Annotated in this window: 66 protein-coding genes and 1 pseudogene (2 of these 67 cut by a window edge); 25 read left to right on the top strand and 42 right to left on the bottom strand. The window is 71.1% G+C overall.

All coding sequences use genetic code 11. From position 1 onward, the window contains the following. The 3 genes and pseudogenes from OEIGOIKO_RS07685 to OEIGOIKO_RS07675 form a co-directional block, all read left to right on the top strand. Window positions 1-595, top strand: the 3' portion of a protein-coding gene (locus OEIGOIKO_RS07685; protein ID WP_246177255.1) for an ANTAR domain-containing protein. Its footprint begins 29 nt before the window's first position; only the last 595 of its 624 coding nucleotides appear in the window; its start codon lies beyond the left edge, outside the window; its stop codon occupies window positions 593-595. A gap of 434 nt (window positions 596-1029) precedes the next feature. Beyond that, window positions 1030-1916 (top strand): annotated as a pseudogene (locus tag OEIGOIKO_RS07680) (DUF5655 domain-containing protein). 248 nt (window positions 1917-2164) lie between these two features. Continuing rightward, a complete protein-coding gene (locus OEIGOIKO_RS07675; protein WP_125053113.1) occupies window positions 2165-2371 on the top strand; it encodes a hypothetical protein in 207 nt (68 codons plus the stop codon). Between the two features lie 39 nt (window positions 2372-2410). Here OEIGOIKO_RS07675 and OEIGOIKO_RS07670 read toward each other — a convergent pair whose 3' ends face one another. After that, entirely contained in the window at window positions 2411-3049 is a 639-nt protein-coding gene (locus OEIGOIKO_RS07670) for a ScbR family autoregulator-binding transcription factor (protein WP_125053111.1), read from the bottom strand. Between the two features lie 340 nt (window positions 3050-3389). Between OEIGOIKO_RS07670 and OEIGOIKO_RS07665 the strand changes: the two genes are divergently transcribed. Beyond that, a complete protein-coding gene (locus OEIGOIKO_RS07665; RefSeq protein ID WP_125053109.1) occupies window positions 3390-4379 on the top strand; it encodes an ATP-dependent DNA ligase in 990 nt (329 codons plus the stop codon). A 79-nt stretch (window positions 4380-4458) separates the two neighbouring features. On the opposite strand, the gene OEIGOIKO_RS43460 is transcribed toward OEIGOIKO_RS07665, so the two are convergent. The 38 genes from OEIGOIKO_RS43460 to OEIGOIKO_RS07480 form a co-directional block, all read right to left on the bottom strand. Further along, the gene (locus OEIGOIKO_RS43460; RefSeq protein WP_125053107.1) at window positions 4459-5847 is read right to left on the bottom strand and encodes an SPDY domain-containing protein; all 1389 of its coding nucleotides are present in this window, start codon (window positions 5845-5847) and stop codon (window positions 4459-4461) included. Between the two features lie 52 nt (window positions 5848-5899). Next, the gene (locus OEIGOIKO_RS07655; RefSeq protein ID WP_170251626.1) at window positions 5900-7021 is read right to left on the bottom strand and encodes a DnaB-like helicase N-terminal domain-containing protein; all 1122 of its coding nucleotides are present in this window, start codon (window positions 7019-7021) and stop codon (window positions 5900-5902) included. Beyond that, a complete protein-coding gene (locus tag OEIGOIKO_RS07650) occupies window positions 7021-8211 on the bottom strand; it encodes a DNA cytosine methyltransferase (RefSeq protein WP_125053105.1) in 1191 nt (396 codons plus the stop codon). The genes OEIGOIKO_RS07655 and OEIGOIKO_RS07650 overlap by 1 nt, the downstream gene beginning before the upstream one ends. Beyond that, window positions 8208-9086 carry an adenine nucleotide alpha hydrolase family protein gene (locus OEIGOIKO_RS42085; protein ID WP_125058560.1) on the bottom strand — a complete coding sequence of 293 codons (879 nt, stop codon included), beginning with the start codon at window positions 9084-9086 and terminating at the stop codon, window positions 8208-8210. Before OEIGOIKO_RS42085 ends, OEIGOIKO_RS07650 begins: the two co-directional genes overlap by 4 nt. 104 nt (window positions 9087-9190) lie before the next feature. Continuing rightward, entirely contained in the window at window positions 9191-9619 is a 429-nt protein-coding gene (locus OEIGOIKO_RS07640) for a hypothetical protein (protein WP_125053103.1), read from the bottom strand. Between the two features lie 127 nt (window positions 9620-9746). Continuing rightward, window positions 9747-10547 (bottom strand): hypothetical protein, encoded by an 801-nt coding sequence (locus OEIGOIKO_RS07635; RefSeq protein ID WP_246177254.1) that lies wholly within the window; start codon window positions 10545-10547, stop codon window positions 9747-9749. A 153-nt stretch (window positions 10548-10700) separates the two neighbouring features. After that, window positions 10701-11312, bottom strand: coding sequence for a hypothetical protein (locus OEIGOIKO_RS07630; protein ID WP_125053101.1), 612 nt, complete (start codon window positions 11310-11312; stop codon window positions 10701-10703). Between the two features lie 71 nt (window positions 11313-11383). After that, window positions 11384-13174 (bottom strand): type IV secretory system conjugative DNA transfer family protein, encoded by a 1791-nt coding sequence (locus OEIGOIKO_RS07625; RefSeq protein WP_125053099.1) that lies wholly within the window; start codon window positions 13172-13174, stop codon window positions 11384-11386. A 33-nt stretch (window positions 13175-13207) separates the two neighbouring features. Continuing rightward, entirely contained in the window at window positions 13208-13966 is a 759-nt protein-coding gene (locus OEIGOIKO_RS07620) for an SPDY domain-containing protein (RefSeq protein WP_125053097.1), read from the bottom strand. Then, complete coding sequence (locus tag OEIGOIKO_RS07615; protein ID WP_125053095.1) at window positions 13966-14559, bottom strand: hypothetical protein; 594 nt, start codon at window positions 14557-14559, stop codon at window positions 13966-13968. The genes OEIGOIKO_RS07620 and OEIGOIKO_RS07615 overlap by 1 nt, the downstream gene beginning before the upstream one ends. After that, window positions 14556-15413, bottom strand: a complete 858-nt coding sequence (locus OEIGOIKO_RS07610) for an SPDY domain-containing protein (RefSeq protein WP_246177253.1) — start codon at window positions 15411-15413, stop codon at window positions 14556-14558. Before OEIGOIKO_RS07610 ends, OEIGOIKO_RS07615 begins: the two co-directional genes overlap by 4 nt. Continuing rightward, a complete protein-coding gene (locus OEIGOIKO_RS07605; protein ID WP_125053093.1) occupies window positions 15410-16243 on the bottom strand; it encodes an SPDY domain-containing protein in 834 nt (277 codons plus the stop codon). Before OEIGOIKO_RS07605 ends, OEIGOIKO_RS07610 begins: the two co-directional genes overlap by 4 nt. Continuing rightward, a complete protein-coding gene (locus OEIGOIKO_RS07600) occupies window positions 16240-16629 on the bottom strand; it encodes a hypothetical protein (RefSeq protein WP_125053091.1) in 390 nt (129 codons plus the stop codon). Before OEIGOIKO_RS07600 ends, OEIGOIKO_RS07605 begins: the two co-directional genes overlap by 4 nt. Before the next feature lie 49 nt (window positions 16630-16678). After that, a complete protein-coding gene (locus OEIGOIKO_RS41470; RefSeq protein WP_170251622.1) occupies window positions 16679-16828 on the bottom strand; it encodes a hypothetical protein in 150 nt (49 codons plus the stop codon). 61 nt (window positions 16829-16889) lie between these two features. Next, window positions 16890-17279 (bottom strand): hypothetical protein, encoded by a 390-nt coding sequence (locus tag OEIGOIKO_RS07595; RefSeq protein ID WP_125053089.1) that lies wholly within the window; start codon window positions 17277-17279, stop codon window positions 16890-16892. A 173-nt stretch (window positions 17280-17452) separates the two neighbouring features. Then, complete coding sequence (locus OEIGOIKO_RS07590) at window positions 17453-18214, bottom strand: hypothetical protein (RefSeq protein WP_125053087.1); 762 nt, start codon at window positions 18212-18214, stop codon at window positions 17453-17455. Window positions 18215-18240: 26 nt separating this feature from the next. Beyond that, window positions 18241-18945, bottom strand: coding sequence for a hypothetical protein (locus OEIGOIKO_RS41465; protein WP_246177252.1), 705 nt, complete (start codon window positions 18943-18945; stop codon window positions 18241-18243). Beyond that, on the bottom strand, window positions 18946-19938 hold the full coding sequence (locus OEIGOIKO_RS07580) for a relaxase/mobilization nuclease (RefSeq protein ID WP_125053085.1): 993 nt from the start codon (window positions 19936-19938) through the stop codon (window positions 18946-18948). It abuts the gene before it with no gap. Continuing rightward, entirely contained in the window at window positions 19935-20354 is a 420-nt protein-coding gene (locus tag OEIGOIKO_RS07575) for a hypothetical protein (protein ID WP_107087549.1), read from the bottom strand. Before OEIGOIKO_RS07575 ends, OEIGOIKO_RS07580 begins: the two co-directional genes overlap by 4 nt. A 96-nt stretch (window positions 20355-20450) precedes the next feature. Continuing rightward, window positions 20451-20951 (bottom strand): hypothetical protein, encoded by a 501-nt coding sequence (locus OEIGOIKO_RS07570; protein ID WP_125053083.1) that lies wholly within the window; start codon window positions 20949-20951, stop codon window positions 20451-20453. Window positions 20952-21008: 57 nt separating this feature from the next. After that, entirely contained in the window at window positions 21009-22283 is a 1275-nt protein-coding gene (locus tag OEIGOIKO_RS07565; protein WP_125053081.1) for a hypothetical protein, read from the bottom strand. Further along, the gene (locus OEIGOIKO_RS07560; RefSeq protein WP_125053079.1) at window positions 22214-22552 is read right to left on the bottom strand and encodes a hypothetical protein; all 339 of its coding nucleotides are present in this window, start codon (window positions 22550-22552) and stop codon (window positions 22214-22216) included. The genes OEIGOIKO_RS07565 and OEIGOIKO_RS07560 overlap by 70 nt, the downstream gene beginning before the upstream one ends. 2 nt (window positions 22553-22554) lie before the next feature. Continuing rightward, window positions 22555-22980 carry a hypothetical protein gene (locus tag OEIGOIKO_RS07555; protein WP_125053077.1) on the bottom strand — a complete coding sequence of 142 codons (426 nt, stop codon included), beginning with the start codon at window positions 22978-22980 and terminating at the stop codon, window positions 22555-22557. A 21-nt stretch (window positions 22981-23001) separates the two neighbouring features. Further along, window positions 23002-24192 carry a hypothetical protein gene (locus tag OEIGOIKO_RS07550; RefSeq protein ID WP_125053075.1) on the bottom strand — a complete coding sequence of 397 codons (1191 nt, stop codon included), beginning with the start codon at window positions 24190-24192 and terminating at the stop codon, window positions 23002-23004. Between the two features lie 176 nt (window positions 24193-24368). Beyond that, entirely contained in the window at window positions 24369-25112 is a 744-nt protein-coding gene (locus OEIGOIKO_RS07545; RefSeq protein ID WP_371859012.1) for a glycosyltransferase, read from the bottom strand. 72 nt (window positions 25113-25184) lie between these two features. Then, a complete protein-coding gene (locus OEIGOIKO_RS07540) occupies window positions 25185-25688 on the bottom strand; it encodes a hypothetical protein (RefSeq protein WP_371858895.1) in 504 nt (167 codons plus the stop codon). 116 nt (window positions 25689-25804) lie between these two features. Continuing rightward, window positions 25805-26296, bottom strand: coding sequence for a hypothetical protein (locus OEIGOIKO_RS07535; protein ID WP_125053071.1), 492 nt, complete (start codon window positions 26294-26296; stop codon window positions 25805-25807). A gap of 298 nt (window positions 26297-26594) precedes the next feature. Further along, a complete protein-coding gene (locus OEIGOIKO_RS07530) occupies window positions 26595-27164 on the bottom strand; it encodes a hypothetical protein (RefSeq protein ID WP_125053070.1) in 570 nt (189 codons plus the stop codon). A gap of 207 nt (window positions 27165-27371) precedes the next feature. Next, on the bottom strand, window positions 27372-28130 hold the full coding sequence (locus tag OEIGOIKO_RS07525) for a hypothetical protein (protein WP_125053068.1): 759 nt from the start codon (window positions 28128-28130) through the stop codon (window positions 27372-27374). 229 nt (window positions 28131-28359) lie between these two features. Then, window positions 28360-28611 carry a hypothetical protein gene (locus OEIGOIKO_RS41460; protein WP_170251620.1) on the bottom strand — a complete coding sequence of 84 codons (252 nt, stop codon included), beginning with the start codon at window positions 28609-28611 and terminating at the stop codon, window positions 28360-28362. A 55-nt stretch (window positions 28612-28666) separates the two neighbouring features. Next, the gene (locus tag OEIGOIKO_RS07515; RefSeq protein WP_125053064.1) at window positions 28667-30175 is read right to left on the bottom strand and encodes a VirB4 family type IV secretion system protein; all 1509 of its coding nucleotides are present in this window, start codon (window positions 30173-30175) and stop codon (window positions 28667-28669) included. A 28-nt stretch (window positions 30176-30203) separates the two neighbouring features. After that, on the bottom strand, window positions 30204-30653 hold the full coding sequence (locus OEIGOIKO_RS07510) for a DUF6238 family protein (RefSeq protein WP_125053062.1): 450 nt from the start codon (window positions 30651-30653) through the stop codon (window positions 30204-30206). A gap of 62 nt (window positions 30654-30715) precedes the next feature. After that, window positions 30716-30919 (bottom strand): hypothetical protein, encoded by a 204-nt coding sequence (locus OEIGOIKO_RS07505; protein WP_125053060.1) that lies wholly within the window; start codon window positions 30917-30919, stop codon window positions 30716-30718. A gap of 378 nt (window positions 30920-31297) precedes the next feature. Then, complete coding sequence (locus tag OEIGOIKO_RS07500) at window positions 31298-32773, bottom strand: SCO6880 family protein (RefSeq protein WP_125053058.1); 1476 nt, start codon at window positions 32771-32773, stop codon at window positions 31298-31300. A 91-nt stretch (window positions 32774-32864) separates the two neighbouring features. After that, a complete protein-coding gene (locus OEIGOIKO_RS07495) occupies window positions 32865-34226 on the bottom strand; it encodes an SCO6881 family protein (RefSeq protein ID WP_125053056.1) in 1362 nt (453 codons plus the stop codon). Between the two features lie 36 nt (window positions 34227-34262). Continuing rightward, a complete protein-coding gene (locus OEIGOIKO_RS07490; protein WP_125053054.1) occupies window positions 34263-34940 on the bottom strand; it encodes a hypothetical protein in 678 nt (225 codons plus the stop codon). Next, on the bottom strand, window positions 34940-35248 hold the full coding sequence (locus OEIGOIKO_RS07485) for a DUF6112 family protein (protein WP_125053052.1): 309 nt from the start codon (window positions 35246-35248) through the stop codon (window positions 34940-34942). The genes OEIGOIKO_RS07490 and OEIGOIKO_RS07485 overlap by 1 nt, the downstream gene beginning before the upstream one ends. A 108-nt stretch (window positions 35249-35356) precedes the next feature. Continuing rightward, window positions 35357-36490 carry a C40 family peptidase gene (locus OEIGOIKO_RS07480; RefSeq protein ID WP_125053050.1) on the bottom strand — a complete coding sequence of 378 codons (1134 nt, stop codon included), beginning with the start codon at window positions 36488-36490 and terminating at the stop codon, window positions 35357-35359. 492 nt (window positions 36491-36982) lie between these two features. On the opposite strand from OEIGOIKO_RS07480, the gene OEIGOIKO_RS07475 reads away from it, so the two are divergent. From OEIGOIKO_RS07475 to OEIGOIKO_RS07385, 19 genes are all read left to right on the top strand, one after another. Then, the gene (locus OEIGOIKO_RS07475; RefSeq protein WP_125053048.1) at window positions 36983-37738 is read left to right on the top strand and encodes a DNA-methyltransferase; all 756 of its coding nucleotides are present in this window, start codon (window positions 36983-36985) and stop codon (window positions 37736-37738) included. Between the two features lie 147 nt (window positions 37739-37885). Further along, on the top strand, window positions 37886-38503 hold the full coding sequence (locus OEIGOIKO_RS07470; RefSeq protein ID WP_125053047.1) for a DUF4913 domain-containing protein: 618 nt from the start codon (window positions 37886-37888) through the stop codon (window positions 38501-38503). Continuing rightward, window positions 38500-38976 (top strand): type II toxin-antitoxin system RelE family toxin, encoded by a 477-nt coding sequence (locus OEIGOIKO_RS07465; protein ID WP_125053045.1) that lies wholly within the window; start codon window positions 38500-38502, stop codon window positions 38974-38976. The genes OEIGOIKO_RS07470 and OEIGOIKO_RS07465 overlap by 4 nt, the downstream gene beginning before the upstream one ends. Window positions 38977-39142: 166 nt before the next feature. Then, a complete protein-coding gene (locus OEIGOIKO_RS07460) occupies window positions 39143-39841 on the top strand; it encodes a hypothetical protein (RefSeq protein ID WP_125053043.1) in 699 nt (232 codons plus the stop codon). 46 nt (window positions 39842-39887) lie between these two features. Beyond that, window positions 39888-40589, top strand: a complete 702-nt coding sequence (locus OEIGOIKO_RS07455; RefSeq protein WP_125053041.1) for a hypothetical protein — start codon at window positions 39888-39890, stop codon at window positions 40587-40589. A gap of 189 nt (window positions 40590-40778) precedes the next feature. Then, complete coding sequence (locus tag OEIGOIKO_RS07450) at window positions 40779-41117, top strand: SH3 domain-containing protein (protein ID WP_174857290.1); 339 nt, start codon at window positions 40779-40781, stop codon at window positions 41115-41117. 62 nt (window positions 41118-41179) lie between these two features. Next, window positions 41180-41527 (top strand): SH3 domain-containing protein, encoded by a 348-nt coding sequence (locus OEIGOIKO_RS07445; protein WP_125053039.1) that lies wholly within the window; start codon window positions 41180-41182, stop codon window positions 41525-41527. 84 nt (window positions 41528-41611) lie between these two features. Next, window positions 41612-42070 carry a hypothetical protein gene (locus OEIGOIKO_RS07440; protein ID WP_125053037.1) on the top strand — a complete coding sequence of 153 codons (459 nt, stop codon included), beginning with the start codon at window positions 41612-41614 and terminating at the stop codon, window positions 42068-42070. Further along, window positions 42067-42501 (top strand): hypothetical protein, encoded by a 435-nt coding sequence (locus OEIGOIKO_RS07435; RefSeq protein WP_125053035.1) that lies wholly within the window; start codon window positions 42067-42069, stop codon window positions 42499-42501. The genes OEIGOIKO_RS07440 and OEIGOIKO_RS07435 overlap by 4 nt, the downstream gene beginning before the upstream one ends. 9 nt (window positions 42502-42510) lie before the next feature. Continuing rightward, the gene (locus tag OEIGOIKO_RS07430) at window positions 42511-42909 is read left to right on the top strand and encodes a hypothetical protein (RefSeq protein WP_125053033.1); all 399 of its coding nucleotides are present in this window, start codon (window positions 42511-42513) and stop codon (window positions 42907-42909) included. A gap of 30 nt (window positions 42910-42939) precedes the next feature. Next, window positions 42940-43797 carry a winged helix-turn-helix transcriptional regulator gene (locus OEIGOIKO_RS07425; protein WP_125053031.1) on the top strand — a complete coding sequence of 286 codons (858 nt, stop codon included), beginning with the start codon at window positions 42940-42942 and terminating at the stop codon, window positions 43795-43797. Beyond that, window positions 43794-44450: a hypothetical protein gene (locus tag OEIGOIKO_RS07420; protein ID WP_125053029.1), complete on the top strand. Its 657-nt coding sequence runs from the start codon at window positions 43794-43796 to the stop codon at window positions 44448-44450. Before OEIGOIKO_RS07425 ends, OEIGOIKO_RS07420 begins: the two co-directional genes overlap by 4 nt. An 83-nt stretch (window positions 44451-44533) precedes the next feature. Continuing rightward, window positions 44534-45781 (top strand): MFS transporter, encoded by a 1248-nt coding sequence (locus OEIGOIKO_RS07415; protein WP_125053027.1) that lies wholly within the window; start codon window positions 44534-44536, stop codon window positions 45779-45781. Window positions 45782-45828: 47 nt separating this feature from the next. Beyond that, window positions 45829-46164 carry a hypothetical protein gene (locus OEIGOIKO_RS07410; protein WP_246177251.1) on the top strand — a complete coding sequence of 112 codons (336 nt, stop codon included), beginning with the start codon at window positions 45829-45831 and terminating at the stop codon, window positions 46162-46164. A gap of 128 nt (window positions 46165-46292) precedes the next feature. Continuing rightward, complete coding sequence (locus OEIGOIKO_RS07405; protein ID WP_125053025.1) at window positions 46293-47483, top strand: ATP-grasp domain-containing protein; 1191 nt, start codon at window positions 46293-46295, stop codon at window positions 47481-47483. 156 nt (window positions 47484-47639) lie between these two features. Next, entirely contained in the window at window positions 47640-48515 is an 876-nt protein-coding gene (locus tag OEIGOIKO_RS07400) for an SPDY domain-containing protein (RefSeq protein ID WP_125053023.1), read from the top strand. A 28-nt stretch (window positions 48516-48543) separates the two neighbouring features. After that, a complete protein-coding gene (locus tag OEIGOIKO_RS07395; protein WP_125053021.1) occupies window positions 48544-49032 on the top strand; it encodes a hypothetical protein in 489 nt (162 codons plus the stop codon). Between the two features lie 102 nt (window positions 49033-49134). Next, a complete protein-coding gene (locus OEIGOIKO_RS07390; RefSeq protein ID WP_246177250.1) occupies window positions 49135-49869 on the top strand; it encodes an SPDY domain-containing protein in 735 nt (244 codons plus the stop codon). A 56-nt stretch (window positions 49870-49925) separates the two neighbouring features. After that, window positions 49926-50954 (top strand): MSCRAMM family protein, encoded by a 1029-nt coding sequence (locus tag OEIGOIKO_RS07385; RefSeq protein WP_170251618.1) that lies wholly within the window; start codon window positions 49926-49928, stop codon window positions 50952-50954. Between the two features lie 491 nt (window positions 50955-51445). On the opposite strand, the gene OEIGOIKO_RS07375 is transcribed toward OEIGOIKO_RS07385, so the two are convergent. The 3 genes from OEIGOIKO_RS07375 to OEIGOIKO_RS07365 form a co-directional block, all read right to left on the bottom strand. After that, on the bottom strand, window positions 51446-51655 hold the full coding sequence (locus OEIGOIKO_RS07375) for a LexA family protein (protein WP_125053014.1): 210 nt from the start codon (window positions 51653-51655) through the stop codon (window positions 51446-51448). Next, window positions 51652-51891, bottom strand: coding sequence for a hypothetical protein (locus tag OEIGOIKO_RS07370; RefSeq protein ID WP_125053013.1), 240 nt, complete (start codon window positions 51889-51891; stop codon window positions 51652-51654). The genes OEIGOIKO_RS07375 and OEIGOIKO_RS07370 overlap by 4 nt, the downstream gene beginning before the upstream one ends. A gap of 272 nt (window positions 51892-52163) precedes the next feature. Then, window positions 52164-52688, bottom strand: coding sequence for a hypothetical protein (locus tag OEIGOIKO_RS07365; RefSeq protein WP_125053011.1), 525 nt, complete (start codon window positions 52686-52688; stop codon window positions 52164-52166). A gap of 697 nt (window positions 52689-53385) precedes the next feature. Here OEIGOIKO_RS07365 and OEIGOIKO_RS07360 point away from each other — a divergent pair. Both OEIGOIKO_RS07360 and OEIGOIKO_RS07355 read left to right on the top strand, forming a co-directional pair. After that, the gene (locus OEIGOIKO_RS07360; RefSeq protein WP_125053009.1) at window positions 53386-53895 is read left to right on the top strand and encodes an HD domain-containing protein; all 510 of its coding nucleotides are present in this window, start codon (window positions 53386-53388) and stop codon (window positions 53893-53895) included. A gap of 110 nt (window positions 53896-54005) precedes the next feature. Further along, window positions 54006-54897, top strand: the 5' portion of a protein-coding gene (locus tag OEIGOIKO_RS07355) for an IS110 family RNA-guided transposase (protein WP_125053007.1). Its footprint extends 491 nt past the window's final position; the window shows 892 of its 1383 coding nt (coding positions 1-892); the start codon lies at window positions 54006-54008; its stop codon lies beyond the right edge, outside the window.

Raw genomic sequence — 54897 nt, 5'->3', positions numbered from 1 at the left:
CGGACCGGCCACGCAGCAGATGCTGGGCACTTGCGGGCCGACGGCACTGTGCCTGGAAGAAGTACAGTTCGAAACCGGCGAAGGCCCCGGCACCGACGCGGTCACCACCGGCCTGCCCGTGCTCTACCCCGACCTGCGCACACAGCCGATGCCCTACCCCTTCTTCGCCCCTCGCCTGCACGAAGAAGCCGCCGATGTCGCCGCTGTCTACGCCTTCCCTCTCACCCTCGGCACGCACACCTTCGGCACCGCGCAGTGCCTGCGCTTCGCACCGCTGCGCCTGGACACGATGGACCTGGTCCACATCGCCGCAGCCGTGGACGCGACTGCCGGGCTGGTCGCTGACTTCTGCCTGCCCCACCTCGCTGCCGACAACGTGCTGCCGTGGGAGCCCGCCGAGACCCTGGAGGCGCACTGGGGGACCACCTACCGGGCCACTGGAATACTGGCCGGTCTCCTGGACACTTCCGTTACCGACGCCCTCGCACGCCTGCGTGCCACGGCCTTCGCCACCGGCCGCCCGCTGCCCGCCCTGGCCCATGACATCCTCCACCACCGGCGGCCGACGACCGACGACGGCGACCGAGCGGACTGACGACGGACGCCCGGCCGCGCCACTCTGGCTGACGTAGCGCGCTGAGCGTCAATCCATGAGGGGCGACTGGCCGCAAGCCCGACTCCCCAAGGCGGAACTCCGCCGTGCACGCACATACGTGCTCAGCCAGACGACTGTTTCCGGAAGCGCGGTAGGACGCGTGGAACCAGGAACCGCAGGACAGGTGCTTAGAAGGCACTCGATCCATCATCGAGTGCATGGCGCCTGACCTGGGCAAACGTGCTCTTCCCGAGCTGTCCCCCCGGGGCGTGGGGGACGCATGGGGAAATGGCAGACTTTCGATGTCTGGGGGACACGAGAGGTCTGAGTGCCCGCTGTCAGGCTCTCACATCATCTTCACCGATTCGCGGCCCTCCGCAGAAACAATCGTGGCCCTCGCAGGCGTTGCAGGTCGCGGAGTCGAAGAGGGGAAGGTGTCGGGACTGAAGCTGTTCCACACGATGAACGGCAACGTGGCCGAGGTCGCGCCGCGTCTGGCTGAGGTCGAGGCGGATGTGCAGCACCTCATCGAGGCGCACATGGAGACGATGCTGGGCGTGCGGTTCCTGGCGAGCGAGTACAGCACCGGGCCGGTGCACGGATCGACTCGCTGGGTCTGGACGAGAACGACGCGCCGGTGGTGGTCGAGTACAAGCGCGGCACGGATGCGGGCGTGATCAACCAGGGCTTGTTCTATCTGGCGTGGCTGATGGACCACCGGGCCGAGTTCGGTTACCTGGTCCGCGCGCGCCTGGGGGCGGCCGCCGCCTCGCGGGTGCGGTGGAGCGCGCCGCGGCTGATCTGTGTGGCGGGCGATTTCACCCGCTACGACGTGCACGCGGTGCGCGAGCACCGGCGCAGCATCGACTTGGTCCGCTACCGCTTCTACGGCGAGCAGCTCGTCGGCCTGGAGACGGTGGCCTCCGTCACCGGGCAGACGGCGGCTTCCGGGACGGCCCGTCGCGCCCGCGCGGCCGAGAAGACGCGCGGGCACCTGGCCCAGGGGGCGATGGCGGACCTGGCCGCCGCGGTCGACGAGACGCTGCTGGGCCTGGGGCAGGACATCACCACGACCGAGAACCGCCTCTACCGGGCGTACCGGCGGCTGCGGAACTTCGCCTGCGTGTGCCCGCCGCAGAAGAGCAAGCTGCTCGTCTACCTCAAGGCCGACCCGAAGGAGACCGGCCTGGTGCCCGGCTTCACCCGGGACGTGACGGGGCTGGGCCACCACGGCACCGGCGACCTGGAGGTCCGCCTGCGCTCGGAGCGGGACCTGGAGCGGGCCCGGGACCTGTTCCGTCTCAGCTACGCCGCGGCGTAGCGCGAGACGCTGCAGGGCGTCGTCCCGGCCGGGGATGGAGTTGTGGGCAGGTCTGGTGTCGGCTGCCTTTCGACGGCGGGGCAGAAGTGGCGGTGGATTTCCAGTGAAGCGGTGATTTCCCGGTTGGGCTGACCGGGGAGCCGCTGATACAAAGCGCCGGGTAGGCGCGCGGTGCATCGAGCGCCTACCCGGCTGTCGCCTATACGAAGGGAGTGTCACGGTAGGCGATCTGAACCCTCACCGCCTGGGTGGGATCGCCCCCTGTCGCAGGGGTCCGGGTAGCCGTCTTCGCCTGCATCATGGCCGTGCTGGCGCTGACGGGCGGCCTCCTGCTGATCGCCCTCACTGATCAGTGGCTCGCCTGGGTCCGATGGGGCCTGGAGACGGCCGGCGTCTTTGCGGTCCTCGGGCTCGCCTGCGCCCTGGTCATCCGCTGGGTGAGCAGGCCCGGTTAGCCCCGGTGTCGAAGGCGGGCCGGCCCGGCGGGCCCTCCGTCATGTCGCTGAATGGTCCCACTGGTTGCTGAAGGACAGCTGGGAACGGGCGGCGGGGGTGGCGATACCGGGCAGCAGGTAGCGCCACAGTGCGACCAGGCGTTGGTACAGGTCGGAGCGGCCGGTGGAGATCTGGGAAAGGAGCTGCGTGCCGGAATAGGAGCTGACCAGCGTCCAGGCCAGTTCGTGCACGTCGACGTCCGCCAGCAGTTCGCCCTTCTCCTGGGCGGCGAGCAGTTGCTCGGCGAACTGGGCGACCCAGTATTGGTACGGAGTATCGTCCGGAGCGCCGAATTCCCCCTGCTCGACGGCCAGCCGCACGCCGGCGCGCAGCAGCGAGTTGGTCTGCAGCTCGCCCGCGAGGTAGAGGTTGATGTCGATGAGGCGCTGCAGGCCGTCGTCTCCGGGGGGTGCTTCCAGCCCGTTGCCCTGCTCCACCATGACCGTGTGGGCCAGAGCCTGCTTGCCGGAAAAGTGGAAATACAGTGCGCCGGGGGTAATGCCGGCCCGGCTCATGATTTTGCTGACGCTTGCGCCGCTGTAGCCGTATTCATCGAACACTTCAGAAGCTGCTCGAATGATCCTCTCGCGCGTTGCGACTGCTCGCTCGTGCACTGACTGCACCGTCTCTTTCGTCATCCTTAGGCATGGTACGGAAGGTGCACAGAGGGAAGGCCGCGGGGGTTCAGGCGCAGCTCACGCTCTATGGATGTTGCTCCCCAAATGTGGTCAGAGCGCTGTCTGAGTGCGGCTCCTGGACTGGCTGAAGGCTCGCGACCGCATCCTCGGGGGCCAGGGCATGCGGCTCTCCCGGCAGCGCTTACCCGAGGTGGGCGGTACATCGTAAGGCTTGCTGCTCAGAGGGGAGCTGGTCCGGCGTGAGGGGGCCGGCGTGTAACAAGAGCGGTGAACTTGCCGAGGGGCCCGGCATGGGGTCCTGCATTCCCTGCCGGATAGTGATAGGCGTCCAAATGTGGCGATGCGTGACTTCGTTCCAATACTGGCCGAGCCCGTCACCGAGCTTCCACCGGTAGGCAAATATGGCTTCGAAGCAAAGTGGGACGGGTTCCGCTGCATTTTGGAGCGCGCGGCTGACGGAACGGTCCACCTGCAGTCACGCCAGGGCACTGCGCTGACCGTGGCGTTCAGTGACATCGCAGAGGCTGCGCAACGCGATTTTCCCGAGGAGGTGCTGCTTGATGGTGAAGTCGTCATCTGGCATGGAGGGCGACTGGACTTCGGCCGGCTGCAACGACGGCTGAACAGGAGGCTGGCAACGGTGCGCCGCGAAATCGCGCAGAGCCCGGCTCATTTTGTGGCCTTCGATCTTCTGCGTCGTGCCGGTGAAGACCTGACCGAACGCACCTATAGGCGGCGCCGAGACGGGCTGGAGGCTCTCTTCGAGGAATGGCACCTGACGCCACCGTGGACTCTGTGCCCTGTGACCTACGACCGGCAAGAGGCCAGGCGGTGGATGCAGGAGTGGGCTGCCGCGGGCATCGAAGGCATCGTCGCCAAAAACGTACGACAACCATATAGACCCGGCGTCCGAGGCTGGATAAAGGTCCGCACCCGGCACACGGCGGAAGCCATTACCGGCGCGATCACCGGGACGTTGGACTGTCCCGCCAGCGTTCTGCTCGCCCGGTTGGATGAGCGACAAAACTTGCGCTTCGTGGGCCGCAGCGTACCGCTTGCTCGTCAGCTCAGCCGGGAGATGGGAGCGCAGCTGTTGCCCGCTGCTTCTGGCCATCCCTGGCGCGGACGCGTCTTTTCTGCTGGCTGGGGCTCGCGTGAGACGTTGCGCGTCACGCTGGTCGCTCCGGAGCTGGTGGTGGAGGTCAGCGGGGATACGGCCGTTGACGCGGGCCGGTGGCGCCATCCGGTGCGGGTACAGCGTCTGCGGTCGGATATGACCACGTCGGACGTTGCGTTGTTCGGGTCGGGAAACGGACCTTCGGCCGGGTGAGCCCGGCCAGGTGGTGCTGGCTCGGACCCGGTCCGTCTGCCCGGCCTGACCCTCGGAGGGCTGGGATGTGAAGCGGCGCTCAGCGTGTCCGGGAGGCGCGGGTTGTGGGGGGCTGGGGCGGGAGGGTGGGGGCCGGTGCGGTGTGGTGGGCCCGTTGCGGTGAGCCGGTGGAGGGCAGCCGATGAGTGACCTGCCCGTGGGCGAGTTCGTGGGCTAGGTCCTCAAGGGCGGTGACGGGAGTCTGCGGGGAGAGTCGGAAGCGCCAGGTGGGCCGGTCGGTGCTGGTGCCGGCCCAGGCGGTCCAGCCCGGCAGGCTGTCGGCGGTCCGGGTGGTGCGGGCGTCGAAGCGCAGGCCGGCGCCGTCGCCGTTGGGCGGTGTCCACTGGATGCCCCAGGTGTAGCTCGTCTGCTGCCAGCCCGCTTCCAGCAAGGTGGAGGCTGCCGTGGCCAGGGCTGGTTCGGGGCCCGTGGCGCGGGCGTGTCCAGGCCCGCTTTCGGGCCTGGGGCGGTGCGCGTCCGGGGAGGTGAGGGTGTCGAGCAGGGTGCGGACGAGGGCCGCTGGGGTGCGGGCAGTGGCGGTGGCGTGCCAGAGGCGGTCGCCGACGGGGGAGTCGTAGGCGGCGAAGGCCCAGGCCGTTTCCTTGGGGGCGGCTTCGTGGGTGAACTGGGCGCGCCGGGTGAGGGATTTGTGGCTGGCGACGGTCGTCTCGTCGCTCCAGGTGCGATATTTTTCCCAGTCCCGGTGGTTGTCGAGGAAGTCGGCCAGCAGTGCTTCGTGGTCGCCGGCATCGGCGGCGTAGACGGGGACGGTGCGGGTCGCCGGCTCTTGCGTCTCGGTCTGTGACTGCGTCTCACGTGCGGGAGCCAGGGCCTGTGCGGCGGCTTGTTCCGCGTCGGTGGCGGGGGCGGGGCCGGGGCGCACGGCGGCGCCGTGCAGGCGCTCGAATTCCGTGAGGGCTTCGGTCGGCCCGGTGTAGACCGTGGCGATTTGCCGCAGGTGGTCTTCCCCGTGCAGGTGGACGCCGCGGCCGTCGCGGTAGGTGCCGACGGCGACGATGGTCCAGCCGTCATGGGCGTGCAGGTGGATGGTCAGGCGCCCGGCGACGATGTCGTCGTGGATCTGCTGGGCCTGGTTGGAGACGTCACGGATCTCGTCGCGGTCCAGCCAGTGCAGGGGATGGCCGGCCCAGTCCCACTCGGTGTCGATGTCTTCCTGGAGCGCGGGAGTGATGGCGACGGTGATGCCCGCCGCCCGCAGCGCCTGGGCGGCCTGCTGGGCGTAGTGGGGTTCTTCGTGGTCGATGCGGGCCAGGACCAGGCTCTGCTCGCCGGTGGGGCGGAAGCCGTGGACGCTCAGCAGGGCCCGGGCCGTGGTGGGGGAGGAGCCGGTGAGGGTGGCGGTGACGGCGGAGGTGTGGTGGGGGTGGCGGTCGAGGCGGACATGGGCGGCGGTGTCGGACTGGGGCAAGGCACTCGCTTCCGGGCCCGGCCGGATACGGCGGCTCGGCCGGGCAGGTGGGCTATCGGGAGACTCGGGTGGTCGGGGAGGCGGCGGTGGATCGCAGGCGCGGCCCGGCGCGGGGCACGGCTGGGGAGCGGGGCGTGGCGGGAGCGTGGGTGGCGTGCTGCCAGCGGGTGCGCAGGGCAGTCAGGTCGGCCAGGGCGCGGCGGCTGCCGGTGGCGAGCTGGTGCGGGGTGTTGGCCGCATCGTCGGTGAACGCCCGGATGCGCAGGGCGGTGGTGTGGGCCTGGGCGAGCAGGGCGCGCCGCAGGATCTTCTCGCCCCAGTGTTCGGGGGTTCCGACCGGGGTGGCGAGCAGATCGATCAGGTCGGCGGGGGTGAAGCCGGCGTGCAGCAGGTGCTGGTGCTGGGCTTCCCACAGCACGGTGACCGCGTCGACCGGTTCGCGGCGGTGCACCAGCGCGGTCAGGCACGTAAAGAGCTGCCCGTGCAGCGGCAGGGCGAAATCCTCGGGCTGCAGCCAGCGCATCTCCCGCAGCCTGGAGGGCCGTGCTGTTGCACACGCGAGCAGCGCCCGTTCCTCCTCCAGCGCCTCCTCGCCGGCAGTGCGTCGGGTGGGCGGGGGCTGTGGGGTGCGGGGCAGAGAGCCGGGGTGCGGGGCGAACTGGCCCGACAGCGCCTCCAAGGCGTCGGCCAGGGCGTCGCACTGGGCCAGTACGGTGGCGGTGGGGCCGGGCAGCGATGCATCGGTGGCGGCCTGGGCGAGGCGGTCGGCGTGCTCCCGCAGCATGCGGCGGGCGTGGTCGGCCTGGATCATGCGGGCGTAGGCGGCCGCGTGCCCGGGCCAGGGGCAGCGTTGGACGAGGGTGTGCAGGTAGGAGGCGGTCAGCCCGGGCGCCTGGGGCCGTGCCGCGTCCAGAACGCGCCGCAACCAGACCGGGGTCTTACGGTGCTCGGCGGCGGCAGGTACGGCAGCGGTACGCATCGCCGCGTACAGGGCGCCGTGGGCGTGGTCGCCGAAGTGCTCCGCGGCCAGGTGATTGAGTTTGTCCAGGCGTGCGGGTTCGAGGAGGAGGGCGCCGAGCAGGGCCTGCTCGGCGTAGAGCACCGGGGCCGGAGGATGTGCGTTCGCCAGTCCGGTGGCCTCGTCGGGTTCGGGTGCAGGGGGTTGGTGGCGCATCAGGCGGCCAGGGTGAGGTCGTCGGGGCCGAGGGGGCGGCCGAGGTGCGGGGCCAGCAGGTGGGCGGCGAGCCGGGGTGGGACGGCGTTGCCGATCTGGGAGAACTGCTGGCCCTTGTTGCCGGCCCACGGGTAGTCGGCGGGGAAGGTCTGCAGCACGCCCGCCTCCGGGGCGGTGATGCGAATTGCCTCCGGCGCGGGGGCGTCCTCGGCCGTTGTCGGGTGGGCGGGTTCGGCGACCCAGACGCACTCGTTGGCGCGGTGTCCGAAGAACAGCGTGCCGGCCGGCTCGTCGGCGCGGCGGATGGTGGCGTTGGTCTGGCTGTTGGTGCGCAGCGACCATGTCCGTGCCGGTGCGGTGCCGGCCGGGCCGCCGGTGCCACGGGTGCGGGGCGGGGGCTGCCAGGTGCCGCGGTCGCGGGCGTCGGCGAGGGTCTTGCGCGAGCCGGAGGGGAAGGGTTCGGGGCCTCCGCCGGGTCCGCCTCCGGCGCACACGGTGGGCACGGGCCGGTCGGTGGCGCCCCAGCCGAGGGCCTCGGCCATGGAGATCCAACGGTCCCGGCCGGGGCCGAAGAGCGTGGGAGGTTCCGGAACGCGGGCATGTGTGGGCTCCGGCGGTGCGGCGGGGTGGGTCCGGGAGGCGAGCAGGATGGCCCGCCGTCGCGTCTGCGGCACGCCGAAGTCGGCCGCGTTGAGGATCCCGGTCCAGACGGAGAAGCCCCACGAGCGCAGGATGGCCGCGTACTGCTTCCACAGCGGCAGGACGTCGGGCACTTCCTCAATGGCCACCCATCCCGGCTCGCCCGCCGTGTTCAGCGCGTGGAGGTAGCGCATGGGCTCGGCGGCCAGCAGCGACCGCTCATCCCGGCAGGCGCCGAGCAGCTTGTCGCGGGTGTCGCGTCCGGCGGCCAGGTCGGCGACGGCCTGGTGGACCAGCGGCTGGTCGAGCAGGCCGAGCCGCTTGCCGGCCATCGACCACGCCTGACACGGAGGCGAGGCGATCAGCCCCGTGCAGCGGCCGAGAAACGGTCCCACCGGGTAGCGGGCGACGTCGGTGCGCAGTGTCAACTGCCCGGCCGCGGCGCGGGTGCGGCAGGCCCACGCGTCCCACTCCAGCCCGATGTCCCGGACGCCGAGCAGCGACAGGGCGTAGGACCAGCCGCCGGGCCCGGCGAACAGGTCCAGGATCACGCGGCCAGCCCGAAGTCGTCCTGTTCCGGCTGCTCGCCGCGGCAGGCCCAGGGCGAGCAGCCGTCGGCCACGCCTTCTTCCAGCGCGACAAGAGTGTCGGGGTCCGGGGCCTGGTCGCCGAGTTCGGCCTGGCGGGCGGCCCATTCGGCGGCGGTGACGTGGTCGATGGGCGCCTGGTCGAGCGGGACGCGGGAGCGGTGCAAGAACGCCTGGCCGAGCAGCTGGTTGCCGGAAGTGTTTGCGCGGGCGTTGCCGCCGCGGATGGCCGCATCGAAGGCGACGACGTCGTCCCACTCGGCGGGGCTGTGGTCGCGGATGTGGCGCCACTGGGCGTTGCCGTGGAAGGGGCAGCCCAGGCAGCTCGACTTCGGGGTGTCGGCCAGGCCGCGCTGTTTGAGGTAGCGCAGGCAGTCGGCGCGCGACCAGCCCAGGTCGATGAGCGGGTGCCGGTTGCGCATGTAGGCGACGTCGGCGTCCTTGGCCCGGTGGAACTCGTCGGTGGAGATGCCGACCCACTGCTCGACGAACACACCCTTGGGGATACGCCGCGGATACGGGTAGCCGAGGAGGGCGCGGACCTGCTTCTTGATGGGTTTGATCTTGTATTCGCCGGTGCACTGGCGCCGGGTCATCCCGGCCTTGCCGTCCTGGTTGAGGACGTGCAGCGGCATGGACGCGAACCGGTGGTCCGGGTTGAGCGCGTCGTTGCGGATGTTGCCGGAGGAGACGCGCAGGACGGGGATGCCCGCCGGTTCGGCCACCTCCTTCTCCAGGCGGTCGAGATGGTCGTAAACGGCCTGCGGTTCCCACCCGGTGTCCGCGAAGATCGCGCAGTCGACGGGCGGCAGGGCCCCTTCGGCGGACAGGGCGAGCAGGGCACTGGACTGAACACCGGCGCCAAGGGAGAGGGAACGGAAGGCGGGGGTTGCGGGAATGGGGCGTCCTTGCGGTGTACGGGGTCGGCAGCCGAGGCGTGCGGTCAGCGCCGGACGGGGGCGGCGCGGGACGGGGCAGGCGCCGGCGGCGGGGGAAGCGGTGCGGCGGGGGCCTGCGGTGCGGCGAACGAGGGGCGCACGCTGTCGAGGCCGTCGGCCAGGTGGCGGGTGGTGTCGGTGGCATCGCGCAGCCATTCCCAGACAGGGGCGGGCAGTTGGCGCGCGTTGTCCCGGGCCCATTCGAGGATTTCGGCGGCGTTGCGCAGCTGGTCGGCGAGCTGCGTCAGCACTGCCTGCCGCTGGTCACCGTCGCGTGTCGTTCCGAGGGCCTGCAGGAGTTCGTCGAGCGCCGTGGGCAGCGGCGAAGGGGCGGCCGGCAGGCCGTACAGCCGGGCGTGCAGGGAGCGGGCCACGCCGTTGACCGGGCCGCCGGTGCCCCGGTAGCCGAAGCGGGGACCGGCCTGGCGGCGCACGCTGAAGCTGGCGATTACGTCGCGGGGCGCGGCGTCCGGGTGGATCTGGGCGGCGAGGGCGAGGGCGAGGGCGATGTCGTGCGGGGTCGGGGTGTCGTCGGTGGGCGTGGGATCTCCCGGGGACGGGTTAGAGAGAGCGGCTGGGGGTGGCTTGGGGCGCCGGGGCCGGGCGGGCGGCGGTGCGCCTGGGAGCCGGGGGCCGGCCGAAGGTGGCGATCAGGTCGCGACGGCCGTCGGCGCTCAGGTGCACCCGCTCGTCGTGCAGCCACAGCGGGCACTTCTCGCGGACGAGGAGGCCGCGGGCTTCCAGCGAGCGGAGAGTGGCGAGGGTGATGCTCCAGTCATCGCGGCGCAGGTACGGCTTGCCGTTGGCAACGGTCACTTCGCCGCGGGCCACCGCGCGCAGTGCGGCGTGCTGGGCGGGGGAGAAGCCGGGCGGCTGCTGTGGGGGCAGATCGCCCCGGCGGCGCCGTTCGGTGACGAGGACTTCCGCGGCCGTCAGAGTGTCCTGGGGGCCCAGGGCGGTCAGTTCCCGGACGAGGATGAGGCGGCTGTTGGCCGTCTGCAGGGCCTGCTGGTAGGTCAACAGGGGGCCGTCGCCTTTGACGGGCACGCAGGCGCGGGCGTCGTCGATGATGTCCTCGGCGTCCAGGAGGTGGCCGGCTGCGGCGGTGGCCAGGTGGGCGAGCTGCCGGACCCGCGCGTACACGGTGCGGATCTCCGGGCTGTGGTGCATCCGATGGGCGTCGAGGCCATCGACGATGTCCAGTGCCAGTCGGGCCAGGTCCTGGGTGGGGACGGCCTGCTGCGTCAGGGCGGTCGCGGGACTGAGACCGTCCAGCCGCAGGCGGGAAAGGTAGTCGTTCTGGCGGGCGAAGTCGCCCCCCAGGAGCAGGAGCTTTTCGGCTGGGGCGGTGGGTGCGGTCATCGGCGGCGGGACGGTTCCGTTCGGTGTGGGGGGCGGCGTACCGGGCCGCCGAGTGAGCGTTGGCGTGGCGGCGGGGGGCGTTCACAGACGACACCGGCGCCACACGGACGGCTCCGCGGGGCGGCGGCTCTGCTCGGCAAGGCGTCAGGGCTGTCAGCGGGTGCGGCGCGGCCGGTCCGGAGCCGGGGCTGCGGGCGGTGTGGGCGTGTGGCCGCGGGTGCGGGCGGGGGCGGCGGGGATGTCGGCGGGGGTGCGGAAGCCGAGGCCGATGCGGGCGCCCAGGTTCTCCATGAACAGAGCGATCTCCGCCTTGACGACCGCGCCGAGCTGCCGGGTCTCGTCCGTGCCGGCGGACAGGGCGTAACCGTCCGGGGTGGCAGTGAAGCCGTGGTTGGCCAGGACGCGGCGGGCGGCGTCGGTGCGGGCGGTGGCGGTGACGCGCTCGCCGGAGACATTGAAGTGGACATCCGGTTCGGGCAGCGGCACGTCCGGGTTCCAGCGCGTGGTCCAGCTCAGGTCGGACACGTCCCAGGTGTGCTGGAAGAGGAAATGCATGGCATCGCCGGTGCGGGTGTGGGCCTGCTCGCCGGCGTAGGCGGGCGGCAGCAGATACAGCGGGCGGCCCGGGCCGCTGGGCTGGCGGGCGGTGAAGCCGTGATCGGTCAAGATGCGCTGGGCCGGGGGGATGGCCCGGTTGAGCAGGACGAAGGTGTGGCCGTCGTCGGTGGACCCGATGACGACATCGTTGTGGTCGATAAAGGCCATGGTGCTCCGAAGGGGCAAAGCGGGGTTCGGGTAGGAAAGTTGCCGCCGGTGGCCGCGTGAGCGCCGGGGCTTCAGGCAGCGGCGGTGAAGCCGGACTGGGCCGGGGCAGCCTTGGCAACGGCGCGCTCGGTGATGGCCTTGGAGGCACGGGCGGAGGCGGCGGACAGCTCCGCGGCGCCGGGCTCGGCGTACCAGGGACGAAGGGTGAGCATGGCGGCGCGCATGCCGGTGGCGAAGCACAAGGCGGTGCCCTTGGCCAGGGCGCGAATCGCATCGGCGGGCAGAATCCGCTCCTGGCGCATCGACACGGAGGTCGACTTCCCGGACTCGGAGTGCGAGGTCGAGGTGGTCTCCACGTCGTGGTCACCGATCAGCCGGGAGAGTTTGTCGGCGAAGTCGGGGTCGTCGATGCCGGAGCCGATGACCTTGACGGTGGAGGCGGACCACATGGCGTCCATGCCCGCGTCCCCCCAGACTTTCTGGCCCTGCCGGTAGGACTGCAGGATCGTCAGCGGGATGATGCCGCGCGAGCCCAGGTGGGAGTACAGGTCGGGCAAGTCGCTGATCTTGCACACGTTGGCGGCCTCATCCAGGATCGCCAGCGCCGGGGGATCGAGGCGTCCGCCGGCGCGTTCGGCCTGGGCGGTCGCGGCCCGCATGACGGAGTCCGCGCACGCGGCGATCAGGGCGCTGGCTCCTCCTCCGCCGTCCTTGGAAAGCAAGTACAGCGTGTCGCGGCTGGTGACGAAGTCCGCCGGTCGGAACTCCTCAACGTCCTTCTGCGGAGTGACCCAGGCGGCGATCTCGGCGTTGAGCAGGGCCGCGGCGTACTGGCGGGCCGTCTCGAAGATGCCGTCCCTGGTCTCCGGCGGGCCCTCGACGGTGCCCTTGAGCTGGGCGGCGACGGCGGCGAAACCGTGATCGCGCAGGATGTCCAGCGGGGTGCGGTCGGCGGGGAAGGCGAGCCAGGCCATGATGTCGGTGATCGGCCGCTCGTCGAGGGCGGCGGCCAGCAGCAACTGCGACAAGATGTTGGAACCGGCCTTCGACCAGAAGTCGCCCTGCTGGGAGGCGTCCACGCTGGCGGCCAGGAAGTGCCCGGCCAGCCGGTTCGCGCCGTCGAGGGTGATGGCGTCGGCGAGCGGGTTCCACCACATCGTGCGTTCGGCGTGGGCAATCTGCTGCGGGTCCATCGACCACGTCCGTCCCACGCGCGAGCGCACGTCGATGCTGGCGGTGTAGGCGTCGTTGGCCGCTTTGTTGCTGGTCAGCAGGACCGGTCCGGGGGCGTTGAGGATGGCAGGGACGGCCAGGCAGGTTGTCTTGCCCGAGCGCGGCGCCATGATGGCCACGGCAACGTCCTCGTAGCCCATGCGGACCTCATGCCGGGTGCCGGCCAAATTGCCCAGCAGGATGCCGGTGTCCTGGGCCGCGATGGTCTTGGCGTCCTTGAGGCTGGGGCGCAGGCTGCGGGCCTTGGCGGTGATCTGCTTGGCGAGCAGCGGCTCGATGTCGGACCGCTTGGCCATGCCCGCGACGGCCTTCGTCTTGCCGGAGCCCTTTTTGTGGCGCGCCCACAGCACGGCGGCGAGCACGCCTAGGAGGAGCAGCAGGCTCAGCGGGGCGATGCGGGTTCCGACCAGCAGGGACGTTTCTGCGGTCTCGGGCCACAGGCGTTCGGGCTGCAGGAGCGCGCTGGTGGGTTCGTACGGGGCCCAGGGGCCGGTGTCGGTGAGAGAGGCGGTGAGATTGCCGCCGAGCCAGGCGAGGTTGGCCAGGGGCACCGCCGCGGCCATGACGCCGAGCAGGATCTTGAAGCCGATGTCGGTGCCCGCGCCGGAAGAGGAGGAGGAGTTGGGCAAGAGTGGATTCCAGGGGCATGCGGGGTATGCGGGTCAGCGCGTCCGGCGGGGCGATGTCTCGGGTGGCTGCGGCGCGGGACGTGGGGCGCCCGCTCGCCGGGCGGTGAGGTCCTTGACCCGGTGCTCCAGCGCGGACGCGACGGTGGCGGCCGGTACCTGGCACGGGGTGACATGTGTGTGCGGGGTGCCGTAGTAGGGGATGCGCGTGGGGTCGAGGCCGCGGCGAAGTGGGGTGTCGTCGGCCAGCGCGCGGGTGAAGCCGGCGACCAGGTGCGGCGGCGTCTCGCCGCTCAGGTGTGCCTGCCAGATCACCCCGTGGGCGACGGTCGGGAGCGCGGCCCTGGCGAACCAGAAACCGGAACTGTGGGTGAAGTGCTCGATGCGGACGTATCCGTCGGGGGAGACGAACGCCTTGCGGGCAGAGTCGGTGCGCCAGCCGGCGCGGTGCAGCGGCTCATACGGGTCGGAGGTTGGCGCGGTCTCCGCAACGGTGAGGGCGTCGGTGAGCCCGGCGATGATCTCGACGGGGGTGCGGGCGCCGAAGCTGGCCGACCAGGCCCGCTGCCCGTCGGTTGCGGTGTGCTCCAGCCGCCACCACGGGCCGTCGGCGTCGGGCTCCAGCCGCAGCAGCGCCTGCTGGTCGGGGCTGGAGAGCAGCACCCGCGGCATCAGCGGGTCGTGACCGTAACTCCAGCCGCCGGCCCGGTGCAGGGCAACGGTAATCCAGGACGGATCACCGCCGCCGGCTATGCAGCGCGGCTCGACCAGGGCGATGTCGATCTTGTCAGGCATCAGCGCTGCCTCCGGGGCGTAGGGGACGTGGCGGAGGAGGCCGCCGGTGCGGGCGCGGGGGCGCGGGGTGTAGCGCGCGGGGGTGTGTGCTGGGCGGTGGTGTTGATGTCGAGCAGCACCTGGCCGTGGTTGGACCACTCATAGAGGTAGTGCCAGGCTTCGGCGTCCCGCTCCGCCCGGGCGTCGTCGTACGCCTCGGTGCCCGGCCGCGCGGCGGCCGGCAGACTGTCGCGGTCATCGAGCCAGGTGCGCTGCACGGCATTGAGCTGGTCCAGGGCGACATCGAGGGCGGCGAGCTGCCACGTCCAGCGCGGCTGGATGGCTCGGGCGGGCAGTCGCCGTATCTGGCCCGCGGCGGTACTCAGCAGCTCCTTGGCGTGGCTGCGCACGCGGTTGAAGGCACGCCAGGCGTCGGCATCCCGGCGGCTGGCCCGCAGCCCGTAGGCATGTGGGTCGTGGGGCCAGCCGTCGAGATCAGTGTGCTCGTCGGAGTAGACGTCCCAGTCAGCGAGGATCTGTTCGCTCTCGCGCAAGAACGCGGCGAGCTGGTCCAGGCGCTGCTGGTGAACGGCATCGGAGGGTGAGGCGGTCACTGAATCTTCCGGGTGGGGTGGGTGCCGGGCGTTGCGAAACGAGCCGGTGGGGCGGCGCTGCGCGGTTGGGCCGAGCCTGTGTGGAGCTGGGTTTCGGGTGCGGTGGCCCGCCGGATCCGGCGGGCGGCGTTGCGCGCGTCGGCCAGACGTTGGCGGTGGGCCGCGATGAGCTGTTCGGCCTGGGGGCCGGTGCGTTCTTGCGTGACCAGGTGGGTGTGCGGGACGTCGCCCATGCCGCGTTGCAGGGGGCGGTCGGTGGCCAGGGCCGTGAGGAATCCGGTGGTCAGGTGCGGTGGCGTCGCCTGGTCGATGTAGGCCCGCCAGATGTGGCGGCCACCGAGGCCATGGGGGTTGGTGGCCTCGGCCTGCCAGGGACGGAGGTCGGTGTCCGCGTACCGCAGTACGCGGACGGTGCCGTCCGGGTGCACGCTCTGCTCGCTGCCTTGGTCGTCGCGCTCGTAGGTCCAGCCCGCTTGCGTCAGGAGCGTCCAGGTCTCGGGCGGCTCGGACGGTGCGGGGTGAAGGAGCGCGTCGGTGAAGCCCGCGAGGATTTCCACCGGCAGGTTGCCGTCGAACGCCGCACGCCACGATCTGCCGTCCGTGTGGCCCCGAAGGCGCCAGGCCAGCGCGTCGGAGCGGGCTCCGGGTTCCAGGACGAGGCTGGAGGCATAGTCGGGGCTGGCCAGGATGACGTGGGGGTAATCCGGCGCGGAGTGGTTCTTCCACCCGGCGGCGCGCAGGGCCTGAGTGATGTGGCGGAAGTCGCCGGCTCCGGCCAGATGGGGCGGGGTGGTGGCGAACTGAATGCGGTTGGCGGGCTCGTTGGCGCGGGTGAAGAAGTACTGGTGGTTCATCGCTGCCGACCGCCGTGGTGTGCTGCGGCGTACGCCGCTGGTGCGGGCATGTGGGGGCGGGGCTGGACGGTGCCCCAGGTGCGCCGGGCCGGGGTGCGGGCCGCGGCGACACGGTCTTGCTGCAGGGCGCGCAGCTGGGACGGCAGCACCATGTACGGGGTGACCGTGGCGTGCTGGGCGGCGGCAAAGGGGACGTGGCCGGGCGGGCGCAGCAGCGGTCTGGGATCGGCCAGGGTGGCGGCGAAGCCCTCGATGGCGTGCAGCGGGGTGTTCTCGCTGAAGACCGCCCGCCAGGCGACCACATGCTGGCCTGCCGCGGTGGTGGTCCTGGCCGCTGCCCACCACATGGTGTTGTCCTCTTCCTCCCGGAACTGCAGGCGGGCGGATCCGTCAGGACTGGTGACGGTGGGGTGCTGCCCCTCCCCGGCGCGCCAGCCCTGGGCGGTCATCGGGCGCCAGGCGTCCGGGGCATGAGGGGAGCGGGCCCGGGTAAGGGTGTCGGTGAATCCCGCGATGATCTCGACCGGCGTCGCGGCGTCGAAGGTGGCGTGCCAGCTCTGCCCGGGGGCGTTCTTCGGCCCGCCGGACATGGTCCACATCGGGGGGATGATGTGGTTGGCGTAACCGATACGGATGGTGCGGTCGCGGTTTTCGAAGGAGACGGGCGAACCGTGGCGGGGGGTGTGGTCCTTCCAGCCGGCTGCGCACAGGTATTCGGTGATGTGCCGCAGGTCTCCGGCGCCGGCCAAGTGCCGGGGCGCGACGAGGTAGTGCTGCTGGGGTACTTCGCCTGCGCCCGGTCCCCATCGGGCCTGCTGATGCTTTTTCATCGGCGTCTCCGCACGACCATGGCCGAGGCCACCGGCTTGGGCACCGGCCCGTGGGCAGCGGTCCGGGGCTGGGCGAGATGGTTGAGGTCCTCGGCGTGCACGTCGAAGTCGGCGGCTAGCTCGTGGAGGTCGTTGGCGGCGCGGCCCACCGCCAGGCAGACCTCGGGCCGCAGGGCACCGCTCTCGGCGTGATCGCGGGTGATGCGCGAGCCGGTGTCCAGCAGTGCGGCCATCCGGCCCAGAAGCCCCGTGTCGCAGTCCAGCACCCGGGCCAGGGCCTGGGCGGCCTCACGGGGCGGGGCCTGGGAGATCAGCTCGGAGAGCTGTCCGAGCTGGTGGGCGATGTCGTCAGCGACGCCTACGGAGAAGGGAGTCGGGTCGGTCATTTTCCTCCGTGAAACGGATATCGGTGCGACGGACGGACGCCAGGAAGGTTCAGGAGGGCGGCCTGCGGCGGGCTTCGTCGAGGGCGGCGTAGGGGCTGGTGGCCAGCGGGATGGGGCGCCGGTCGCTGCCGAGGGTGCAGGTGTGCAGGTAGCGGCGGATCAGGAAGGCCGCGAGCCGGGCCGGGCGCCGCGGGGACATCGGGGGCAGCGGGCGAGGACAGAGGGGAATCGTTTCTCCAGAGCGGGGCAACGTGTTCTGGTCAGTGCCTGCTCCGGGAGCCGGGAGCAGGGGCGCTGGGTGGCACGGGCCCTGCAGACCGGGGCGTGCCGGGACGCTGGCCCTGCACGTGGCGGGCGGCTTGCTGGTAGGCGGCCTCGTCGAAGATCTCTTTCGCGATGTTGACGCGGTATCCGGCGGCCAGCAGCCAGGGAACGGCGCTGCTGGCCACCCGGTGCTGCTGGGCCTCGGGGATGTGGTCAGGGACCTGGTGCCACAGGTAGATGGCTTGGCCATGGCGCTGCAGGCCGAGACTGTCCAGCAGGGCCAGAAGTGTCTCGGGTGCTGCGGTGCGGCTGTCGGCGTAGATGGTGCGGTCAAAGGCACGGCGGTAGATCTCGACATCGGTGCCGCATTCGTCGGCCAGGCTCACGGGGCGCTCCATTCTGCGAGGGCCACCGGCGCTTGGATGGCGGACTGCGCCCGGTCGGTGCGGGCGGGGCTGGGCCGGCCGGGGCCGGTATGGCGGGGGTGCGGGTGGGCGGTGCGCTGACGTGGTGCGGATCCGTTCGATCCGTCAGTGTCCGGGTGAGGTCGCGCGGGGGCTCATCGGCTGCGCGTCGCCGCACGGTTGGGCTGTATTACGGGCGTGGGCCGGGCGGCGTCCAGGGCGGGCTGCTTGGGCGGGTGGCGCAGGGTGACGCCGATGCCGTGCGCACCGAGCTGCTGGCCGGCGTTGCGTACGCAGCGGGCCTGATGGGCGGTGTCGTCTCCGGACAGGACGAAGGCGTGCTCGGCCGGGTCGTAGGCGAACCCGTTTTCGCACAGGGTTTTCGCCGCTTCCTGGCTGGTGGCCTTGGCGGCCAGCAGGCCGTCGCCGTACCAGGTCATGACGACCGTCTCGGGCTCCGGTGCCGGGGCGCCCGGGGGCGCAGGCGGGTGCGCGGCGTTGTGCTGGACCTGCGCGAGGGCGGTGGCGTAGCGCGGCAGCAGGTCGAAGTGGACGTCCTCGGCGGCCATATCGACGTCGGTGCTGACAGCGATGCCGTCGGGCTCGCGCACGCCGCGGAAGGCTTCGGGGTCGATGCCGGGTGGTGCGAGGACCCCGACGAGGTGCTCGTCGGGGTGGCCGGGACGGTCGATGAGGTACAGGCGGGTGCCGTCCTCGTGGGTCAGCACCGCGTGGTGGTGCAGCACATACTCGGCGATGGCGCCGGAGACCAGGTTCATGTCCCAGACCTGGTCGGCGGTGGGGAACTGGTCTTCATACTCGTCGTGCTGGTGGTACTCGCTGGTCCAGGAGCCGGGCAGTTGTTCGGCGAGGGCGGTGGCGAAGGCGGGCAGATCGCGGGTGTCGGGGTCGGGCATGCCTCTCCGGTAACAAGGTGGTGGGGTCAGCGGCGGCGGCCGGTTGGAACGGTCGTGGGGGGACGGGGCACTGGGGTCGGCGCGGGCGGGCAGGGGCACACCGCCGATGCTTCGCGTTCGGTGGGGGCGACTTCTTGAGGGCACGGGGTGCGGTGCGGGTGGGCAGCGTGCCGGTCGGCGAGGTCGTTGCGCGTGCCGCTCACCTCGAAGGTGATGGCCTCCAGGCGGCTGACGAGGTGGCGCAGCCGGTTGGCGTAGTGCGGGTCGGCGGGCTGGCCGAGGTCTTGGTGGAAGTCGGCGCCGGCGGTGAGAACTTCGCCCACAGCGGTGAGGATTCCGTCGTGGGTGGCGGTCAGCTCGGTCAGGACAGCGGCGACTTCGTCGCTGTCCTCGGCTTCACGGATACGGCGCGCCAGGTTGTTGATCTGTGCGCCGAGGGTGAGGTCGTGCGGTATCGGCGCGGTGGCGGCGAAACTGGGGTCGTGGTCGACGCGGTAGCCCACCGCGCTGAGCCGGGCGACGGCCCGGCTGGCGAGACGGACTTCCTCGTTCTTCTCCAGGCCCGTCGGCAGTCGGTGGTAGTGGTCGTGCAGGCGCACCACGGGGACGAAGCCGGAGCGCTGCAAGATGCTGTGCGCCTCGGGGTCTCCGCCCCGAGCGATGACCTCATCGCTGTGCGGGTCGACACGGATGCGCAGGATTCGGTCGGCGAGGGACAGCGGGGGCGCCAATCAACGGTGACGGAGGAAAGGGGCAGTCGGCGGGGGCGTGGCGGACGGCCCCGGGCGGGCAGGCGTCCCACCGTCCGGTGAGGCGCCGGTGGCCAGAACCCCGGTGGCTGCTTCGAGATCCTGCTGCAGGGCGTGCAGGCGCCGAGCGGCCCACTCCAGTCGGTGCCCGGCCTCCCGCAGCCAGGCGTCAGGGTGGTCCTCGGCCTGGTGCGCCGTATGTTCGACGCACCGCCGCACGGGCGCCAGCAGGCCGTGCTGCTCATCGACCAGGTTGGTGATCCGGCGTGCGAGCTGCTGCAGGTCGGTGGTCAGCCCGTACTCGGCGACCAGGGCGGCCAGCTCCGCGCTCGTCTCCAGGCGGTGCGGCGCTGGGGCGGGCCCGGGGACGTCGGAGGGCGCCGGTCCGTCGGTGGGCGTGTGCGCGGAGCGCTGGCGGTGCCGGCCCGGCTTGGTGATGGCTGGGGTGGCGCGCAGGGGGATGAGGCCGAAGTCGTCTTCGACCCGACGCGCCTCCTGCGCCAGCCGCTGGTGCAGCTGGTGCGGGAGGGTGACCCACTGGCCGTCCTGCCGGATGAGGCTGGCGATCAGATCCAGGCGGCCGGGACGGGTCTGCACGGCGACCCAGCGGCACGTGTGCGCGTCACCGGGGCGCGCGAAGCCGGCCGCTCGGGCGTACCGGTGAGCAATCTCGCTCCACTCGCCGGGCGTGAGCGTCCGGTCTTCGGGGTGCAGCCGCAGGCTCAGGTGCCAGATGGGGCGGTGATCGCTGTTGGGCGGTGCGGTCGCCGCCCCCTCGGTGGCCGGTGCGTCGAGGAGCCCGGCCCACAGCTCCGCGGACGGCTGCTGGTGTTCCGCTTCGGGCACCCGGCGGACGAGCCGGGGCCAGCCCGCGACGATCCTCGCCGGGGGGACGGAAGCGTCCGCCTGCGGCCCGAGGACGGCGTGCAGGAGCGGTGCGGCGCAGGGTTTGCGCGCGTGGAGGCGGGGGATCACCGGGCGTCTCGCAGGTCGCGGTTGTGCACGAGCTGGTCCAGGGCGGTCAGGGTGTACCAGCCGCCGTCGACGACCCGGTCGGCGGGCATCTGCGGCAGCAGCACCTCGCCCAGCGCCTTCAGGTACCCGGCGCAGTCGGGGCAGTAGCGCTGGACGTGGACCATGTAGCGGGGGTGGGCGGTGATGAAGGTCCGCTCGCCGCCGTGCGGGTTGCGCAGCCGCCAGCCGTCCTCGTCGGTGGGCGTGTGCCAGGACGGGGCGATCACCGTCATCTCCTCACCGCACAGGTCGCCGCCGAAGGCACCCTTGAGGATGACGACGCGGTCGCCGGACGTGAAGTGGGCGTGGGTGATGTCGCGCTCGGGGGTGACGGTGTCCGCCGGTATATACGGCGGCCGGAATGCGGCGTCGGGCAAGGCGGATCCTTCACAGGAACGGGCGGGGATGGTTTCCATGGTGCGGGCAAAGCCCGGTTTGGCTAACCGGGCTTTGCCCGCTATACACAGGCGCCGTCACCGGAAGGGGTTTTCGGTGCCGCCACGGTCGTCGTCGGTGGCCGCCTCCAGCAGTTCGGGCAGGTCTGTCCCCTCGGCGTCGCGCTGGTCGATCCACCAGCCGGCCCGGGTGACGGCGCGCGCCTGCTCCTCCACGCGCCCCCAGTCCGCCTCGTCCCAGTCTCCGTCGAGAACCAGGGCCGTGTGGGCGGCGGTGACCAGCTGGTGCCGGCAGCGCTCCCCCCAGTCCAGCGCCTTGACCGGTCCCTCCAGCGGCGGCATGTCGAACTTCCGGGCCCACTCGGTGGCGGCAGCGGCTTCCTCGGCCCGCTTGGTGGCGAGCCACTCTTCCTTGCTGGCCCGGTCACCGTCTCGGGCGGCCTTCCAGCAGTCGGTACAGTCCTTGGTGGCGAGCCAGCGGGCGAAGGAGGCCCGCTTGTCGGCGGGCCGATCGGACAAATCCCGTTCGCCGCTGTGCCCGCAGGCGTAATCGACGGTCCAGGTCGTACGGACGGTCAAGCTCTGTACTCCTTGATCAGGTTTTGGGGGTGGTGGGTCCGCCGGACGCGGTGGCCTTTACCGCCGCGGGCTGGCTGCGCGGCGTGGCGCAATGCCGGTAGACACCGTTGGGGGCCCTTGCTCGGCGGGCCGTTGAGCGCTCAGCGCGGGTGGCGGTGGGGCGGGCGGCAGGTGGCGGGGGCGGGCCGTGCGGTAGGGCGGCAGCACGCCAATGCTGGCGGCCATGTCCTCGCCAACGGCGCGCAGTTCGCCGGTGAGCTGGGAGACCTGGGCGGCAAGGTCGTGCAGCCGGGCAGCGAGGCGCTGGCCGTCGTGGGTGTCGAGAGCATCGCCGAACTCCGCGCAGGCGCTGACGAACTCACCCAGCCGGGGCATTACTCCTGCGGGCCCGGTGCCGTTGGTGACGCTCAGGAGGAGGTCGGCGACATCCCCGGTCTGGCGGGCTTCGAGGACGTCCTGGGTCAGGTCCTGCACCGGAACTTCCGGCGACAGGACGCGCTCGCTGTAGGGGCTGACGTCAGGACGCAAGACACCAGGCGGAACGGGCGGCGGCACTGAGCGGGCGGCGGTGTCTTGGTCCGGGTAGTGCCCAAGCACGTGCAGCTGGGGGCTGCCCAGGTCGCCGGCGAGCGCGAGGACGGTGGTGTCCTCGCCGTCCAGGTGGGCCAGGGTGATCTGCTGGCCGGTGGTGTCGTACCAGGTCTCGAAGGCGTCGAGCGTGCCGCGCCCCCGTGCCGCCTGTACCAGACCGCTCCAGTACCGCTGTTTCTGGACGGACAGTGAAGGAAGAACGGCGGGCCGATGATACTGGCCTATGAGGGCACGCACTACGGGGGTGTGCTCGGCCCAGGTGGTGATGTATGGCCAGAGGGCGGCGTGGCGGGCCGTGGGCACGGGCTGGGCGGCGAGGATGCGGTGGCTGTGGATGGTGGCGTGGTCCAGGTCGTCCAGCAGGAGCTTCCAGGCGCTGTGATGCCGGGCGGGCGGCAGGGCGGCCAGCGCGGTGCGGGCCTGGGTGAGGATGGACTCGGCGTGGGGCAGCAGGTGGTTGGTGAAGTCCTGGGCCGCGTGGCGGTTGCGCTCGGCTACTGCCTGCCGCGCCGCGGCGGTGTCGAAGAAGCCGCCGTACCGGTCGCGCAGGTCCGCGAGAGCCTGGGCGCTCCGCCGGTGGACGGCCGTATAGCAACGGTGCCATGCGTCCAGCTGCTCGATGGGGGCGGCGGAAGAGGGCGTGGGTTCGGAAATGTGCGGCTCCGGGGGCATCAACGGCGGGCGCTGTTCAGGCTGTTGGGCTGCGGTGGGCGGGTCGGGGTTGCCGTAGTGGAGCGGCATGCGCGGGAGGGGGGCTGGTCCGGGCGCAAGCCAGGGCCAAGGGTGACCGGGTAGCGGGCCGCGGTGAGCATCTCCGCCGCGAAGGCGGCGTGCTCGTTCTCCCACGCGGTGCCGAGATCGAACGGCAGCCTGTGCCAGGTGGCGTGCAGAACGGGTTGGGACAAGAATCCGGCGCGGTGCAGGATGCTGGCGGCGAAGGCGTCGATCGGGCCCTCGGCCTCGACTTCACCGCCGGGACCGCGCGTGATGCGGATCGGATCGTCGGCCATGCTCACCTGCCTCGCCCGCGCCTGGGGGCTGCAGCCCGCGGCGCCCGTGACGGAGGACTCGGGACCGCGGCGCCGAGGGGCGGCGACTCAAGAGACCGGTCGTACTGCGGCGAGCTGGCGGCGGCGGCGCGGGCGGCCTGGGAACGCTGTGCTGTCAGAGCAGAAGGTGCGGTGTGCGGAGCGGCATCGAGAACGTCGTCGGCGTGGACGGTCCACCGGCGGCGCAGGTCATGCACGGCCTGCCGGGTACGGCGCAGCCCATCCCGGTGCGGATGGGTGAGCCGGTACAGCCCCGGCGCCTCCAGCACCGGTACGAACTGTTCCCGGACCAGGTACCAGTGGGCGAGATGGTCCGGGAAGCGGTCGGTGGGGGCGGCGACGAAGCCGTACTGCGAGTCGATGGCGAAGCGGACGTGCGGTTGGTCCATAGGCGGGCCTTTCTCGGTGCTTCAGCGCCGCGGGGCGGCGTCGGGGGCCGCGGCGGGCCCGGGCAGCGATGGGACGGTGGCGGACAGCGCGGTTTCCTGGGCCCGGAGCGGGCGAGGTTGTCCTCCGTAGGAGGCGCGGGCCTGCTGCAGCAGGACATCGCCGTCCTTCAGCCATGTCTCGATCGCCGGCCACACCCGGCGGTCGCGCTGCGCCTCGGCCTCCACGAAGGGAATGACGCGCTGGGTGTCAGGAGACTGCCGCAGTCCGTCCTTGACGTCGTTCCACTCCGCCCGGGCGCGCTGGGCGCTGTGCAGCGCGGAACGCAGCCGCTCCAGAGCGTCGGCGTCTGCACGTCGGGGGGCCGCGTCGGAGGGACAGTGCTCCAGCAGAGCCGGGCCGTGGGTGAGGACGTCTCGGAACGCCGTCCAGGCGAGGTCGCGCAAGGTGGCGTTGGCCTGGTGGAGACTGTCCGGTCGGAGCGGGCTGGCGTCGCTGTCCCGGCCGGAGGCGACCATGGCCTGCCAGGTCTGGTACTCCTCGCGGATCCGGGCGAGGGCATCTTCGACCGTGGTGGTGCGGCGGGCGAGCAGGGCCTGGTGGTAGGCGGGCAGGAACCGATCGTTCACGATGCGGCCGGCCAGCCCGGCAGCGGCGGGCACGATGACGCTGCGCGGGGCGTGAGGTTCGTGGTAGTTGTCGGTGAAGCCGTTCGGGGCGAAGGCGCCCACCACGTAGCCGTGCTGATGACCGGGCCGCTCGATGAGCAGCAAGGTGATGTCCGCGTCGTTGCTGAGGACGGCCGCGTACGGCACCTGCAGGTTCTGGACGGCCTGCGACAACTCACCGCAATCCCACAGCCACGGCACGAGGTCCTCCTGCCACAGCGGGTGGGAGTAGACCTCCAGCTCGACTGTCCAGGTGCCGCGAAGCTGGGCGGCGAAGTCCTGGGCCACATCGCCGAGGAAGCGGCGGGAACTGGCCCTGACACTCGCCTGGTGGCGCTGCGCGGCACGCATGAGGTCGGCAACGGTCGTGCGGGCAGCCTGCGGATCACCGACCGGCAAGGCGAAGGTGCCATCATCGTGCCGCTGAAAGCCGGATGTGCTCAGCGCCGTCTTGGCCCACCGGTACTGCCTCCCGGTGGGGATAGCCACGATGCCGGCGTTGCGGCTGAACGCCAGGGTGATGGTGGCGAGGGAAGAAGCGGGCATACAGCTCCAGGCGGAAGATTCGACGACAGATGGGGGCCTGCGCGTGCTCGCAGTGCCGGGGAGCGCGGCGGACGCGTGGAACCCCCGGCCCAATCACCGGCGCTTCGGCGGCGACGGCAGGTCTTGGCGAGACACAAACAGAAATCCGACGGCAGCGCCCCCACCGCGCAAACTGCTCATGCTCGGGCGGCGGCACTCGTAACACGGCGGCGTTCGGCCAGGGCGGCGCGCAGCCGCTGGCCGTGGCGGAAGGCGAATTCGCGCGCCGGCCCCTCGAACGTGTCGAACTGCGGCCCGCGGGTCATCTGGTGGGGATGCTTGCGGTAGAAGTACACGACGTGGGGGAGCAGTTCGCCCGCGGCCAGGGTGGTGACGCCGTTGACCATGAGGAAGTCCTCGGCCTGCGGCAGGCCGCCGTGGCCTCCGGCGGCTCGGACCAGCTCGGTGTGCGCCAGCAGCATGGTCTGGCCCAACGGGATCTCGGCCGTGGGTGAGGCCCAGTACGTCCACACGTCCCCAGGCTCGTGGCGGCCGGGCGGGGTGGGACAGACCCAGGTGCGGGTGGTGCCGTCCGGCAGCAGGTCCGCCGACCAGCCGGCCACCCAGCCGAGTCCCGTCGTGATGAGGTGCCGGTGGCGCACGGCGAGGCTGTCGGCGGGCAGCAGATCGTCGTCGTCGGCGTAGGCGACGAACTTGGTGCGTACCTGGTTCAGAGCCAGGTTGCGGGCCGCGGCGGCGCCGACCGCACGCGGCAGCGCCAGGACACGGACGCGCGGGTCATCAGCGAGCGCCGACGGGACGCAACCGGGGTCGGCGCCGTCCACGGCCAGTACCGCCTCCCACGGAATGGTCTGCTGGGCGAGGCTGTGGTGCAGCTCGCACAGGTAGTCCAGGCGTTCGGGACGCAGCTGGGTGGCGATGATGATCGTGATGTCGGGGCTGGCAGGGTGGCGGGACAGCAGGTGCTCCAGGAACGGGGTGGTGGGCAGGTGTCAGCGGCGTGCGGGCGTGCGGGGCGCTGAGACGGTGGCGGGGGCGGTGGCCGGCTGGGTGCCAAGGCGGCTGGACGGCAAAAGCTCCGGCGGCGGGGACAGCGGCGGCGGGCACGATGGGCGCCACTGGCCCGGGTGGTCGCTGAAGCGGGCGCGGGGGTCGGTATCCCAGCTCACGACGGGACCGCGGAGGTCTTCGTGCAGGCTGATGACTTCGATGCCGTGCGGATGCAGGACATACCCCCATTGCAGGTCCTGCTCGCCCGCGCTTTCTTCGGTGACGGTCATGCGCTGGGGTGGGGAGCCGTCCGGGCAGATGAGGTCGTCCATCGTGCGGCTGGGCCAGCTCTCCCCGCCGGTCAACACGGTGCGCAGGGCGGCGGGGGCACCGTCGAGGAGGTCGGTGCCCAGCTCGTCCCAGGCGACAGCGACCTGGTCGACGAGGTGCCGGATCAGGGCGTCGGTATCACCGGCGAAGCGGTACCGGTGTGCGGTGAGCAGCAAGGGGAGGTGGTGGCTGGGTATGCCGTCAAGGTGGACGTAGATGCCGCTGTAGCCGGTCTCGGTGGGGCGGGCGAGGAAGGACCGCGTGGACAGAAGTGGATCCCTTCTACGGGCGGTTAACGGGAGGGGCGGCGCGGCGCAGTGGTGCCGGGAGGCGACGGTGCAACGACCGGGGCGGGGCGGGGCGGCTGCGGGGGGCGGTGGGCGCGGCGGTAGGCATCCAGGAGGTGGTCTTCGCCGAGGTCGGTGAGGGCCTCGCCAAGGTCGGCAAGGCGCCGGGCGTAGACGCGGTAGTGGTCGGCGACGCCGGGCTCGTGGTGGCGTCCGCACCATTCGGCGGCGGTCTCCAGGAACTGGTGCAGTGCGCCGAGCCCGCTGCGACCGTCACCGACGACCGCCTCGGCGACGGCCTGGAACTCCGCGGCGGTGCGGGCGCGGCGCAATTGGTCGGTCCAGGCGGTGATGCTCTGGCCGGCGTCTGCGACGGCGAGGCGGTCGGTGAACTCCCGAGCGCTGCGCTCGGCCCAGCGGTGCAGCGCGTCAGCGCTGACCTGGTTATTGCGTACGGCGTTGTCGGACGGTTCGAAGCCGGACTGGTGAGGGGGCAAGGCTTTCCTTGGGGCAGGCAGAGCGGTACCGGGCTAAAACCTCAGCGGCACCGTCGTAGGGCTTCAGATGCGCTGATGCCCTCGAAGGTTCCTGTCGGGTCGGGGCAACGGCGGTGCCCCTGCGGCAGAAGGCGGCTGTTTCACTTCGCTGCTTCCCACAGGATGCAGAGGGCGTACGGGGCATCGCGGGAGTTCCGCGGACGGGAAGGGGCTGCTCGGGGCCGGTGAGCCACCATTCGCCAGCTGACGCCGCGAGGGGCGGTTCAGGGGACTCCTTGAAGGGCGGGAATGGCCCGGGTCAGCGGTGGCGACCGCTCAGTCCAGGCGGTGGCGGCGCGGGGCTCTGCTGGCGGGAGGGCGCGGGGAACGAGCGATGGGAGTCGAGGTGGCCGTTGAGTTCCTTGAGCGCGTCGCGCATCGCTTCCGATGTGCGGCGCAGGTAGGCGCGGGCCGATGCGTGGTCGAGGACCATGCGGTTCTCCAGGTAGTGCTGGTCGGTTGGGCGGGAGACGACCGGCAGGTAGAGGGCGGCCTCCGCGGTGTCCGAGAAGTGCGATGCTGCGTGGGCCGACGTGGTGCTCGCCATCGCGAGATGGACCAGGGTGGCGCGCCCGGCGCGGGTGGTGCTGTGGGGGTTCGCGGCGAAGTCGCCGGTGAGCCGGAAGGCGTCGCGGGAGAGATTCTGTGTTTCGGTGGCGTGCTGGAACAGCTCGGTGAAGGACGGCGCGGCCGGCATGTGGCCGCTCTCGTCCAGCAGCTGCCACTTCTGGGCGCTCTCGGAGCACTTGGCCTCTATCGGGTTGAGCGCGCCGATAAGGCGAAGGACGTCTTCGCGCGGTATCAGGTGGTGTTGGATGTCGGGTTTCACGAGCCTCTCAGGGGTGTCTCTATCGCCGTGAGTTGGGGGTGCCAGCGAGGCACCGTTGGCCTGAAGTGGTGGGTGTCCGTGGGCTACTTCTGTGGCGCTGAGGGGTTCGGCACTGCCGTACAGCTCGGCATCGAACTGATCACAATGCACGGGCTTTCTCGGAATGTCTGTGCGGCGCAAGGGGCACCGCAGTGCCGCTGGTCCGCATCAACGGTGGGGTGCGGAAACGGGTTTTGCTATCCGAGGGGGCGGAGGAACGGTCGCTGCGCGCGGTGTGTGATGCAGCTTGACCTCGATGCCGAGGGGGGCGAGTTGACGGGCGACGTTGGATATCCGCTGCGTTTGCTCGGCAACGCCGTACGAGGCGGGCAGCATGAACAGACGCGTACTGGGGAAGTGCTGAAAACCTTGGGTGTACAGCACGGTACGGGCTGTAGGGCTCAGCGCATCGTCGGGCGTGGTCCAGCAACCGTCGCCGCCCAGCCTCAGTGCAACGGCCCCGGACTCCACAGCGGGCGCGGGCCGGGAATCGGGAGGCTGACCGGCGCGCTGGCGCAGGACATTCAGAGCGTCCCGGTAATGCGGCAGCAGTCGGCGGGCGACCGCGGCTGCGGCGCGTGCGCCATCGGCGGGGACAGCGATGCCGCTGGGTTCGTCCACCTCGTCGAAAGGGTCCGTGTCGAAACCAACCGCAGGGGCGAGGGGCGCAACGAGGAACTGATCGCGGCGCAGCGGCCGGTCGATAATGTACAGCCGCTGCCCACCGGGCCCGTCCATCACGACTTCGTGCTCCAGGACGAATTCGTGTATGGCCTTGAGGGCCGGGCCGCCGCCCCAGACCTGCTGGCCATGACAGAACTGCTCGTAGTACGCGGCATGCCGGCGGTACCCGTAATGCCAGTTACCGGGCAGGTGATGGGCGAGGTGGCAGGCGAAGGTGGCGAGATCGGTATGGGGCTGGGGCATGGGCTCCTGGGTGGTCTGGAACGGCGGCGTATGTGCGGCGGACGCGCTGGCCGGACGGTGAGGGGGCAGGGGGAGGTATGGCAGAGCGAGCCGGGTCGGCCGCTAGGCGTCAGTGGGTTCCGTGGACGCGGTGAAAGCTCGTGACCCGGTTCATGCCGGCGGCGAGCCCATCAGGCGCGTGACGCGGTCAGCCTTGCGGACTTCAGGCCGCTCAGAGGCATTCTTGCCGTCAGCGGCGACGACTGCTCTTGCGTGAGGCGGAGCCGGGCGAAAGCGGGGAGTTGTGGCGTGCGGGGCGAGGTTGCTGCGCCGTGCGGGCAGGCGAGGCGAAGTCGAATTCATAGTCGTCGTAGGTGTCGATCAGGCCCTGTTCGATCTGAGCCTCCCGGTCGGCGACCTGGTCCAGGAGGTCATCGTGTTCGGCTTGGCATTGCAGGTAATCGGCCCAGTCGGCGTCGCTGAAATGGGCGGGACGGTGCAAGAGGCTCCTTAAGGACATGAGGCCAGCCCGTCGGTATTCGTGAACTCGGCGCTTTTCAGTGCATACGGGCGTCGGTGTCGAAAAGCTGGCTCTCGTGGGAGTGCAGAAGGTGCTGGACGATGAAGGAGCGTCCGGCGACCTTCCACAGGCCGCGGCCCCGATTGAGGTGGGAGATGGCTTCGGTCTCCACCGAGGTGAGGCCGAGCAGGGTGGCTGCGGCGTGCAGTTGGTCGGTCTCCTGGCGGTAGACGATGCGGGTGGAGCAGTCGGCCAGGAGCCCTTCCGCCAGGGCGCGTCCGCGAGATCCGGCATCGCCGGCGGTGAGCAGGTCGGACAGCCGGTGGATGACCATGAGGTTGGCGATGCCCAGGCCGCGGGAGAGTTTCCACTGCGACTGCATGCGTTCCAGCAGTCCGGGGTGGCGCATCAGGCGCCAGGCTTCGTCGTAGACGACCCAGCGCCGCCCGCCGCCCGGGTCGGCGAGGGCGGATTCCATCCATGCCGAGGCGCAGGTCATGGCGAGGACGAGGGCGGTGTCGTCGCCGGAGCCGCCGAGCCGGGACAGGTCGATGGTCAGCATCGGCGAGGTCGGGTCGAAGGTGACGGTGGAGGGGGCGTCGAACATCCCGGCGAGATCGCCGTGGACCATGCGGCGCAGAGCGTGGGCCAGGTCCCGGGCGGCGTCGCCGAGACGCCCGGACATTGCTCCGGCGGCGGTGTCGAGCTGCTGGGGGTCGTTGAGGGTGGCGGCGATGTCCCCGAGTAGCGGGGTGCGCCGGACGGTGGCGGCCTGGGTGACGACGGCGTCCAGGGCGACGTCGAGGGCAGTGTGCTCCATGGGCAGCAGGTCCCGCCCCAGGACGGTGCGGGCCAGCGAGCCGAGCAGGAGCAGTCGGCGCTTGCGGATCTCGCCGGCCCAGTCGGCCTCGGAGACGCCCGGGGGGCGGGGGGCGGCGTCCAGCGGGTTGAGCTTGCCGGGCAGGCCGGGGCCCAGGGCGATGGAGGTGCCGCCGAGTGCGGTGGCGACCGGTGTCCACTCGCCCTTGGGGTCGCACGGTACGTAGATGCGGTAGCCGAAGGCGACCGAACGCAGCGCGAAGCTCTTGGCCAGCGCGGACTTGCCCTGCCCGATCACCCCGGCCAGCAGGACGTTGGGGTTGGTGAACCCCTCGATCTTTCCGTACAGGGCGAACGGGTCGAACACGAACGAGGCTTCGGCGTGTACGTCGCGGCCGATGTAGATGCCTTCGGCGCCGAGTCCGCCCTCGGCGAGAAAGGGGTAGGCGCCGGAGGCGGTGGCGGTGGTCATGCGGTGGGCGGGCAGTTTAAGTCGCGTGCCGCGTGCGGAGGCTGGCCCGGGACGCCCGCTGCCCGGATACAGGGGCAGTGGCATCTCCTGTTCGGCCGGTGCCTGGCCTGGTGGGTGCGCGGTGGAGGCGGCGCGGGCCTTGGCGTGGGCTTCGGCGAGCTGGCGGCGGGCGGCCTTGCGGGCGGCGCGGTCGGTGCCGTGCGGGGTGAACAGGGGGGACACCGAGGCGCGGCGGCGGGCGGGCCGGTGGGTCATCGGGCGGGCTCGATTCGGCGGTGCGTGCTCACTGGGCGCAGGTGGTGGTGTGGCCGTGCAACGGGGCGTGGAGGTCCGCGCGGGTGGTCTTACGGCGGACGGCGTGCCCGGAGGCGAGGTGGCGCTGGCAGATGGTCAGGACCGGGGGGCCGGTGGACAGATGCTCGGGGCGGCAGTGTGCGTCGGTGCCGGAGGAGTGCGGCAGGAGGTGGAAGGCGTCGTGGACGGCGTCGCTGGCCTGCCACAGCCGGGTGCGCGCGGTGGCCAGGTGCCGGCCTGCGGCGGGGCGCGGCGGCCGGGTCGTCTCGGCGAGCTGGTCGAGCAGCTGGTGCAACGCGGTGAGGTGGGCGTGCAGCAGGTCGGCCTGCAGCCGGTCGGTGGGACCGGCCTGGGCCTGGGTGCGGGCGTGGTGGCGCAACCCGGCGGAGGCGGCGCGCAGAAAGGGGTACGCGTCGCTGGGGGTGTTTGCAGAGATCAATGGGGGTCCTTCCTGCCGTGGGGCAGGCGGCGATGGCCGGAGCGAAGGTGGCGCAGGCCGTGTCAGCGGGAGCGGCGCGGTGCGGGAGTGGCCGGGGGTGCGGGAAGGCGGCCCGGCGCGGCGGACTCGGCCAGGCACCGCGTTTGCTCATCGCGCAGGTCGTTGTACAGGCCGTGGGGGCGGGTACCGGGGTGGCTCTCGCTGATCACCAGCCTTCCGACGCCGGGGGAGACGGTGGCGGCGTCCGTGGCGCGGTTGTCGCGCATCCACTGGCGGTAGGAGGGCAGACGCGTCAGCGTGCGGTACGCCGTATTGAGGTCGGTGGCGTTGACGACGAACAGCCAGGGTTCGGCGCCTTCCTCATGGCCGGGGCTGGTGAGGGCGACGCTGAAGGCCCGGTTGGCGGGTGCGGCGACGAGCTGTTCCAGGCGCTGGACGACGCTGTCGAGCCGGTCGCTGGCTTCGAGGGCCGTGCTGTCGCGCGCTTCCTCGTACGCGGCACGCTCTTCTTCGATGACTTCGCCGTCCGCGTCGCGGTGCGCGTCCAGTTGTTGTTGGTGGCGGTGCTGCAGCTCTTTGAGGTCGGCCAGCAGATCGCGGAGATCGTCAATCAGGTGCGGGGACGGTGTCAGGACGGCCTCCGGTTACAGGGCGGTGCGGGCGAGGGGCAGCGCGGCCAAGGAGAAGGCGTCGCCCTGCTGGTAGTTCAGGCGGCGAAGGTCGACCTGGGCGCTGACGGCGGCGGTCTCGATCTGTGCGCAAGCCGCATCCAGCAGGGCGTCGCTCTCGGCGCTGATCGTCAGCAGGCCGGTCAGGGCGACGTCGGCGTGCCCGGCGATCAGTTGCCGCTCGCGGTCCTTGACGTCGGCATATTCGACGTTGTCCTCTTCGGAGTCGACCATGCCCTTGCGGCGGCGTTCGGCGGCGTCCGCGATGATCGTGGCCTTGCGGCGCTGGACGTCGCGCAGTGCGGACTCCAGGGCCTGGGGCGCGTAGATCAGGGACAGGGCGCGGCGGACGCCGGCGCTGAACAGCAGACCGTGCAGAAAGCCCGCGGAGGTCTCGGTGCGGGGCCAGTTCTCGACCCAGTAGGTGGCGTGGCGGGCGGTGTCGGTGCCAATACGGTCGTACTCCTCGACCTGGACGACGGGCCCGGCCGCCGCTGGGTCGGCCTCCGCCCGCCCGGTCTCGGACCACTGCTGCAGGGCAGAGAGGGCGCTGGGGTCGTAGGCGGTGCGGACGACGGCGGCGATCTCGCGGGCGGTCAGCCAGCCGGTGACGGCCAGGCCCGCGTTGTGGGCGGCCTGGGCCACGGAGCTGGTGGTCTGCTGCATCACGGTGAAGGCACCGGTCAGGCCGCCGCCGGCCTGGCTGATCAGGCGCCGGGCGGCCTTGAGGTCCAGGGCGATGGCCAGGTACGCCTCGTGCGGGGCGGCGGCGGGCCCGGCGGAGGCGACGAGGTCGGCGTAGACCTGGCCCGCGACCTGTGTCTGCGGCTGGCCGTGGCGGTTCCAGTGGCGTGCGAGGGCGTCCCCGGAGTCGGGCACGGTGCGCTCCAGGACCTGCACGGTGGCGATGTGGCCGGTGCGGGCGATGCCGGCCAGGGCCCGGCCCCAGCCGCGCACGTTGGCGTTCTGCGTCGCCGGATCCAGCAAGGCGAAGGCGCGGCTGGAGACGCGGGCCACTGCCGTCAGGGTCTGGGCGTGCGGGTCGTGGACCGCGGCGGCCTGCGACTGGGAGTCGGACGGGGTGATCACCCGCAGTGAGGCGGCGGTGCCGGGCAGGTGCAGCAGGCCGTCGTGCCGGGGCCGGGAGGCGGGCCGGGCCAGCCACAGTGTCTGTCCGGTGCGCCGACGGTGGGCGTAGCGGGCGATGACCGGCGCCCAGTCGATCAGGGAACGCCCGTTGCGGCGGATCAGCACCAGCGCGCCGACTGCGACCCACAGCGGCAGCAGAAGGACGGCACCGAGGAGACCGGTGGTGACCACGATGACCAGGAGCAGCGCCAGGGCGGCGGATACCAGGAGGAGCTGGGGAAAGGACAGGCCGAGAAGGATGCCGCGGCGGCTGCGGTGAGGGAACTTCACCGTCATCGGCGCGACGGCGGAGGCGTCGGACATGGGGGAGAAGACCGTTCGAAGAGCGCGGGGCAGCGGAGCGGGAGCCCGTGGGACGTGCCGGGGTACGGCACGTCCCACGAATGGGAGGTCGTCAGCTACCGGCAGGCGGAGGGGGAGGAGAGGCCGGGCCGGTCGCCGCCCCGGACCCGGAGGACGGCGCGCCCTGCGGCGGAGGCACGGAGGCGCGGTCGGTGACGCCCCACTGGCTGTAGTCGGCGCCCTGGCTGGCGGGGCCGCCTCCAGCTGCTCCGGCAGGTGGGCCGCCGACGCGGCCACCAGCATCTTCGCCTGGGCGGGTGGGCGGAGGCTGGGCGCCCTTCTTGGCCAGGTCGAGGGCGGGCGATGCGGTGGTTTCGCTGCCCTGTCCTCCAGGACTTTCGCTGGACGGGTTGGCGGCGGTGATGCCGCCGGAGCCCTGTCCGGGAATGTCGGAGGGGCCTTGCGGTGCGGCGCCTGCTCCGGCGGCCGCGCCTCCGGCGCCGCCGCCCGCGGCCATCGAGGCGGCCTTGCGGCCGGCGCGCTCGGTGTGCTGCCGGGCCATCTGGGCTCCGGCGCCACCGGCGCGGTGCAGGGTCTCGCCGTCGGATCCTTCGGCTGCCCAGTGTACGAACTTGAACGTGGCGTACGGGCACAGCAGGACCAGCACCATGATGACGACGCCGGACAGGACGTCGGCGAGGGCGCCGAGGCCGTCCTTGGCTTCGGTCTTGCCCATGGCGGAGATGCCCAGCAGGAAGACGATGGTCATCAGCAGTTTGCTGACGATGAGGGTGGCGGTGGCTTCGATCCAGCCCTTGCGCCAGCGCTGGGCGACCTCCCAGCCGCCGCCGGCCCCGGCGAAGACCGCGAGGGTGACCAGGACCAGGATGCCGACCTTGCGGACCATCATCACGCACCAGTACAGCACCGCGCCGAAGGCGGCGCCGAGGGCGGCGAGGGTCGGCACCAGCCAGCCCAGGCCGGACAGGGAGCCGATCTGGGAGACCTTGACCATGCGCCGTACCGCGTCCTCGACGCTGCTGCCCGCCGCCTTGAACAGACCGTCGGACAGAGCGTCGACCACTTCGATGGCGACCGTGGTCAGCGCGATGGCGCCGAAGGCGAACAGCACGCCGATGGCGGTGCCGGTGAACGCCTGGGTGAGCGCCTGCCCATCGCGGCGGACGGAGGCGCGGATGAGCTGGGCGCTGAACGTTGCGACCAGGATGATCAGGCCGATGGGCAGCAGCGTTTCGTAGTTGTCGCGAAACCAGGCGGCGTTCAGGTCGACCTTGGTGGTGGTGTCGACGGCCTTGGCGGCCAGATCGGCTGCGGTGGCGGCGAGTTCGCCGGCACTCTTGGCGATCCAGTTGCCGATGCCCTCGGTGATGGCCTTGCCCGGGTCGGCCACGAAGTCGATCGCGTCAGCGGCGCTGCACAGCTTGCCGGCGACGGGTATGGAGCAGAAGTCCACGGAAGGGGCGCCTCCTTTCGGTCGGTCAGCGGCGCGTCAGGGGGCGACCTGCGGGGCGAGGGAGACCAGTGAGCAGTCGTGGGAGCGGCGGCACTGCACGGCGAGGGTGGCCGAGCGGTCCTCGGCGCCGCCTCCGCCGCCCTTCCAGGTGATCGTCTGCTTGCCGGTGACGGTGACGGCGTAGATGTACGCCTCGGTCAGCGCGGACGGATCGTCGGCCAGCGCCTGCTTGAATGCCGAGGGGTAATGGGCCTCGCCGACGCTGGCGCTGGCGTGCTGGGCGTTGTCGTGCATCCGCGACCACAGCACCGGGTCGGGAACCTGCGCGGTGATCGAGGACCAGTCGCTGTACTTGGTCTCCTTGGTCATCCACGCCTGCATGCCGGCGAGCTGCTGGTCGCGGCCGGTGGTGCGGGCGTCGTAGGACCACAGCATCTTCGCCGCCGCCTTGGCGTAGGCCACCGGGTCACTGATCTGCGGGGGGCGGGGAACCGAGCCGGTGCCCGCTGACGGCGAGGGGGAGGAAGCCGAAGCGGAGGGGCTGGCCGCAGGCGGCCGGGCGGAGACATGGTCCTCGCCGCGGCCGGTGAACCAGGCAGCCAGGCCGGCGACGGCGATCAGGACGGTGATGACGACGGCGACGGTGGCGACGCGCCGGTTGGCGGACCAGTCGGCGGTGCGGGCCGAGACGTAGGAGCCGAGACGTTTTTTCATCACTTCACCTGGGCGCCGAGGGTGGAGAAGAAGACCACGATGCCGTTGGCGGCGCCGAGGCCCAGGGCCGCTCCGGCGGAGATCTGCGCGCCCTTCTTGCCGTTGGCCTCGGCCTGGTGGCCTCCGGTGAAGTGGCCCCAGGCCCACACGGCCAGGGACACGGCGAGGGCACCGACGACAGCGATGATGGCGTACAAGTTGATGGAGGAGACGACGCTCTTGAGGACGGACAGGCCCGGCAGGCCCCCTTCCTTGGGGGAGATGCCGGGGTCGAAGGCGAGCTGGATCAGACGGTCGGACAGGGGCATGGGGCGGGAGGGACTCCTAGCGGGCGCAGGCCGTCGGGCCGTGCGGAAAGGGGAGACGACGAAGGCGTCGGCGACGCGGGAAGGGCCGGACCGGTCCGGCCCGCGGCGTCAGGTCACGACGCGGCGGGCGGCGAGGACCTGCCAGTTCTTGACCGGCTCGATGCGCACCGGCTTGCCGGTACGCGGCGCGTTGATCACCAGCCCCGCGCCCATGTACATCCCGACGTGCTCGGGCCGGGCCGCGCTGCCGCGGGCGAACAGCAGGTCACCGGGCTTAAGCGCCTGCGGGGAGACCGCTGTGCCCTCGCCGACCTGCGTGTACGTCACGCGGGAGAGCTTGATGCCGGCGGCGGCGTACGCCTGCTGCATCAGGCTGGAGCAGTCGCAGCGCCCCATCGGGTCGGGCCCGTGCGACTTGGTGCAGGTGCCGCCCCACTGGTACGGGGTGCCGAGCTGGTGCATCGCCCACTCCAGGGCGGTGCGGGCCTTTGCCGGAGTACCGGCAGGGATCCGGTAGCCGGAGGGGACGGCGCCTTCCGGGATCGGGCCGAAGGCGGAGCCGTCCGCGCCCGGCTCACAGCCGGCGCCGGAGGTGGGCGGCGCGCCGTTCGGGGGTTTGTCGGGCTTGCTGCCGGCGCCGCCGTTCGGCAGGGTCTTTGCGAGGGCCTGCTGCAGGGCGCGGGCGAGCTTCTCCCACGGGGCGTAAGCGTCTGGGAGACCGGACTTCTGCACGGCCTGGGCGGCTTGGGTGACGGTCATCTGCTGCCAGCCGTGCACGCCGAAGAGCGCCTTGTAAAAGCGGGTGCTGGCGTAAACGGGGTCACGGATCTGCTGCGCGGTGCCCCAGCCCTGGCTGGGACGCTGCTGGAACAGGCCGAGCGAATCCCGGTCACCGCCGCCGAGGTTACGCAGCCGCGACTCCTGCATGGCCGTGGCCAGCGCCACGACCTGGCCGCGGGCCGGAGCGTGCAGAGAGATACCCGTCGCGATGATCGTCTTGGCGTTGGGGATCTGCTGCTTGGGCAGGTCCAGGCCCTCGACGTGAACGTTCTTCTCGGCGCCCTTGCCATGCAGGAGGGCGGCGACCTGACGGGAGACGGCAGTGGTGTCGATGTCCGTGCCCGAGGCGCACGGATGCTGGGCAGCGGCTCCGCTGCCGGCCGCCGCCATCACGGCGGTGCCGGCCAGGAGAAGAGGGGAAAGGCAGAAGACGCCGGCGGTTGCGGCGGCTATGCCCTTCAACCCGGGCGGTCCTCGCAGACGGCAGACGCGGGCAGGGCGATGTCAAGCGGGAAAGGGCAGAGGTGGGCCACAGCGGTGTTCCTCGAAGTGACGTGCCGGCCGAGTGGTGACAGTGGAAAGGCGTCGGCCGGGGTGCGGTAGGTGATCGGGCGGGGCATCGTGGCGAGTTGCCGCTCGCGAGATGCCGCAGATGGTCAGCGGTGCCGGGACAAGGCGGTCTCCAAGGGTGACGAAAGGAGGGAAGGGACGCCTGCAGACGCGGTGCGCCGGGCGGTTCCAAAACAGTAAGCGCGCTTCCCCGGTTGACCAAAGAGTTTGGCTCGGCGCCGTGCGCACGGAAACGGTGACCGTGGCCAACCGGGAATCGTGGCCTACAGTTTTGGTCTCCTCCTGCCCCCTCGGCTACAGCCTCCGGCACCGCCTCCCGTGCCCAGCCGGACAGCGAATGAGGAGTTCCCGTCTTCTTGTCCCGACCCGAATTGGGGTACCTCTTTGCCGTTTTCTCTCCATCAGGGCGACGCGCTCCGTGTGCTCGCCGACCTGCCCGATGACTGCGTCGACTCGGTCATCACCGACCCGCCGTATAACTCCGGCGGCCGGACCGCGAAGGAGCGCACCAGCCGCACGGCGCGCCAGAAGTACACCTCTGCCGACGCCGGACACAGCCTGCCGGACTTCACCGGCGAGAACATGGACCAGAGGTCGTACGGCTTCTGGCTGACGCAGATCATGACCGAAGCCCAGCGTCTGACCAAGGTCGGCGGCACGGCGCTGTTGTTCACCGACTGGCGGCAGCTGGGCATCACGACAGACGCCATCCAGGCGGCCGGCTGGCTGTGGCGTGGCGTGCTGGCCTGGCACAAGCCGCAGGCGAGGCCGCAGCGCGGCAGGTTCACGCAGAACTGCGAGTTCATCATCTGGGCGTCCAACGGCCCCATCGACGCCTCCCGCAACCCGGTGTACCTGCCCGGCCTGTACAGCGCCTCCCAGCCCAGCGGGAAGAAGCGCCGGCACATCACGCAAAAGCCCGTCGAGGTGATGCGGGAGCTGGTGCAGATCTGCCCGCCGGACGGCACCGTCTTGGACTTCTGCGCCGGTTCCGGCTCCACGGGCGTCGCGGCCCTGCTGGAAGGCCGGGACTTTATCGGCGTGGAAAAGACCCGGCACTACACCGAAATCGCCGCCGACCGGCTCACCGAGACACTGCGTGACACCCTCGGCCAGGAGGACTGCACGCTGGCCGCGTAACCGCGTCGCCCTGGGGGCAGTTTCCCGGGCAACGGCCGACGGGCGTCTGGTTATAGCGGCCGATGCCCGGTTAGCCAAACCGGGATTTCTCCGGATCGTTGGAGCCGCATTCCCCGACCCGCCGCGAGCGGCTGCAAGGAGATACTCGTGCCCGAATCCATAGGCCCCCGCGACGAGGGCGACACGGAGCCCGTACGGCTGCCCGACGGCAACCTGGAACACCTCGACGCCACCGTCCGCCAGCTTCTCGATCAGTCGGCCGAACAAGCCCGGCAGCTGGACAACCTTGCCTCAGCACCCGCCGGTTCACCGTTCGCCGGTTTCCCGCCGGGGCCGGCGATGCCTGCCCCGGCTCCGGCGCCGCGGCCGATCCTGGAACTGGAGGGGGAGGAGTTCGAGTCGGAAGTCGACACCCTGACCGACTGGGTGGAAACGTTCCTCATGGACACCTACGGCGACGAGGTCTCCACGGCCGCCCCCTGGTGCCTGCAGTGGCAGGAGCACGAGGATGTCCTCGCCTGGCTGCACGCCCTGTGGCTGGCCTATCACCAGCACAAGGAACCAGACGCGGGTCTGGCCGGCATGGCCGTGTGGCACCGGGACTTCCTCACCCACACCATGGCGGCCGTACGGGCGCCGGGCGGGTCGCTGTCGGCCTGCATGACGGATCCCGACCGGCCCGCTCACCGCATCCTGCCCGGCCCGCAGCGCTCCGCGCGCCGCACCGGCGCCAGCACCCCAGACACCGGCGAGGCGCCGGCATGAGCGGTCGTCCGCGCCATGCCTTGAGCTTCGACCCCCGCGCCCTGACCGACCTGCTCGAAGCACCGACGGACGTCCGGGACCTGGCCCTGGAGCATCTGCAGGAGACGGTCAACGGCGACATGCAAGGCGGCAAGCTCACCGGGGACCTGAGCGGCCTGCGCAAGCTGTACCTCGACCAGCGCGCCGAGTGGCGGCTGGTGTACTGCCAGCGCCCGGCACCGGCCACCTCGCAGCACACCACCGAGATCCACGTCATTGCTGTCCGCCCTCGGGCCGACTTCGATGTCTACGACACCGTCGCCGCCCGGCTGGGCATGGAACGCCGACCGATGAGCGCGCTGGCCCACGCGGCCCGTGCCCGATCGCCGCAGTTGACCGCCTCCCGGCCGTCCGGAGTGCCCAAACCGGGCCCCGGCCCCCGTCCCGGCCCATTGCACATGCCCTCGTCCCCGGCGAACGGCCCCACCCGCTGAGACGTTTCCGGCCGCCGACCGTGTGGTTTCGACGAGCTGCTTCCGGTTTCACATCTGCTGACGTCCGCGTCGCCCAGCCTGCCGAGCGCCGGAGGCGGCAGGTGCCGGGCCGTGAGCTGTGTTGTGGATGCCTGCGGCCCTCGGCCCCACGACCAAGGGATTGTTTATGCCTTCATCCTCGACATCCTCCTCCGTTCACAAGGGCCTGACCTCGCTCGATCACCGTGTCGAGGCGGCCACCGGACACAGCATCGACCGTTTGCGGGAGCTGCATGATCGCGACCTGCTCGATGAGCCGGCCACCCGCGTGGCTGACGCGCACCGCAAGCTCAACGACGCTACGACCGTCCTGACTTTTCACCGCGTGTTGCTGGAACGGCTCGCCTCCGGGGAGTACGAGATCGAGCGGGCATTGTTTGCCCGCATCGACCGCGCCGTCGAGCGGATGAAGGAGGCCACCGCCACCCGGGACGCCCGCCGCGCCGAGGTTGCGGCGGCGCTGGAGCCTCTCGAACGCGCCGGGCGGCGGCACACAGGCTCCGGCTCGATGCCGGACTTGTCCGCTGCGGACCACGCGGCCCTGATGGCCATCAGCGAGGGCGCCCAGCTGCGCCAACACCTGCTCACGGGACGCGTGGCGGCGGTCACAGCGTCGGGCACCCGCGTTCCTGCTGCCACCTATCAACGCCTGGAGGCGGCCGGGTGCGTCACCCGGGATGAGTCCCACGCGCTGCACGCCGGGCAGCCCATCACCGTCACCGATGCCGGCCGCACCGTCTTGACCGGAGCCCGCGGAACCACCCGCCCCACCCCACCGCCTGCTCAGCGCGTGGGCGCCTGGCCTGCCACGCGTCCACGCCGCTGAGAACACGCCTGCGCGGCAGCCCCCACCTTCATCAACGACGAGGACCATGCCCGAAAACGACCTCGAAACCGTCCTTCGCGTCGAGGGACTCGATCTCGCGAACGACCACGAAGCCACCCTCTTCAACTGGCAGATCAGTCTGTCGGAGAACGAGCTGACCGTGGTGGCCAGCCACCACCAAGGCGACGACAGCTATGCCGTCCTGCATGACAGTTCGATGACGTGGGACCTGCCGGGCTCGCCGCAGTACCTGGCCGTCCACATCGACCGCAACGAAGCCACCGGCAGTTTCCGGTATGCCTCGGAGCGGCTGCCTCTGGTACCGCTCGCGCAGCAGTGGCTCGTCGCCCGTGGCTGCCCGGTGTCCGCGCTGCGCGCCCGCACCGACCTGGGGCCAGAGGCTGCCGACGCCAAGACGAGCGCCCTGGAGGCCAAGCTGGCCGCCTCGCCCGGCCGGTACGAGATCCTCGACCATTACACCGACGACACCATCGACTACGAGACGACCGTGCTGGTGCGGGATCTCCACCCCACCGCGGCGCAGCGACCGTTTCGCGTCCTGGTCGAGAAGTGGGACGTCGATGCCAACCGGTACACCCTGCGCGAGGGATGCTTCGCCGACGCCGCGCAGGCCGGCGAATGGCTGGAGGACCGCGACACCCCACTGCCCGAACCCACCGTGACCCCCTCCGTCCCAGCGCGGCAGCTACCGGGAATCGCGCCCCGCCCGAGCGGGCCCCGACGCTGACCCGCGGCTTCCCGCTGTAACTCGCTGCTGCTTACAGGGGAACTGGGACGCGGCTTTATAGCAGCTGATCTCCGGTTAGCCCAACCGGGAATTTTCCGGACTCTGGATACCAGCCCGAACGGCACCGCCTGTTCCAGGGTTTCACTTTTCCCCCCTTTTCGTATGCACTGGCTTGGAGACCTCTTCGTCATGCGTTCCTCACGCATCACCCTCACCGCAGCAGTGCTCGGGTCTCTTGCCCTTCCGCTGTTGTCCGCCCCCACCGCCAGCGCGGCAGTGCCCTCCGGCGCGACGGTGACCCGCCCGTGCGAACAGCCGGGGCCGTGGAACGTGCACGCCAGCGCGGTGACCATCCGCGCGAAGGCGTCAGCGAAGGCGACCGCCGTCGGCATCCTCTACCCCAGCCACGACTTCACCGCTCACCCGGCGGCCGGCAACTGGGTGGCCGTCACGGACCACTCAACCGGCGTCAGCGGATTTGTCTCCGGAACGTACGTCTACCGCGGCACCCGCATCTGCCTCGACTGACCTTTCCCACCGCGGCTCCTGCTGCGTCCCCCTATTCCTCGCACCACCATGGAGAGTTTCTCTTGCGCATTTCCCGCATAGCCGCCGCCGCTGCCGTAACCGCCGCTGTGGCCCTGCCCATTGCCACCGCCTCGACGGCCTCCGCCGCGGCCCCGGCCACCGCGGTGACCGCCTCCGACCCGTGCGGCAAGGTCGGCCCGTACAAGGTCCACGCCAGCGCGGTGACCATCCGCTCGAAGGCATCGGCCAAGTCCACGGCCCTCGGCCTGCTGTACAAGGGCCACAAGTTCACCGTGCACAAGGCCACCACCTATGGCGAATGGGTCTACATCACCGACAAGTCGACCGGCGTCACCGGCTGGGTGTCGGGGATCTACGTCTACCCCGACGTCTCCACCTGTCTGCACTGACCCAACGGGCCGGGGCGGGAGGCACCTCCCGCCCCGGCACCTGCTGCACCAGCTATCACCTGCGGGACCGTAAAGGAGAGTGCTGTGCCTGACGGCGCGGACGAAGTGCTGGAGGCCGTGGCCCAGCAGATCGAGGAACGTTTCCGGATGAGCCTGCCCGAGCTGCGCCGAGCCGCCGCAGCGGCGCCGGACGATCACCAGCAAGCCGCGGAGGTCCTGCGCTGGTACGGCCACCTCCAGCGCGACCAAGCGGCCCTGGAGCAGAGCGAGGACGCCCTGCTGGACGCCATCGGGCCAGCCCCCGGGGAACTGTCCGATGCCCAGATGGCGCTGGCCCACCGGGTGAATGTGGCCGTCGCCATGCGCGATGGCCGGGCCATGGTCGTGCGGCATCTGCTCGACCCGGAAGCGGCCCGCACGTCCTTCCCCGGCGCCTGGCGCTTCGCCGCCCGTTCGGCCGGCCGACCTTCCGCTTCGACCACGAGCCCTGCGGTACGTCCGGCCGCTGGCCCGCCGGGGGCGGCACGGGGGAGGGCACGGTGAGTGTGACCCGGAAGCCCACCAGCCAGGACACCGTGCTCGAGAAGGTCTTCGGAGCGCCGCTCGACGAGCTGTATGCCGCCGCGGTGGCGGGTACGGCCTCGCCAGCCCTCCACCGGATCATGGAGTTGCGCTCCTTCCTGGCGGTGGCCGAGGAACAGCTTGCCCGGGTGCGCGACCGCATACACGAGGCCACGGCCCCCGCCCGGCAGTACGAGCTGTCCGCCGAGGAACTGCAGTGGGATCTGCAGTGGCTGCAGGCGGCGCTCTCCGGCCGCCAGGAGTGCGTCGGCGCCCTGGAGGAGGTGCTGCGGACCATGCCCGCTCCCGGCGCCCGCCCCCAGCAGGGCCTGCCGCCCCCGAAGATCAGCGCCCGTGCTACCGCCGCGCACCCCCCGGCCGCACAGTCCTTGGCCCGGGCCCGCCGACCCTGAAAGTTTTCGTTGTCCCACACCACCGCGCTGGCCGTCGCCGAACACATCGAGGCGCTTTACGGCCGGCCGCTGGCGGAGCTGGAAGCCCATGTGGATGCCCAGCAGACCCAGAGCATGCTGGCCGCCCTGCTGGGCATCCACGCCGGGCTGCTGCAGGCCGAACGCAACATCGAGCACCAGCTCGGCCGCCTGCGGGAGCTGACACAGCCCGGACGCGAAGTCGGTGCTTCCACCGCGGGCGCCATCTTCGACTGCGCCCGCCGCCTGGCCACGTCCGTCGCCACCCGCGAGGCCCATACCCAGGCTGCCACCACCGTCCTGCACAGCCTGCGCCGGGCCGCCCCGCCGCAGGCCACCCAGCTTCCACCGGCCTCCGCAGCCGCACATCCGCTCGCGCCGACGCGCTGAACACCGCCCGCACCACCAGGAGTTCCCTTAATGGCCCCCACCGGTCTGTCCCGTGCCACCGCCACCGACCTGGCGCGCGTCACCGAGAGCCTCGACATGATCGCGCCCCGCTGGAGCGTGTGGGTGCTGATGACGCTGCACGAGCAGCCGCTGCGCTATCACGAGATCAAGCCCAAGCTCGCCTGGCTGGCCGACGGCCAGCTCAACCCCCGGCTGCACAAGCTCACCGACGCCGGGCTCGTCGAACGCGGCCAGCTCTCCCAGCGGCACGTCACCTACGGCCTCACCAACCGGGGTGCGGCCCTGATGCCGGTCCTGGACACCCTCGCCACCTGGGCCGGCACCCACCTGGAAAAGGAGCTGGTCCTCAACCCACAGACCGGCCAGCGCGAGCCCGAACGCATTCCCAAGGCCCAGGACATCGAGGACGCCCTCGGCCTGATCACCCCCCGGCACGCCACCCCCATCCTGTGGACACTGCGCGAGCGCGGCCCAGTCAGCGCCCGGGACCTGGCCGCCGCCGTCCTTCCCGGCTCCGGCCCCACCACCGTCTACCAGCCGCTGCGCCAGCTCACCGACGACGGCCTGGTCGAACGCACCGCCGGCCAGAGCACCTACCAGCTCACCGCGGCGGGCCGTTCCCTCAATCCCGTCCACGCCGCCTTCGCCGACTGGGCGGCGGGCCGGACGCCCGCACGCGCGGCCTCCGGACAGGCCCCCTCAGCACGAAAGCGCCACGGGCAGTGGGCCACGCACACAGCACGCCCGGCGATGCCGGCACGCCCTGCGGCAGCGTCGGCCCCGGCGACCTGGAAGAACAGCGACCTGTTCTCCCACGGCGGCCCCGTACGCCCGATGCCCACGGCAGCAGGGGGACGCCGCCGATGACCGGCACCGAGCACATAGCCCGCGCCGCCGAGCTGCTGAGCAGGCAGTGGACCACCCGGGTCATCAGCGAGATCGACCACAACGGGCCCCTGCCCCGCCGCATGGCCGCCCGCACCTTCACCGACCTGCCGCGCACCGGCATCCACTACGCACTGCCGACCCTGCGCCACCGGGGCCTGCTCACCGTCGCCGAGCACGACGGACGCACCTGCTACCTGCTGACCGAGGCCGGCGAAGGACTGGGAGACCTCTACGAAGCCCTGGCCCGCTGGAGCCGTACCCACCACCATCCCGGCACCGCGACCGACTTCGTCACCCGCGTCGAGGCCGGGCTGGAACTCCTCAAGGACCGCCGCGTCCTGACGGCCCTCACCGCAGACCAGCCCGCCGCCCCGCCGGATACGGCCGGCACAGAGCCGGACACGCTCACGCAGGCCAACCTCGCCGAACCCACCGGCGAACGGACCTGGCGCCTGACCCAGGCCGGCCAGGACCTTCGCGGGCCGTACGCCGAGCTGGCCGCGTGGACAGCGGCACACGCCCACCTCATCGACGCCGTACCGCCGCGACGCTCAGCCCTGGGCACACGGCTACCGCAACCGCCCCGCACCACCACGGCCTTCGCCCGGACGACCACCCGCAGGACCACCTGACAGGGACACCAACACGCGGCGGGCCGCATCAGCGGCCCGCCCCAGCCCCCGTTCCCAACATCCAGCCCTGCCACGAAAGCCCGATGACCACCTCCGTCCGACCCGCTGCCGCCCGGCGCCGAAAGGGCACTCCACCTGGCCTGCTGCGCGGTATCTACCTGCCCCGCAGCATGGACGCCGTCGCGTTCGCCATGACGACGTACGGCATTCCTCTGCTGGTGCTCGCGACCACCGGATCGGGCGCCCTGACCGGCCTGGCCTTCGCCGCGGAATGGGTGCCCCGTCTGATGGCCTTCGCCCTGGCCGGGACGCTGGTCGGCCGCTACGGCACCACCCGGGTCCTGCGCTGCGCCTCGACTGCCCGCGCCCTGGTCGTGCTGGCCGCCGCGCTCCTCCTGCCGGCCCAGTCCACCGGTCCGGGCGCTACCGCCACGGTCATGCTGCTCGCCGCCGGCACCGGCATCCTCACCGAGTTCAGCTACATCGCGGCCGAGACGGCGGGCGGCCTCGCCAGTCGCACCGCCGGGACCGACGCGCACCGGATCCAGTCCGCCCTGTTCGGCATCGACCAGACCGCTACCTTGGCCGGCCCTGCGCTGGCCGGACTGCTCCTCAACGTCAGTGGTCCGGCCGGAATGCTCAGCGTGATCGCCGCCTTCTCCCTCCTCGCCAGCGCCTTCGCCCCCAGCCAGCACCGAGGACAGCGCCGCGCCCGCCCGGCACCCGGACGCCAGGGGCTGCGCACCGGCTGGTCGACGCTACGGGCGCTACCCGCCCTGGCCTGGCTGGTGACCGGCCTGTGCGTCTCCAACCTCGCGATTGGACTCCTGCAGGCCGCCGCACCGGTGATCGTGATCAAGCAGTTCGGGTACACCAGCGCCGACGTGGGCCTGCTCTGGTCGACCGCCGCCGTCGCCTCCCTCGTCGCCATCACGCTCTGCCGCCGCGCCATCGACCGGTACGGCCTGTGGCCGGTCGGCGCCGCGTCGGCGGGCCTGGCGGCCTCGGCCTGCCTGGCGCTCTCGCTCACCCACACCTACGGCGCGTACCTGACGCTCACCGCCGTGCTGATGGCAGGCGAGGGCGGCCTGACCGTCGTCCTGCGCACCCTGCGCTCCCACCTGATCCCCGCCGACACCTTCGGCAGCACCCTGGCCCTGACGATCCTGCTACTCCTGCTGCCCTTCCCCCTCGCCGGGCTGCTCGTCGCCGCGATCCCGCCGGTGCTGCTCAGCCACGCCCTCACCGCCTGCGCCGTCCTACAGGCACTCGGCCTGGCCACCGCGTTCGCCCGGCTGCGCACCGCACCGGTCCTACGCGCCGCCACCTGACCCGTATCCCGTCATGCCGCCCAGCGCGCCGTCCGGAGAACCACTCGATGCCCACGTTGCCCGCCGCTCAGCAGGAACACCTGCCCGGCCTCGGCCCCGTCGCCGGCCCGGCAAAGAGACCCACGCTCACTGAGCAGTTCCTCACCTTCGACGCCGAGCACCCGCACGTCTACCGGGAACTGGAACGGCTGACCGCACAGCGGCTGGCCGACGGCGCCGAACGCATCGGCCTCAAGGCCCTCTTCGAATCCCTGCGCTGGCAACTGCCCCGGGGCGTACGCGGGCTCAACAACAACTACACGGCCCTGTACGCACGAAAACTGATCGCTGACCACCCCCATTGGGAGCGCGCCTTCGAGCTACGGCGCCGCCGTACGCCGTGAACCGCATCGTCGCCGCACCGAATGATTCCGCCCCCGCCCCATGGAGCGTTCCGCTGTCTTCTCGCCCCGTCGTCCTGGTTGTCACGGCTGCTGATGCCGAGGCATACCGCGGGTACTGCCTTGAGCACATGGCAGCCCACTACGACATCGCCTTGATCACCCCCGCCGAACCGACGTGGGAGCGCCCGTTCATCGTCGACTGGGAAGGCGCCGACCCTGCCGACCAAGCGGCCCTGGACGAGGCCGGCAGGGCCTTGGCCCGGCGCCACGAGCTGGCCGGCGTGGTCACCTGGACCGAGTGGTACCTCGTCCCGGTCGCCCACCTGGCACACCGGCTCGCTCTGCCCACCACCGCTCCAGAGGTGATGCGTGATTGCCGCAACAAGGGCGCCGCGCGGCACCTGTTCGCCCGGCACGGCGTGCCATCGGCCGCCTCGGTGAGCGTCAGCACTCTGGCCGGAGCCAGCGCCGCGGCCAGGCAGATCGGCTATCCCGTCGTCCTCAAGCCCGCCGGGCACGCGGCCAGCATCGGTGTGATGCGTGCTGACAACGCCGAGGAAGTGGTGCAGGCGTACGCCTTCGCGGCGCAAGCGGCCGGGTGCTCAGCAGAAAGCACGCAGGTGCTGGTCGAGGAGTACCTCGACGGCCCAGAGGTCAGCGTCGAATGCGTCACGCACCGCGGCCAGACCAGGGCGGTGGCCGTCACCCGGAAGACACTCGGCCCGGCACCCTACTTCCAGGAGATCGCCCACTCGGTCGACGCCCGCGACCCGCTGCTCGTCACGGTGGCCCCGGCCGCCACCGCTGCCGTCCAGGCACTGGGCCTCACCGACGGGATCCAGCACGTGGAGATCCGCCTGGTGCGGGGCCGGCCCCGGCTGGTCGAGGTCAACGCGCGCATCGGCGGCGACCTGATCGGCCACCTCGTCCACCGCGCCACCGGCATCGACCTGCCGCGTGCCGCCGCCGACCTGGCCTGCGGACGCACCCCCGACCTGGCCCCCACCCGGCAGCAGGCAGCCGGCATCCGGATGGTGTATCCCCCGGTCTCCGGCACGCTCACCGCCCGCCACCTCGACGACGAATTCCGTGCTGGTGCGCCGTGGCTCGAACGGGTCCACTGGCAGCGCGAGACCGGAGACGAGGTCGTGCTGCCGCCGCAAGGAGGCGACACGTTCACTTCCCGCATCGGCTTCCTGATCACCACGGCCCCTACCGCCGCCCTCGCCCAGCAACGCGCCGAGAAAGCCCTCTGCGCGGTCACCGTGCACATCGAGTCCTCGGGTCAGGCAACTTCCTGCTCGGAATCCGCTGCGTGACACGGCCGCGACCAGCAATCGGTGCACCTACCTGGTCGCTGCATCCCCTTCAGGCCCAGCGAGCAGCGGCGTGACGCCGCTGGAATGCCCAATGTGTCCACCTGGCTGGCGCCGGGCCGCGCGCAGTCTCCCCCGCACTCTTCACGGAAATGGTCCATGCCCGACCCTGACCTGCTCGACGGGGACGTCTATGTCTCCCCGCGCTACCTTGCCGGCAGTACGTTCACCGGCGACCCTGCCCTTGCTCCACTGCTGGAGCGGGGCTGGGACCTGCGATCCGAGGAGGACGGCAACGTCTACGTCAGCGCCCCCGACCGCAAGATCCACCTCGGATACCTGCCCGAAGGCGAGGACGACGGCTTGTGGCGGATCACCGCCTACGCCGACCTCTTCGCCCGGCCGAAGTGGGGTGTGTGCTTCAACGACGAGACGCCGACGGAGTTCGTCACCGCCTTCACCACCGCCTTGGCGGGGGCGTACGCCGCGGGCCCACCTGCCTACCTGGCCGACCCGCACCCAACAGATCCTGACCTCTCGGCATTCAGCGCGGTCACACCACTGATCCATTCCGGCTGGGCACTTCAGCACCCTAGCCGGGAGGTCATGGAACTTCAGGCCCCCGACGCCATGGCCGGCCTCCAGTACACCAACGGCCGCCTCGACCCGGAAAGGGAGCTGACCACGCTGAACGCACGCTGGTACCTCTGGGGCGGGCCCTCGGCCACGAGGCCCTACTGGTATGCCACCGCCTCGTCGAAGACCCCCACGCCCTTGGTCAAAGCAGTCACGGCCTGCGTCGCGGACCCAGCCCCCTTGCTCCGCTGGAAAGGCCAGATGCCGTTCCGGCTCCGGGGCAAGGCCCAGCTGACACCCCTCACGCCCCCGTCGCCTCCTCTCCCAACCCCACTCGACCTTCAGCGGGCCGCTTCCCGCCGCCCACCGTCGCTCGGAACCCGCAGCGTGCCGCGCTGGAGCACCACCACTACGGCCCCATCCGCTGTACCCACCGGGCGCGTCGGGCGCCGTCGCTGACCTTGTCCACCTACCGCCGAAAGGCCCCATGTCCCTGCAGGCCCCCGAGTTCTTCGCCGAACTGTGCCTCCCCTTCACCGACAGCACCGTCGTGGGCAATACCTACTACGCCACCCCCGCCACCGGTACGCCGCTGCGCCTGCGCATCGGCTTCACCAACGCCCTCCGCGCCGACACCTACGGCGGCCTGCGCCTGACAGTCCTCCACGCGCACCGGGGCGAGATCGACGCCGTGGCCCTCAACTTCGTCGACCACGGCACCTTCCACCGCCGCGACGAAGCCCGCCGCACCCCTGTCAACAGCTCGCGGTACGGCACGTTCGACACCCACCACCGCCCCGGCCAGCCGCCGTGGGAAGGCGCCGTCACCACCGGGCTGCGCGACGCGATCGAGCAGTACACCGCCGTCTGGTTCCCCGGCGCCTGGACCACGCCCACACCAAACCGCACCGCAAGCCGCACCGCGCACCAGACGCCCGCCCCGCTGACCATCCACAAGGGCGGCCGCGCCCGCTGACCCAGGCCGCACCGGCACGCCGAGCGCCGCGCATGGCCTTCCCGGCAGGAGCCTCATTTCGTGTTGCCCGACCCCTTCGACAACCTTGACCCCGTCCAGAGCGTGAAAGTACTTCCGCGGCATCTTGCCGGCCCCGGCCCGGTGGACCTCCGTACGGCCTGGCCTTTTCCGAGCGACCAGGGCTGGAGACAGCACCAGGCTGAAGAGGGCACGGCCTACGCGGTCAGCCCGTGCCTGCGGCTGTGGACCCGCTTCGTCTCTGAGCCTGAACTGCGGGGGCAGGGGACGTGGACCATCGGCGGCAATCGCGCCCCGTTCGAGCCGACGACCTGGCAGGTCACCTTCGATGCCACCACCCCCGTCGAGCTGCTGCACGCTGTTCACGCCGAACTGTTCGACCTCTTCATGGAAGACCTGCGCAGCGACCAGGACCGATTGTTCGGGGACGCCACGGCGCCGCAGGAGGGGTACGCGCCGTTGCTCGCCCGCGGCTGGAGCCACGACGTCAGAACCGACGGTACGCAGACCTTCCTCGCGCCGGAACGGCTCGGGGGCGTGCGACACCGCTACGACACGGGCGGTTTCGACGGGCCGATCTGGCGCGCCTGGGGCGGATACCCGAGCGAACCGCACTGGCGAGCACGCTTCTCGCCCGGGACGCCCACCACCCTCGTTGCCGCCTTCACCGCCTCCCTGATCTCCACGGAGCCGGTGCACCGCACCGTCAAGGACATCCCCTTTCACACCCGCGATCACCTGCATGTCGTGACAGCGGCAGCCCCGCAGCGGCCGGTGGCCCAACCACCGCCCAGCCCCAGGCCGGGCCGCACTCGCTGAACCCGCCGTGCCCCATCCGTTCACCACCCCCGGATCGCCGTCCCAGGAGTTCGTTCTTGCGCACCCAATCGCCCCGCCGTACCACGGCCGCAGCCGTCACCGTCGCTGCTGCCGTCGCCGGCTCCCTGGCCGGGGCCCCGGCCGCCGCGGCCCATGCTCCCGAGCCGACCCAGTCCACCTCCGCACCCGCCCTCCGGCACCTGCCCGAGACCGGCGGCGTGGAGATCCTCAAAAAGGACCCCGACGGGCGCCTGATGCCGGGGGCCGCGTTCACCCTGCTCGACGATGCCGGCAAGGAAGCCGCCAGCGGCCGTACGAATGCCGACGGGCGACTCGCCTTCGAAGACCTTTCCGTCGGCGTCTACCGGCTCAAGGAAGCCAGCAGCGGCAGCCCCCTGCACACCGTCGTTACCGACCAGGACGTCATCGTCACCCCCGGCACTGCCGTGCCGCTGACGATCACCGACCCGTTCAAGCCGGCGAACCTGATGGTGAAGAAGACCGACAAGGGCAGCGGCAAACCCCTTCCCGGCGCCGTCCTCAACGTCACTCCGGCCGACAGCAGCGGAAAGACTGTCACCGTGACCACGGGCGAGGACGGCACTGCCGCGATCCAGCTGCCCGTCGCCACCCGGACCGGCACCCCTTACAAGATCACCGAAGTCAAGGCCCCCGCGGGATACGAGCTGGACAGCGCCCCAGCCAAGATCACCGCTAAGGCCGGGGCGCCGGCAACGGTCACGCTCGCCGACACCCCGAAGCATCAGCCGACCCATACCCCCTCGCCGACCGAGACCGCCCCGACGCCGACCGCACCAGCCAAGCCCGCACCGGGCCGCACGCCCGGAAAGAAGAACCAGGACACGCCGCGCCCCGAGACGAGCGCTTCCGCCGCGGCAGCACCGACGCCCTCCTCCGTACCCCCCGCACCGCAACAGGCAACTGGATCACTCGCCCACACCGGAGCCGATTCCACCCCCTGGCTCCTAGGGGCGGCAGGGGTTCTGCTCGCCGGTGGCGGAGCCGTCGTCGTCGCAGCCCGACGACGGCGTTCACAGGACGCAGCCCCCACCGACGGCGGGTGAACCCCGAAGCCATCAGCGCCGCAGCTGGAAGCCGTGAACACCAGCGCACCGAGGCGCCGGAGAACTTCCATTCTCCGGCGCCTCGGTGCACTTCGAGGTGCCGCCCTCGCGCCATAAGCGCTGCGAGCGCATCTGTTCGGCCTGCGTGGGCCTCCTGCACGCAGAACTCAGGGCTGGGCGGCGCCGGAGTCTTGCGCCTGTCGGCAGGCCCGGCACACCGGCCGCGCCCCCGTCAGGTACCGGATTGTGTAACCCTGGCAACTCGCACAGTAGCCGACCTGTCGCTCCTCGCAGCCCAGCACGACTGCGGCTGAACCCCGGGTGATCTTCTCGGGGTCCAGCCGCTCAAAGGATTCGTTCACATGTTTGAATCTACAACGAGCTGCTGGTCGACGACGAGCGGCGCGTCCGTCGAGGAGGCTGCCAACTCGCGGTGCGGTGTCAGTGGGGCGCGAAAACTCAGGGTGCCGCGCGTGCGTCGGGAGCCGGCATCAGTTCGGACGACAGAACCGGCGGCGGCCCGCCCGCTTGATCGCTCCAGCCGCTTCCAGTCGTGCCAGGTGGTAGGCGACCGACGAGGTACTGGACAGGCCGACCTGCTGGCCGATCTCGCGGATCGACGGCGCCTCCCCGTGCTCGGCAATCCACTCGCCGATGCACCGGAGGATGCCCAGCTGCCGCTCGCTGAGGGGATCCCTCACGCCGCCTGCCGTGCCTGCCGGTTCCGGGCCTGTCGCCGCAGCTCCACACGGGCGGCCAGGGAACTGTCCGGGCAGGCGGACCAGAACGGGTGCCAGAGCACCACGGCCGACAGCCGAAGAAGATCGCGGCGCAGCGCCGTGACGTGCCGCGGGCGCGAGGCGGCGAGCGCCTCATAGGTACGGTGCAAGGCTCGCTGCGCTTCCACGAGATCGTTGGGGTAGGAGTTGAGCGCCATGGCGCGATTCAATCATGTGTTCGATTTTGAACGCATGTCGACGCCGAGCGACGCCTTCGCCTTCCAGTAGGAATCCGTTCCGACGGCTGCGTTCGGCGGCGATGACGCGCTCCGGCGTCAGGGCCTCAGCTCCGTGTGGGCGGCCTTGGTCGCACCGTCCGTCAACCTCCCGGTGTACTGGGAGCCGACCGACGCGGAGCCGTCAGGACAGGCTCATTGAGCGCCGACCTCGGTCTTCGGCGCATCGCTGAACCCGGTCGCCGGCCGGGCCATCATGCGCCGATGTGCGGCAGGTAGTGCCCCGCGAGAGCGGGGTGTGCCCACTCCGCGGCCGCGCCCATCAGTGTGCCGCCAGACCAGTCATCTGCGCCGGCCGGCTCGGGGCTAGTCGGGGGAAGGGCCAGCGCTGGCTGGTGCGTGGTGAGCTGCCGGACCAGCGAGGACAGCGGAGAGTCGTCGTCCAGGTCGTGCCGCCGCTCGATCAGGCCGACGCGGACGGTGTCCTTGAGCGGCGGGCCGGCCGGGTTGGCCAGGTGCGGCGTTAGCGCCGTCACGATGTCCGCCACCGGTACGAATTCCGGGTCGTCATCAAAGGGGCCCGCGTACAGAAGCAGAGCGACGGTCGGCAGGGCATGCATGAAAGGGCCGTCGCTGTAGGTCTTGGGCCAAACCGGTTCTAGCAGCGTGGCCGAGCGGCGCAAGGACTCAGTCCACCGCTGGTTACGCCACTCGTCGTTCTCCGCCACGCTGAAGGCCATGCGCCCTGCCGCCCACCACAGATCTCGTGTCTCAGCCATGCTGCCAAGTTACGGGTCGCGAGCTGCCGCGTCTGCCCCTCCCGGAAGTTCTCGGAGGTTGCTTGCATGAGCGATTGCCGGCGCCGGGCTCGACCTGAATCGGTGTGTGACCTCCTGCCGGGTGCTTCGGCCTCGCGGAGCGGGGCGCCCGAGATGAAGCAAGACCCCTGCTGCCGCAGTTCGCCGGGAGCAGACAGGAAGGATCACCAAAGGGCTGGTGGACGCCGGGCGGTCATGTCAACGTAGACAACCTCCCCGAAACCCCAGGTCAACGACCTCGGGTGCCCAGTTTTACGAGAGGACTGCATGTCCCGTCGCAAGCTCCGTAGTCCGGCGTCAGCCTCCGCCGCTGCAACGCGGTGGGCACGCACGGCTGGATGCGCATCCTTCGGCGCCAGCGGGCCCGACGTCCTTGTCGCGCGCTTCGCCTACGCTCTCAGCTCCACCGCAGTCGGGTGCTGCCCGAGACTCCGCGGTAGTGGCTCCCGCGCGCTCCGGCTGGCTGAGGCAGGGGCGGTACGGCGCCCCCGCGACTGAGTGCCCGCGTCGAGACCTCTCCGATGTGAGCCGGGGCAGCGCCTGCACCTGCGAAACGACGGAGTCGCCTCACAGTGCGATACCGGCCGTTCCCACGCTTCGGGTCGGCCGAGCCCGGATGTAGGCGGCGGGTCAATGTCGCCGTTACGAAGGAGTGACCGTGATCTCTGTCCGTGAGATCGAGATTCTTGCCGACAGGGCGCATGCCGGGCAGACCGACAAGATTGGAGTGCCGTACATCGAACATGTCCGGGCAGTGGCCGCCGGGCTCAGCCCGTTCGGTGACGACACCCTTGTCATGGCGGGCCTGTTGCACGACCTTCTGGAAGACACCGACTGGACTGCCCAGCGTCTGCGGGAGGCGGGCGTGCCGGGCCGGGTCGTCGAGATTGTCGAGGCGGTGACCAATCAGGCAGGGGTGCCTTACGACGAGAAGATCCGCCGTATCACCGCCGACCCCCAGGCAACACTCGTGAAGATCGCGGACAATGCGCACAATTCCCGCCCGGACAGGGCCGCACAGCTTCCCGCTGACAAGCGGGAGCGCCTCGCAGCGAAGTACCGCTCCGCGCGCGCCGAGCTGTGGCCGGCCGCGGCCCGGAATGACGTTGAGGCAATCGTCCGCATCGTCAATCCGTCGCTGCTCGCCGAGCTGGGCACCCACTACTGATCGCACTGCCTTGCAGGGCAAGGGCGATGCCGGGGGCGCCTTCGTATCCCAGGGTCTCGCGCAGCTTGCGTCATACCGATTGTCTTTCTGTCGCCGGAGGTAGGTAGTAGTTGTTCTTTGCGGGGTGTGACTGGTCGGACCGGTGGTTGGATGTCGCTGTTCTTGATCGGTCCGGAGCCGTTCTCGGTGAGACGCGGATCGTCTATGCCGATAGCCCGGACCCGGTCGCCCAATACCGGAAGTTCCTGGTGTCGCTGGGACGCAGGTGGCGAGCGACCATCACCGGGATTGAGGATGTGCGTATTCTCTTCGCCCGATCCTTGTCAGCCTCGGGCATGGAGGTCGTCCATGTGGACCCCACGCGTGCAGCCCGTCACCGCGCCGCGTTCGGAATCCCCAAGACGGATCGTGCTGATGCGCGGCTGATTGCCTCGATGACCCTTGCGGGGCAATGCCGCCCACTCGTCGTGAACTCCCCCTCAGTAGAGGCGCTTCGGGTTGTGGCGCACGCTCACCGGGCGGCCGTGGCCGACCGTGTCGAAGCCATACACGCTCTGCGGGCGGCGCTCGTACGATTTTGGCCGGCGGCCGTATCGGCGTGGCCAGCCAGTGTCGGCGGGCTGCGCAGTCCCCAGGCGCGAGCCGTCCTTGCCGCCGCCCCCGGCCCTCGGACCGCAGCCCGACTGGACCGCAAGCGCCTGGTGACACTGTTGACGGCGGCGGGCAGGAAACGGAAGGTAGAGGATGAGGCGGAGCGGCTCCGCATGATCTTCTACCGCCCGGTGATGCTGCTCGACCCCGGTGTGGAAGAAGCCGAGGCCATACGGACCAGGCATCTCCTCGCTGCCCTCGACCAGGCGGTCCAGCGCACCGACACCCTGCAGCGGGAGCTGGAGCAGCGTTATGCCGCCCACCCGTACCACCAACTCGTGTCCCGCATTCCGGGGATCGGCACGGCCCTCGGCGCCTACCTCCTGGCGGAGATCGGGGACCGGCCGGGCC

The organism is Streptomyces paromomycinus, from assembly GCF_003865155.1.
Classification (GTDB): domain Bacteria; phylum Actinomycetota; class Actinomycetes; order Streptomycetales; family Streptomycetaceae; genus Streptomyces; species Streptomyces chrestomyceticus.
Note: the sequence above shows the minus strand (reverse complement) of the source record. Positions and strands in the feature narration are given on the sequence as shown.

Excerpts from the sequence above, each read along its gene's own strand:
- OEIGOIKO_RS07670 (WP_125053111.1), bottom strand. The coding sequence starts at position 3,049 with ATGACGAAAGAGACGGTGCAGTCAGTGCACGAGCGAGCAGTCGCAACG.
- OEIGOIKO_RS07665 (WP_125053109.1), top strand. The coding sequence starts at position 3,390 with ATGCGTGACTTCGTTCCAATACTGGCCGAGCCCGTCACCGAGCTTCCA.
- OEIGOIKO_RS07655 (WP_170251626.1), bottom strand. The coding sequence starts at position 7,021 with ATGCGCCACCAACCCCCTGCACCCGAACCCGACGAGGCCACCGGACTG.
- OEIGOIKO_RS07635 (WP_246177254.1), bottom strand. The coding sequence starts at position 10,547 with ATGACCGCACCCACCGCCCCAGCCGAAAAGCTCCTGCTCCTGGGGGGC.
- OEIGOIKO_RS07630 (WP_125053101.1), bottom strand. The coding sequence starts at position 11,312 with ATGGCCTTTATCGACCACAACGATGTCGTCATCGGGTCCACCGACGAC.
- OEIGOIKO_RS07620 (WP_125053097.1), bottom strand. The coding sequence starts at position 13,966 with ATGCCTGACAAGATCGACATCGCCCTGGTCGAGCCGCGCTGCATAGCC.
- OEIGOIKO_RS07610 (WP_246177253.1), bottom strand. The coding sequence starts at position 15,413 with ATGAACCACCAGTACTTCTTCACCCGCGCCAACGAGCCCGCCAACCGC.
- OEIGOIKO_RS07605 (WP_125053093.1), bottom strand. The coding sequence starts at position 16,243 with ATGAAAAAGCATCAGCAGGCCCGATGGGGACCGGGCGCAGGCGAAGTA.
- OEIGOIKO_RS07600 (WP_125053091.1), bottom strand. The coding sequence starts at position 16,629 with ATGACCGACCCGACTCCCTTCTCCGTAGGCGTCGCTGACGACATCGCC.
- OEIGOIKO_RS41470 (WP_170251622.1), bottom strand. The coding sequence starts at position 16,828 with ATGTCCCCGCGGCGCCCGGCCCGGCTCGCGGCCTTCCTGATCCGCCGC.
- OEIGOIKO_RS07590 (WP_125053087.1), bottom strand. The coding sequence starts at position 18,214 with ATGCCCGACCCCGACACCCGCGATCTGCCCGCCTTCGCCACCGCCCTC.
- OEIGOIKO_RS07565 (WP_125053081.1), bottom strand. The coding sequence starts at position 22,283 with ATGCCGCTCCACTACGGCAACCCCGACCCGCCCACCGCAGCCCAACAG.
- OEIGOIKO_RS07560 (WP_125053079.1), bottom strand. The coding sequence starts at position 22,552 with ATGGCCGACGATCCGATCCGCATCACGCGCGGTCCCGGCGGTGAAGTC.
- OEIGOIKO_RS07555 (WP_125053077.1), bottom strand. The coding sequence starts at position 22,980 with ATGGACCAACCGCACGTCCGCTTCGCCATCGACTCGCAGTACGGCTTC.
- OEIGOIKO_RS07550 (WP_125053075.1), bottom strand. The coding sequence starts at position 24,192 with ATGCCCGCTTCTTCCCTCGCCACCATCACCCTGGCGTTCAGCCGCAAC.
- OEIGOIKO_RS07525 (WP_125053068.1), bottom strand. The coding sequence starts at position 28,130 with ATGCCCCAGCCCCATACCGATCTCGCCACCTTCGCCTGCCACCTCGCC.
- OEIGOIKO_RS07515 (WP_125053064.1), bottom strand. The coding sequence starts at position 30,175 with ATGACCCACCGGCCCGCCCGCCGCCGCGCCTCGGTGTCCCCCCTGTTC.
- OEIGOIKO_RS07505 (WP_125053060.1), bottom strand. The coding sequence starts at position 30,919 with ATGCGCGACAACCGCGCCACGGACGCCGCCACCGTCTCCCCCGGCGTC.
- OEIGOIKO_RS07500 (WP_125053058.1), bottom strand. The coding sequence starts at position 32,773 with ATGTCCGACGCCTCCGCCGTCGCGCCGATGACGGTGAAGTTCCCTCAC.
- OEIGOIKO_RS07490 (WP_125053054.1), bottom strand. The coding sequence starts at position 34,940 with ATGAAAAAACGTCTCGGCTCCTACGTCTCGGCCCGCACCGCCGACTGG.
- OEIGOIKO_RS07485 (WP_125053052.1), bottom strand. The coding sequence starts at position 35,248 with ATGCCCCTGTCCGACCGTCTGATCCAGCTCGCCTTCGACCCCGGCATC.
- OEIGOIKO_RS07465 (WP_125053045.1), top strand. The coding sequence starts at position 38,500 with ATGAGCGGTCGTCCGCGCCATGCCTTGAGCTTCGACCCCCGCGCCCTG.
- OEIGOIKO_RS07460 (WP_125053043.1), top strand. The coding sequence starts at position 39,143 with ATGCCTTCATCCTCGACATCCTCCTCCGTTCACAAGGGCCTGACCTCG.
- OEIGOIKO_RS07455 (WP_125053041.1), top strand. The coding sequence starts at position 39,888 with ATGCCCGAAAACGACCTCGAAACCGTCCTTCGCGTCGAGGGACTCGAT.
- OEIGOIKO_RS07450 (WP_174857290.1), top strand. The coding sequence starts at position 40,779 with ATGCGTTCCTCACGCATCACCCTCACCGCAGCAGTGCTCGGGTCTCTT.
- OEIGOIKO_RS07425 (WP_125053031.1), top strand. The coding sequence starts at position 42,940 with ATGGCCCCCACCGGTCTGTCCCGTGCCACCGCCACCGACCTGGCGCGC.
- OEIGOIKO_RS07420 (WP_125053029.1), top strand. The coding sequence starts at position 43,794 with ATGACCGGCACCGAGCACATAGCCCGCGCCGCCGAGCTGCTGAGCAGG.
- OEIGOIKO_RS07415 (WP_125053027.1), top strand. The coding sequence starts at position 44,534 with ATGACCACCTCCGTCCGACCCGCTGCCGCCCGGCGCCGAAAGGGCACT.
- OEIGOIKO_RS07410 (WP_246177251.1), top strand. The coding sequence starts at position 45,829 with ATGCCCACGTTGCCCGCCGCTCAGCAGGAACACCTGCCCGGCCTCGGC.
- OEIGOIKO_RS07405 (WP_125053025.1), top strand. The coding sequence starts at position 46,293 with ATGGCAGCCCACTACGACATCGCCTTGATCACCCCCGCCGAACCGACG.
- OEIGOIKO_RS07400 (WP_125053023.1), top strand. The coding sequence starts at position 47,640 with ATGCCCGACCCTGACCTGCTCGACGGGGACGTCTATGTCTCCCCGCGC.
- OEIGOIKO_RS07395 (WP_125053021.1), top strand. The coding sequence starts at position 48,544 with ATGTCCCTGCAGGCCCCCGAGTTCTTCGCCGAACTGTGCCTCCCCTTC.
- OEIGOIKO_RS07370 (WP_125053013.1), bottom strand. The coding sequence starts at position 51,891 with ATGGCGCTCAACTCCTACCCCAACGATCTCGTGGAAGCGCAGCGAGCC.
- OEIGOIKO_RS07365 (WP_125053011.1), bottom strand. The coding sequence starts at position 52,688 with ATGGCTGAGACACGAGATCTGTGGTGGGCGGCAGGGCGCATGGCCTTC.